Source organism: Arthrobacter sp. 24S4-2 (assembly GCF_005280255.1).
Taxonomy (GTDB): domain Bacteria; phylum Actinomycetota; class Actinomycetes; order Actinomycetales; family Micrococcaceae; genus Arthrobacter.
Window position 1 is genome coordinate 4,806,482 of record NZ_CP040018.1, and the last position, 55,157, is coordinate 4,861,638.

56 protein-coding genes and 3 pseudogenes (2 of these 59 running past the window's edge) are annotated in these 55,157 nt (G+C 65.5%); 32 read left to right on the plus strand and 27 right to left on the minus strand.

The annotated features are described in order from the left end of the window. Together FCN77_RS22250 and FCN77_RS22255 are read left to right on the plus strand one after the other, a co-directional pair. Positions 1-1,336, plus strand: partial view of an ammonium transporter gene (locus tag FCN77_RS22250; RefSeq protein WP_254678694.1) — the 3' portion only. Its footprint begins 47 nt before the window's first position; 1,336 of the gene's 1,383 nt are visible here — the last part of the coding sequence; the start codon falls outside the window, past its left edge; the stop codon is at positions 1,334-1,336. A 270-nt stretch (positions 1,337-1,606) separates the two neighbouring features. Further along, positions 1,607-1,891 (plus strand): DUF1540 domain-containing protein, encoded by a 285-nt coding sequence (locus FCN77_RS22255; RefSeq protein ID WP_137324025.1) that lies wholly within the window; start codon positions 1,607-1,609, stop codon positions 1,889-1,891. A gap of 102 nt (positions 1,892-1,993) precedes the next feature. Here the strand turns inward: FCN77_RS22255 and FCN77_RS22260 are convergent, their stop codons facing one another. Further along, positions 1,994-2,392 (minus strand): hypothetical protein, encoded by a 399-nt coding sequence (locus FCN77_RS22260; protein ID WP_137324026.1) that lies wholly within the window; start codon positions 2,390-2,392, stop codon positions 1,994-1,996. A 167-nt stretch (positions 2,393-2,559) separates the two neighbouring features. Here FCN77_RS22260 and FCN77_RS22265 point away from each other — a divergent pair, with 167 nt between their 5' ends. Together FCN77_RS22265 and FCN77_RS22270 are read left to right on the plus strand one after the other, a co-directional pair. Continuing rightward, positions 2,560-2,739, plus strand: a complete 180-nt coding sequence (locus FCN77_RS22265) for a hypothetical protein (protein ID WP_137324027.1) — start codon at positions 2,560-2,562, stop codon at positions 2,737-2,739. Positions 2,740-2,818: 79 nt separating this feature from the next. After that, positions 2,819-3,133 carry a DUF6221 family protein gene (locus FCN77_RS22270; protein ID WP_137324028.1) on the plus strand — a complete coding sequence of 105 codons (315 nt, stop codon included), beginning with the start codon at positions 2,819-2,821 and terminating at the stop codon, positions 3,131-3,133. A gap of 10 nt (positions 3,134-3,143) precedes the next feature. On the opposite strand, the gene FCN77_RS22275 is transcribed toward FCN77_RS22270, so the two are convergent. Continuing rightward, positions 3,144-3,923 carry a hypothetical protein gene (locus tag FCN77_RS22275; RefSeq protein ID WP_137324029.1) on the minus strand — a complete coding sequence of 260 codons (780 nt, stop codon included), beginning with the start codon at positions 3,921-3,923 and terminating at the stop codon, positions 3,144-3,146. A gap of 154 nt (positions 3,924-4,077) precedes the next feature. Between FCN77_RS22275 and FCN77_RS22280 the strand changes: the two genes are divergently transcribed. After that, complete coding sequence (locus tag FCN77_RS22280) at positions 4,078-4,719, plus strand: NADPH-dependent F420 reductase (protein WP_137324030.1); 642 nt, start codon at positions 4,078-4,080, stop codon at positions 4,717-4,719. 3 nt (positions 4,720-4,722) lie between these two features. Here FCN77_RS22280 and FCN77_RS22285 read toward each other — a convergent pair whose 3' ends face one another. The 3 genes and pseudogenes from FCN77_RS22285 to FCN77_RS22295 all read right to left on the minus strand — a co-directional run bounded on the left by FCN77_RS22285 (position 4,723) and on the right by FCN77_RS22295 (position 6,549). Next, positions 4,723-5,343 (minus strand): DUF1992 domain-containing protein, encoded by a 621-nt coding sequence (locus tag FCN77_RS22285; RefSeq protein WP_137324031.1) that lies wholly within the window; start codon positions 5,341-5,343, stop codon positions 4,723-4,725. A 76-nt stretch (positions 5,344-5,419) separates the two neighbouring features. Beyond that, a pseudogene (locus FCN77_RS22290) lies at positions 5,420-5,707 on the minus strand (NADPH-dependent FMN reductase); the annotation flags it as partial. Positions 5,708-5,862: 155 nt separating this feature from the next. Next, the gene (locus FCN77_RS22295) at positions 5,863-6,549 is read right to left on the minus strand and encodes a DUF2848 domain-containing protein (RefSeq protein ID WP_137324032.1); all 687 of its coding nucleotides are present in this window, start codon (positions 6,547-6,549) and stop codon (positions 5,863-5,865) included. Between the two features lie 149 nt (positions 6,550-6,698). Here FCN77_RS22295 and FCN77_RS22300 point away from each other — a divergent pair, with 149 nt between their 5' ends. Next, on the plus strand, positions 6,699-8,090 hold the full coding sequence (locus FCN77_RS22300; protein WP_137324916.1) for an MFS transporter: 1,392 nt from the start codon (positions 6,699-6,701) through the stop codon (positions 8,088-8,090). A gap of 39 nt (positions 8,091-8,129) precedes the next feature. On the opposite strand, the gene FCN77_RS22305 is transcribed toward FCN77_RS22300, so the two are convergent. Next, the gene (locus FCN77_RS22305) at positions 8,130-8,786 is read right to left on the minus strand and encodes a GntR family transcriptional regulator (RefSeq protein WP_137324033.1); all 657 of its coding nucleotides are present in this window, start codon (positions 8,784-8,786) and stop codon (positions 8,130-8,132) included. 32 nt (positions 8,787-8,818) lie between these two features. On the opposite strand from FCN77_RS22305, the gene FCN77_RS22310 reads away from it, so the two are divergent. The 9 genes from FCN77_RS22310 (at position 8,819) to FCN77_RS22355 (ending at position 20,670) form a co-directional block, all read left to right on the plus strand. Next, positions 8,819-9,613: a carbon-nitrogen hydrolase family protein gene (locus FCN77_RS22310; RefSeq protein WP_137324034.1), complete on the plus strand. Its 795-nt coding sequence runs from the start codon at positions 8,819-8,821 to the stop codon at positions 9,611-9,613. 176 nt (positions 9,614-9,789) lie between these two features. Then, positions 9,790-10,041, plus strand: coding sequence for a DUF2630 family protein (locus tag FCN77_RS22315; protein ID WP_137324035.1), 252 nt, complete (start codon positions 9,790-9,792; stop codon positions 10,039-10,041). Positions 10,042-10,158: 117 nt separating this feature from the next. Beyond that, a complete protein-coding gene (locus FCN77_RS22320) occupies positions 10,159-10,887 on the plus strand; it encodes a FadR/GntR family transcriptional regulator (protein WP_137324036.1) in 729 nt (242 codons plus the stop codon). A 187-nt stretch (positions 10,888-11,074) separates the two neighbouring features. Beyond that, the gene (locus tag FCN77_RS22325; protein WP_137324037.1) at positions 11,075-12,496 is read left to right on the plus strand and encodes an aspartate ammonia-lyase; all 1,422 of its coding nucleotides are present in this window, start codon (positions 11,075-11,077) and stop codon (positions 12,494-12,496) included. Between the two features lie 209 nt (positions 12,497-12,705). Next, positions 12,706-14,022 carry a dicarboxylate/amino acid:cation symporter gene (locus FCN77_RS22330; RefSeq protein ID WP_137324038.1) on the plus strand — a complete coding sequence of 439 codons (1,317 nt, stop codon included), beginning with the start codon at positions 12,706-12,708 and terminating at the stop codon, positions 14,020-14,022. A 524-nt stretch (positions 14,023-14,546) separates the two neighbouring features. Continuing rightward, positions 14,547-16,145, plus strand: coding sequence for a CdaR family transcriptional regulator (locus FCN77_RS22340; protein ID WP_137324040.1), 1,599 nt, complete (start codon positions 14,547-14,549; stop codon positions 16,143-16,145). After that, positions 16,142-17,083, plus strand: coding sequence for a glutaminase (locus tag FCN77_RS22345; protein WP_137324041.1), 942 nt, complete (start codon positions 16,142-16,144; stop codon positions 17,081-17,083). Before FCN77_RS22340 ends, FCN77_RS22345 begins: the two co-directional genes overlap by 4 nt. Before the next feature lie 109 nt (positions 17,084-17,192). Next, positions 17,193-18,707, plus strand: a complete 1,515-nt coding sequence (locus tag FCN77_RS22350) for an amino acid permease (RefSeq protein ID WP_137324042.1) — start codon at positions 17,193-17,195, stop codon at positions 18,705-18,707. Positions 18,708-18,912: 205 nt separating this feature from the next. Then, complete coding sequence (locus tag FCN77_RS22355; protein WP_137324917.1) at positions 18,913-20,670, plus strand: thiamine pyrophosphate-dependent enzyme; 1,758 nt, start codon at positions 18,913-18,915, stop codon at positions 20,668-20,670. On the opposite strand, the gene FCN77_RS22360 is transcribed toward FCN77_RS22355, so the two are convergent. Next, positions 20,630-21,355, minus strand: coding sequence for a DUF2306 domain-containing protein (locus FCN77_RS22360; protein ID WP_137324043.1), 726 nt, complete (start codon positions 21,353-21,355; stop codon positions 20,630-20,632). The genes FCN77_RS22355 and FCN77_RS22360 overlap by 41 nt on opposite strands. A gap of 404 nt (positions 21,356-21,759) precedes the next feature. On the opposite strand from FCN77_RS22360, the gene FCN77_RS22365 reads away from it, so the two are divergent. Next, positions 21,760-21,957, plus strand: coding sequence for a hypothetical protein (locus tag FCN77_RS22365; RefSeq protein WP_175417357.1), 198 nt, complete (start codon positions 21,760-21,762; stop codon positions 21,955-21,957). Positions 21,958-22,044: 87 nt separating this feature from the next. Here the strand turns inward: FCN77_RS22365 and FCN77_RS22370 are convergent, their stop codons facing one another. From FCN77_RS22370 to FCN77_RS22380, 3 genes are read right to left on the minus strand one after another with little or no spacing between them, the layout of a single operon-like run. Beyond that, a complete protein-coding gene (locus FCN77_RS22370) occupies positions 22,045-22,542 on the minus strand; it encodes an SRPBCC domain-containing protein (RefSeq protein WP_137324045.1) in 498 nt (165 codons plus the stop codon). Positions 22,543-22,556: 14 nt separating this feature from the next. Beyond that, a complete protein-coding gene (locus tag FCN77_RS22375) occupies positions 22,557-22,889 on the minus strand; it encodes a metalloregulator ArsR/SmtB family transcription factor (RefSeq protein ID WP_137324046.1) in 333 nt (110 codons plus the stop codon). Positions 22,890-22,930: 41 nt separating this feature from the next. Beyond that, entirely contained in the window at positions 22,931-24,307 is a 1,377-nt protein-coding gene (locus tag FCN77_RS22380; RefSeq protein ID WP_137324047.1) for an NtaA/DmoA family FMN-dependent monooxygenase, read from the minus strand. Between the two features lie 164 nt (positions 24,308-24,471). Between FCN77_RS22380 and FCN77_RS22385 the strand changes: the two genes are divergently transcribed. The 3 genes from FCN77_RS22385 to FCN77_RS22395 are packed head-to-tail and all read left to right on the plus strand — an operon-like array spanning position 24,472 to position 26,517. Then, the gene (locus FCN77_RS22385; RefSeq protein ID WP_368074297.1) at positions 24,472-24,906 is read left to right on the plus strand and encodes a hypothetical protein; all 435 of its coding nucleotides are present in this window, start codon (positions 24,472-24,474) and stop codon (positions 24,904-24,906) included. Beyond that, on the plus strand, positions 24,903-25,712 hold the full coding sequence (locus FCN77_RS22390; RefSeq protein WP_254678695.1) for a cyclase family protein: 810 nt from the start codon (positions 24,903-24,905) through the stop codon (positions 25,710-25,712). Before FCN77_RS22385 ends, FCN77_RS22390 begins: the two co-directional genes overlap by 4 nt. A 43-nt stretch (positions 25,713-25,755) precedes the next feature. Beyond that, positions 25,756-26,517, plus strand: a complete 762-nt coding sequence (locus FCN77_RS22395) for an IclR family transcriptional regulator (RefSeq protein ID WP_137324049.1) — start codon at positions 25,756-25,758, stop codon at positions 26,515-26,517. Here the strand turns inward: FCN77_RS22395 and FCN77_RS22400 are convergent. Beyond that, complete coding sequence (locus FCN77_RS22400; RefSeq protein WP_175417358.1) at positions 26,510-27,286, minus strand: IclR family transcriptional regulator; 777 nt, start codon at positions 27,284-27,286, stop codon at positions 26,510-26,512. The genes FCN77_RS22395 and FCN77_RS22400 overlap by 8 nt on opposite strands. Before the next feature lie 204 nt (positions 27,287-27,490). Continuing rightward, a complete protein-coding gene (locus FCN77_RS22405) occupies positions 27,491-28,951 on the minus strand; it encodes an amino acid permease (RefSeq protein WP_137324051.1) in 1,461 nt (486 codons plus the stop codon). A 299-nt stretch (positions 28,952-29,250) separates the two neighbouring features. Between FCN77_RS22405 and FCN77_RS22410 the strand changes: the two genes are divergently transcribed. Together FCN77_RS22410 and FCN77_RS22415 are read left to right on the plus strand one after the other, a co-directional pair. Further along, a complete protein-coding gene (locus FCN77_RS22410) occupies positions 29,251-30,363 on the plus strand; it encodes a homoserine dehydrogenase (RefSeq protein WP_254678696.1) in 1,113 nt (370 codons plus the stop codon). After that, a complete protein-coding gene (locus FCN77_RS22415; RefSeq protein WP_217496184.1) occupies positions 30,356-31,765 on the plus strand; it encodes an aldehyde dehydrogenase family protein in 1,410 nt (469 codons plus the stop codon). The genes FCN77_RS22410 and FCN77_RS22415 overlap by 8 nt, the downstream gene beginning before the upstream one ends. A gap of 28 nt (positions 31,766-31,793) precedes the next feature. On the opposite strand, the gene FCN77_RS22420 is transcribed toward FCN77_RS22415, so the two are convergent. After that, a complete protein-coding gene (locus FCN77_RS22420; RefSeq protein WP_137324052.1) occupies positions 31,794-32,276 on the minus strand; it encodes an Lrp/AsnC family transcriptional regulator in 483 nt (160 codons plus the stop codon). 104 nt (positions 32,277-32,380) lie between these two features. Here FCN77_RS22420 and FCN77_RS22425 point away from each other — a divergent pair, with 104 nt between their 5' ends. Further along, a complete protein-coding gene (locus tag FCN77_RS22425) occupies positions 32,381-33,052 on the plus strand; it encodes an HAD hydrolase-like protein (RefSeq protein WP_368074298.1) in 672 nt (223 codons plus the stop codon). A gap of 102 nt (positions 33,053-33,154) precedes the next feature. On the opposite strand, the gene FCN77_RS22430 is transcribed toward FCN77_RS22425, so the two are convergent. The 3 genes from FCN77_RS22430 to FCN77_RS22440 all read right to left on the minus strand — a co-directional run bounded on the left by FCN77_RS22430 (position 33,155) and on the right by FCN77_RS22440 (position 36,081). After that, positions 33,155-33,742 carry an adenylate kinase gene (locus tag FCN77_RS22430; RefSeq protein WP_175417465.1) on the minus strand — a complete coding sequence of 196 codons (588 nt, stop codon included), beginning with the start codon at positions 33,740-33,742 and terminating at the stop codon, positions 33,155-33,157. A gap of 199 nt (positions 33,743-33,941) precedes the next feature. Further along, on the minus strand, positions 33,942-35,465 hold the full coding sequence (locus FCN77_RS22435) for an aldehyde dehydrogenase family protein (RefSeq protein ID WP_137324055.1): 1,524 nt from the start codon (positions 35,463-35,465) through the stop codon (positions 33,942-33,944). Positions 35,466-35,583: 118 nt separating this feature from the next. Beyond that, positions 35,584-36,081 carry an N-acetyltransferase gene (locus FCN77_RS22440; RefSeq protein ID WP_137324056.1) on the minus strand — a complete coding sequence of 166 codons (498 nt, stop codon included), beginning with the start codon at positions 36,079-36,081 and terminating at the stop codon, positions 35,584-35,586. A gap of 152 nt (positions 36,082-36,233) precedes the next feature. On the opposite strand from FCN77_RS22440, the gene FCN77_RS22445 reads away from it, so the two are divergent. After that, positions 36,234-37,475 (plus strand): NYN domain-containing protein, encoded by a 1,242-nt coding sequence (locus FCN77_RS22445; RefSeq protein ID WP_137324057.1) that lies wholly within the window; start codon positions 36,234-36,236, stop codon positions 37,473-37,475. Positions 37,476-37,572: 97 nt separating this feature from the next. Here FCN77_RS22445 and FCN77_RS22450 read toward each other — a convergent pair whose 3' ends face one another. The 3 genes from FCN77_RS22450 to FCN77_RS22460 form a co-directional block, all read right to left on the minus strand. After that, positions 37,573-37,836 (minus strand): GlsB/YeaQ/YmgE family stress response membrane protein, encoded by a 264-nt coding sequence (locus tag FCN77_RS22450; protein ID WP_137324058.1) that lies wholly within the window; start codon positions 37,834-37,836, stop codon positions 37,573-37,575. A gap of 420 nt (positions 37,837-38,256) precedes the next feature. After that, the gene (locus tag FCN77_RS22455) at positions 38,257-39,270 is read right to left on the minus strand and encodes a DUF817 domain-containing protein (RefSeq protein ID WP_137324059.1); all 1,014 of its coding nucleotides are present in this window, start codon (positions 39,268-39,270) and stop codon (positions 38,257-38,259) included. Between the two features lie 80 nt (positions 39,271-39,350). Next, positions 39,351-40,124, minus strand: coding sequence for an oxygenase MpaB family protein (locus tag FCN77_RS22460; RefSeq protein ID WP_137324060.1), 774 nt, complete (start codon positions 40,122-40,124; stop codon positions 39,351-39,353). A 171-nt stretch (positions 40,125-40,295) separates the two neighbouring features. On the opposite strand from FCN77_RS22460, the pseudogene FCN77_RS22465 reads away from it, so the two are divergent. Further along, positions 40,296-42,168: pseudogene (locus FCN77_RS22465) on the plus strand (Na+/H+ antiporter). A gap of 28 nt (positions 42,169-42,196) precedes the next feature. Continuing rightward, a complete protein-coding gene (locus tag FCN77_RS22470) occupies positions 42,197-42,946 on the plus strand; it encodes an ABC transporter permease (RefSeq protein ID WP_137324061.1) in 750 nt (249 codons plus the stop codon). Positions 42,947-42,987: 41 nt separating this feature from the next. Here FCN77_RS22470 and FCN77_RS22475 read toward each other — a convergent pair whose 3' ends face one another. Continuing rightward, positions 42,988-43,647, minus strand: coding sequence for a GntR family transcriptional regulator (locus FCN77_RS22475; protein ID WP_137324062.1), 660 nt, complete (start codon positions 43,645-43,647; stop codon positions 42,988-42,990). 190 nt (positions 43,648-43,837) lie between these two features. Here FCN77_RS22475 and FCN77_RS22480 point away from each other — a divergent pair, with 190 nt between their 5' ends. Genes FCN77_RS22480 through FCN77_RS22500 form a run of 5 tightly spaced genes read left to right on the plus strand, consistent with a single transcriptional unit; the run spans position 43,838 to position 49,131 of the window. Continuing rightward, complete coding sequence (locus tag FCN77_RS22480) at positions 43,838-45,040, plus strand: 4-oxalomesaconate tautomerase (protein ID WP_254678697.1); 1,203 nt, start codon at positions 43,838-43,840, stop codon at positions 45,038-45,040. Beyond that, a complete protein-coding gene (locus FCN77_RS22485; protein WP_137324063.1) occupies positions 45,040-46,065 on the plus strand; it encodes an amidohydrolase family protein in 1,026 nt (341 codons plus the stop codon). The genes FCN77_RS22480 and FCN77_RS22485 overlap by 1 nt, the downstream gene beginning before the upstream one ends. Positions 46,066-46,089: 24 nt before the next feature. Beyond that, a complete protein-coding gene (gene ligK / locus FCN77_RS22490; RefSeq protein WP_137324064.1) occupies positions 46,090-46,773 on the plus strand; it encodes a 4-carboxy-4-hydroxy-2-oxoadipate aldolase/oxaloacetate decarboxylase in 684 nt (227 codons plus the stop codon). Between the two features lie 26 nt (positions 46,774-46,799). Then, the gene (locus tag FCN77_RS22495; RefSeq protein ID WP_137324065.1) at positions 46,800-47,720 is read left to right on the plus strand and encodes an amidohydrolase family protein; all 921 of its coding nucleotides are present in this window, start codon (positions 46,800-46,802) and stop codon (positions 47,718-47,720) included. Between the two features lie 34 nt (positions 47,721-47,754). Then, positions 47,755-49,131 carry an MFS transporter gene (locus tag FCN77_RS22500; RefSeq protein WP_137324066.1) on the plus strand — a complete coding sequence of 459 codons (1,377 nt, stop codon included), beginning with the start codon at positions 47,755-47,757 and terminating at the stop codon, positions 49,129-49,131. Positions 49,132-49,466: 335 nt separating this feature from the next. On the opposite strand, the gene FCN77_RS22510 is transcribed toward FCN77_RS22500, so the two are convergent. Continuing rightward, positions 49,467-49,817 carry a rhodanese-like domain-containing protein gene (locus tag FCN77_RS22510; RefSeq protein WP_254679053.1) on the minus strand — a complete coding sequence of 117 codons (351 nt, stop codon included), beginning with the start codon at positions 49,815-49,817 and terminating at the stop codon, positions 49,467-49,469. A 159-nt stretch (positions 49,818-49,976) separates the two neighbouring features. On the opposite strand from FCN77_RS22510, the gene FCN77_RS22515 reads away from it, so the two are divergent. Beyond that, a complete protein-coding gene (locus tag FCN77_RS22515) occupies positions 49,977-50,549 on the plus strand; it encodes an MOSC domain-containing protein (RefSeq protein WP_137324067.1) in 573 nt (190 codons plus the stop codon). A 100-nt stretch (positions 50,550-50,649) separates the two neighbouring features. Here the strand turns inward: FCN77_RS22515 and FCN77_RS22520 are convergent, their stop codons facing one another. Further along, the gene (locus tag FCN77_RS22520; RefSeq protein ID WP_137324068.1) at positions 50,650-51,246 is read right to left on the minus strand and encodes an adenylate kinase; all 597 of its coding nucleotides are present in this window, start codon (positions 51,244-51,246) and stop codon (positions 50,650-50,652) included. 184 nt (positions 51,247-51,430) lie between these two features. On the opposite strand from FCN77_RS22520, the gene FCN77_RS22525 reads away from it, so the two are divergent. Next, positions 51,431-51,742, plus strand: a complete 312-nt coding sequence (locus FCN77_RS22525) for a hypothetical protein (RefSeq protein WP_137324069.1) — start codon at positions 51,431-51,433, stop codon at positions 51,740-51,742. 33 nt (positions 51,743-51,775) lie between these two features. On the opposite strand, the gene FCN77_RS22530 is transcribed toward FCN77_RS22525, so the two are convergent. The 5 genes and pseudogenes from FCN77_RS22530 to FCN77_RS22550 all read right to left on the minus strand — a co-directional run. Further along, on the minus strand, positions 51,776-52,075 hold the full coding sequence (locus FCN77_RS22530; RefSeq protein WP_137324070.1) for a DUF6221 family protein: 300 nt from the start codon (positions 52,073-52,075) through the stop codon (positions 51,776-51,778). Positions 52,076-52,474: 399 nt separating this feature from the next. Continuing rightward, the gene (locus FCN77_RS22535; RefSeq protein WP_137324071.1) at positions 52,475-52,693 is read right to left on the minus strand and encodes a hypothetical protein; all 219 of its coding nucleotides are present in this window, start codon (positions 52,691-52,693) and stop codon (positions 52,475-52,477) included. 11 nt (positions 52,694-52,704) lie between these two features. Beyond that, positions 52,705-52,926, minus strand: a pseudogene (locus tag FCN77_RS22540) (hypothetical protein); the annotation flags it as partial. Next, positions 52,923-54,398 (minus strand): D-serine/D-alanine/glycine transporter, encoded by a 1,476-nt coding sequence (gene cycA, locus FCN77_RS22545; RefSeq protein WP_137324072.1) that lies wholly within the window; start codon positions 54,396-54,398, stop codon positions 52,923-52,925. The pseudogene FCN77_RS22540 and the gene cycA, both read right to left, overlap by 4 nt. Continuing rightward, positions 54,388-55,157, minus strand: the 3' portion of a protein-coding gene (locus tag FCN77_RS22550; RefSeq protein WP_137324073.1) for a methylenetetrahydrofolate reductase. Its footprint extends 61 nt past the window's final position; 770 of the gene's 831 nt are visible here — the last part of the coding sequence; the start codon falls outside the window, past its right edge; the stop codon is at positions 54,388-54,390. Before FCN77_RS22550 ends, cycA begins: the two co-directional genes overlap by 11 nt.

Genomic DNA, 55,157 nt, shown 5'->3' on the forward strand with positions numbered 1-55,157 from the left:
GCTTGTGGCAACGGCCCTGGTGCTGATCATGACGCCCGGCCTCGGCCTCTTTTACGGCGGCATGACCCGCGCCAAAGCAGCGCTCAACATGATCATGATGAGCTTCATCTCCGCGGGCATCGTCGGCGTCATCTGGGTCCTGTGGGGCTACTCCATGACCAGTGGTGAAGGCGTGCTGGGCATCTTCGGCAACCCGTTCGCCAGCTTCGGACTGACGAACCTCATCGGTTCCCCGGACCTCATCAAGGCGGCCTACGCGGGAACGTTCGCCATGGTCACGGTTGCCCTCATCAGCGGCGCCATCGCGGACCGTGCCAAGTTCAGCTCCTGGGTGCTCTTCGTGCCCATCTGGATCACACTGGTGTACTGCCCGCTCGCCTACATGGTCTGGGGCGGAGGGCTGCTCGGCGCCAACGGAGCCATCACCTCGGTGTTCGGGCAGGTCATCGACTTCGCCGGCGGCACCGTGGTGGAGATCAGCTCCGGTGTGGCCGCCCTGGTCCTGGCGGTCATCGTGGGCAAGCGCCAGGGCTTTGGCAAGGACCCCAACCACCGGCCCCACAACATCCCGTTCATCATGCTCGGTGCCGCCATCCTCTGGTTCGGCTGGTTCGGCTTCAACGGCGGTGCAGCCACCACGGCCGAGCAGGCCGGCCTGATTTGGATCAACACCCTGGTGGCCCCCGGGGCGGCGATGCTGAGCTGGCTGGTCACCGAAAAGATCCGCCACGGCCATCCCACGTCGCTGGGTGCCGCGTCCGGCGTGGTTGCCGGCCTGGTGGCCATCACGCCGTCCTGCGCCAACGTCAGCCCGGTGGCCGCCATCGGCCTGGGCTTCGTGGCGGGTGCGCTCTGCGCGATCTTCGTGGACCTGAAGTACCGGTTCGGTCTCGACGACTCCCTCGACGTTGTGGGCGTCCACCTTGGCGGCGGCCTCATCGGCACGCTGGCCCTTGGGTTCATTGCGCTGCCGGTGGACGGCCAGGGCGGCGGACTCTTCTACGGCGGCGGCCTCCAGCAGCTGGTGGCGCAGACGGTGGCCGTGCTGGTAACCGTCCTGCTCTCCGGACTGGTGACCATCGTGGTTGGCCTGGCCATCCACAAGACGCTCGGGTTCCGCGTCAGCGAGCAAGCCGAATCCGCGGGCGTGGACCTGTCCGAGCACGCCGAGACGGCCTATGCATTCGGTGAGCTGTCCGGCAGCCGGTTCAACCCGTTCCACCATTATGTGGCCGCCCCGGCAACTGTGCAGGGCGAGGAGCAGGACAAGCCGCAAGACAGTAAAGTACGGCGGGAGAGCGCTGCGGAACGGGAGAAGGAAGATAGCTTCGCGTAGCGTCGGGCCGGTGTCTAGCCGGTATCGCTGCCGCGGGGTTAAGGGGCCGGCGGCGGTTTGGGAAGGCCCCCGGGCTAGCCGGGAGTCGTGCCGTCGGCCCTACCTTCATCTTAGGAAACAGGACGCCGCCGCGACAGGGGCCGTAAGGCCCTGGCTGCAGGCTGCAGGTGATTAGGTCACACGATTGGGTCTTTTTGATCCGGCCGATCGGGCTTACCGTGGACCCAGGGAGCAGCCCGGCCGGGCCGCCGAACCACGGAGGATCTTCCTATGACAACGCACGTCGCAGACTGCAGTGTTTCCAACTGTTCCTTCAACGACCATTCGAACTGCAACGCCGCCGCCATCACGGTGGGCGGGGCCCAGGACCACGCATCCTGCGCTACCTTCATCGACACCGGCATGCATGGCGGCCTGCCCAAGGTCCTGGCCGACGTCGGAGCGTGCCAGCGCTCGGAATGCGTCCACAACGACCACCTGATGTGCAAGGCACCCGAAGTCCATGTGGGCCCGGGCGCCGACAACGCGGACTGCCTCACGTACGCGCACGCGTAGCCCACAACGACCGGAAATCAGGACGACGGCGGGAAATCGCGCCGTCGTCCTCTTGCATTTTCAGCCGGTTACCTGTTTTCAGCCGGTTACCCGCAGTCCCGGCTAGCCGTCGCCGTTGCGGGCCGAGGCGTCCGGTTCGGGCGACTCCGGCACAGGCGTCTCCAGCCAGCTGACCACGCTGCTTCCGCCATGCGCCCGGCTGAGGGTCTCTTGGAGGGCGTCTGCTTCCTGCGCTGCGAGGTCCAGCTCGGATACCGCCGTCATCACTCCGCGGGCGCTTTCGTTGTGCGGCCGGGGGTAGTGCGTGCCCGCAACCGCTGCCCGGTGCCACTCGGCCAGCTCCCGGATTGTCTGCGCGATGAAGCCCTGTGTTTCCAGCAGGCTGCCGAGGACCGCATGGCTGTCCGATGGCGCCTCCAGGTTCCTGGTGGCGCGGGCCAGGTAGCGGGCCGCCTCCTGCATCTGCTGTGCCGCGCGGCGCGGTCCGTTCGTGTCCGACAACGTGGTGCTCCTTCGCCTTGGCCGTCTTCCGATGGGACCTATTGTCCTCCTCGCAGGCCGCCCGGGGCGGCAGGAATGGTTCTTGACAGTCCCGTGCCTTCGGGAGCTAGATGAGCAGTAGTAAGGGCCCACAGGATTAGAGCAGGAACGGCAACAGAGGAGCGGGCATGAGCGAGAAACCGCAGGCGTCGGAGCGTGTCCACAGCGAGGCTCCGGCTGAGGGCGACGAGACCGCCGATCCACGGGATATCCGCGTGCATTCGCAGGAACCGGCCGAAGGCGCCGACGTCACAGGCGCCGACGTCACAGGTGCCGACGTACCTGACGAACCGGGCGACGGCGGCTGAACAGGCCGCCTGGGAAGGCGCCGAAAGGGTCCGTAAATCAGGCATTTCCGCAACCGCGCCGGGCGCGTACGCTCGGTTTGTGGACATTGTCGAATTCCTGACCGAGCGCATCCGGGAGGACGAGGCCGCGGCCCGCAAGATCCTCAGCGACCGGACTGTGTCCGAGTCCGGAAAATGGTACGAACACCGCCTGCTGCTGGAGTGCGAGGCGAAGAAGAGGGTCATCCGCATCGTCGAGTCGGCCCGGCAGACGGCCCTGGCGACCATGGTCAGCGACCCCTTTGAGGAGGAGTCCCGCTGGATCCCTGAGGCCATCGAATGGACCACCCGTTCATTGAAGGCCCTGGCCCTGCCGTATGCCGACCACCCGGACTTCGAGCAGGACTGGCTGTAGGCCTGCGCGGCTAGCCCGCGGGCCGCAGCGAGGTGATCATCCGCTTGATGTCGCGGTACTCGGCGGTCTCCGTGTAGATCTTGGCTTTCTCGAGATACGGCAGGGAGGCGTCCCCGGGCGTTTCATTGTTCGCCGGATTGTAGAACGCGCCGAACATGGCGGCATTGGGCGGCCATGTGAAGAAGTGGAAGATGGCGCACGCCGAGTCTCCCGACGGCGGAGGGCCGGAGGTGATGCCGTAGGCCGCAGCGGGTGTGTCTGCGGGTCCGGGATCCGCGGAGGTTCCCCGGGTCTCGAACGTAAACCGCGGTGTTGCCCCCTTCCAGGTCAGCGCCGTCAGTTCGTGCGTGTCCAGCACTGAGTACGGGTAACGATCCACGCACGTGGAGCCCGTGGCCATGTTGGTCCGGAGCGTCGCCAAAGGCTTCCCGGCCGGGTTGGTGATCTCGGCGAACGCGCCGCCGCCCTCAGCCAGCTCGCCCGCCGGATCCTTGACGCTCCAAGCCGCTGGAAGGTCGAAAACCAGCTGGCCGTCCGCCGTCGTGTAGCTGGTCCAGGCAGCCGACTCCGGGGAATTTCCGGACGCGCCCGGCCCCTTGGATCCGCCCGGGGCGGTTGGCGTTGGCGCGGTCGTGGAGCCCGGCGCCGCCGTTGAAGTCGCGGAGGCGGGCAGGTCGCTTGCATTTTGGGACGCCGGCCCCGCCGGCCCCGCCTGCTGGCCGCAGCCGGTGAGCAGGCAGGCAATGATGACGGCGGGAGCCGTAATGCGGGACGATGCTGGCAAGCGCATGCCATCCTCCTTTGGCCACGGGCTGGTCCATCCATTGTGGCGCTCTACCCGGCATTCGGAACCCTGCCGGCCTCATTGCCGCCGAACTGTAGCCGGTCATGACGAATTGTTGCCGCCCTGAAATATCCCCAGCCGGGATGGTGTTGGCCCGGACATGACAACAATAGGAATCATCGGTGCAGGACACATTGGAAGCCAGATTGCCCGCAAGGCGGTGGAGCTCGGCTATGACGTGGTCATCAGCAATTCTCGCGGGCCGGAAACATTGACGGGGCTGGTGGCGGAACTGGGGCCGCGGGCCCGGGCCGCAACACCGGCGGAGGCGGCAGCGGCCGGCGATTTCGCCGTCGTGACCGTGCCGCTGAAGAGCATCGGGGACCTTCCGGTGCAGCCGCTGGAGGGCAAGATCGTGATTGACACGAACAACTACTACTGGGAGCGGGACGGCCGTTTCCCGGAGCTCGACAGCGGCGAAGCCACCACGTCCGGGCTGCTGCAGAAGCACCTTCCAACGTCCAAGGTGGCCAAGGGCTTCAACCACATCATGGCGAGGGACATCACCACCGACGGTACGCCAGCCGGCACGGCGAACCGCCGCGCGCTCGCGACGGCCAGCGACTACGCCGAAGCGGCTGAACTCGTGGCGAAGCTCTACGACGAGTTCGGCTTCGACACGGTCAACGTCGGCCCGCTGTCCGAAAGCTGGCGCGTGGAACGGGACCGTCCGGCCTACGTCGTGCGCCAGAATGCGGCGGAACTCACCGAGAACGTGGCCCGGGCTCCCCGCACCGTCTGAGCCTTATCCGGCTCCGCCCTTGACGGGCCCCTCCCAGATGCGCCGCCACCAGGGCCGCTTCAACTCAGGCTCCGGTGGCGGCCCGGCCGTGGCTGCCGCAGCAGCGCGTCGTTCGCGCCAGCGCGCCACTTCCGCCTCAGCGACGCGGGTCTTGGTGATAACCGGCGGCCCGCCCTGCAGCTGGCGGCGGGCATCGATCACGCGCTTGTTGAAGTCCTCCAGGATGTCGCGGACCTCCTTCTCGGAGTACTGGGCGTCGAGCCTGGAGTCGAGTTCGGCGTCCTCGGTGCGGAGGAGGATGGCTTTCGGACCCATGCCCGTGAGGTTCTCGCGCTGGATCAGGCCCTTAACCCACCAGTCAGGATCGTAGCCCTCCCCCAGCCCGGGGATCGGCTTGCCGGCGTACTTCAGGTTGTCGAACTTCCCCTGCGCCATGGCGTCCCGGATCAGGTATTCGGCCCTCTTGGCGTCGTCCACCCCCCGGCGCTTTTCCCGATCTTTCTCCTCGGCTGCCGTGAGCTCGGCTTCCTCCCGGGCAGACATGCCCGTAGCCCGGACGGCGCGCAGTTCGGCGGCACGCTCCACCCGGCGCTTGAACGCGCCTCCCGGTTCCCCGCTGGGCATATCCACACCGTCCCTGGGCCGATCCTCAACAATCCGGCTTCCAGTATTCAGAGGCGTCCGGCGAGTTTCAAGACCGGCGTGATCCCCAGTCGATGGCATTCTTGAGCGCTCCGGGGATGGAGCGGTTGTATTCGGGCGACACGAACAGGATGCCGTCCGAACCTTGAATGGCCTCCTTCAGCGCGCGGCCGGCCGGTGGAAAATCGGCGTCGTAGTCGTAGCTGTAAAGCGGCAGGTCTTTGATGGGGATTTCGGTGAACTCGAGGTCATCGGGAGCCAGTTTGATCAAGGCGTTGGCGAGCGTGCGGTTGATTGAGCCGCGGGCGAGGCTCCCGACGAAGTAGCCGATCTTGAACGTTGCCATGCGACAGATCCCTTCTCTGGGCCGGTCTGGGCCGGCCGGCCGACTGATGGGCTGTGCCCGACGCAGGCGCGGCCCATCAGCCAGTCCAGCACAGAACGCGGGTGGCGGCCAGAGGTGTGCAGCAGTATTGACGTCCCCGGCCCTTATGAAGCGAATCAGCCGATCGGCTCGGCCATCCGCTCCACGACGTACTGGGCATCCACCGAGGAGCCGGTGACGGGATCCGTCATTTCGACCTTCCAGCTGCGGGCGAACTGGTCCACGCCGTGCGTCATGGCCACAGTGCCCGAGATAAGGACAGTGCCGGGCTGGTTAAGGCCGCGCTCGGTGAGGACATCAAGCCAGTAGTCCGGGCTCAGCAGTGCTGCCAGTGAGCTGTCCTGGATGAGCGTGTCCGGAGTGTCACCCTCCCCCACCCATCCCCTCAGCGTGATCTGGTCCAGGCGGTCCCGCACGTCATCGAGCCGCCAGGCCTTCCGGCCCAGAACGTCAGGGCTCGCGTTCTTGCTCCAGGCCACGCCGTGGACCTCGAGTTCCCGGTCGGTGTGGTCGCACGCGACGGTAAGCAGCACGCCGTCGTCGGTGATGACCAGCGCCCACTCAGCCTCCCCGGAGGTCCGGCCATGCTGCACGCGGACTTCGGAAACCTGCTGCGCCAGGTAGGGCGACACGGGATAGAGCGCCGGGGTGGTGGCGGGACCCGGAACACCCAGCTCAGCCAGTTCGGCGATGTGGGCCTGCACTTCGGCCTGTTCACGCCCTGCATAGCCTGCGTTCAGGAGGTGCTTGACCTGCACGTCCCGGGTGCTGCCGTCGGGGAGTTCGAAGCTCAGAGTAGTCATGTTCCATCCATCCTTTGCGTGTCCTGCTGGAGAAATTTACAAACCGGAAACCGGAAACGGTCGCCAATGTACATCCAGTATGCGTAATGTATACATTTAACGCCAGCGTGACAGGCGTCACCCGTAAAGATCTCGTGGAGGACAACACCATGGCCAACGTCCCAGTTCCGGCTTCCGGCGCAGCGCCGCGTCCGGACAAGCCGATTCACCCCAAGGGCCTGTACAAGGCCTTCGCCGCCAGCCTCACCGGCACCGCCCTCGAGTGGTATGACTTCGCCGTCTACTCGGCCGCGGCCGCCGTCGTTTTTCCCATTGTCTTCTTCCCGTCGTCCGATCCCCTGACCGGGACCATCCTGGCCTTTTCCACCTACGCGGTGGGGTACGTATCCCGTCCGGTGGGCGGCATCATCTTCGGCCGGCTCGGTGACCGAATCGGCCGCAAGAAGGTCCTGGTCACAACGCTGATGATCATCGGCGTGGCCACCGTGCTGATCGGCGTGCTGCCGGGCTACGGCAGCATCGGCATCGCCGCCCCGATCATTTTGGTGCTGCTGCGCTTCGCCCAGGGCGTGGGCGTGGGCGGCGAGTGGGGCGGCGCCGTGCTGCTCTCCAGCGAATACGGCGATCCCCACCGCCGCGGCTTCTGGGCATCGGCAGCCCAGGTGGGCCCGCCCGCAGGCAACCTCATGGCGAACGGCGCCCTGGCCGTCCTCACCCTGGTGCTGACCGAAGAGCAGTTCATCAGCTTCGGCTGGCGCATCGCGTTCCTGGTCTCGGCCCTGCTGGTCGGTTTCGGGCTCTGGATCCGCCTGAAACTGGAGGACACCCCCATCTTCAAGGCCATCGAGGCACATGGAGAACAGCCCAGCGCGCCCGTCCGCGAGGTCTTCAACAAGGAACTCCGCCCGCTCATCGCCGCCATTCTGTGCCGTGTGGGCCCGGATGTCCTCTATGCGCTGTTCACCGTCTTTACCCTTACGTACGGCATCCAGGTCCTCGGCTACGAACGCAACGAGGTGCTCACCGCCGTGCTGATCGGCTCCGCGTTCCAGCTGTTCATGATCCCGCTGGCCGGCGCTGTGTCCGACCGCTTCAACCGCCGCTTGGTCTACGGGGCCGGCGCCGTGGTTGGTGCCGTGTGGACGTTTGTCTTCTTCGGCATCCTCGGCGGGGACAACCCGCCGATGCTCATCGCCGGCATTGTGCTGGGCCTCATGGCCCACTCGTTCATGTACGGCCCGCAGGCCGCCTTCATTGTGGAGCAGTTCTCCCCGCGGCTGCGCTCCACGGGCAGCTCACTGGCCTACACTTTCGCCGGCGTGATCGGCGGCGCCATCGCCCCGCTGATGTTCACGCTCCTGCTGTCGCAGTTCGGCACCTGGATTCCGGTGGCCATCTACGTGGCCGTGGCCGCCGCCGTCACCGCAGTGGGCCTTGCCCTCGGCCGGAACTCCAACACCGTGGAGGACGAGGACTACCGCCTGCTGCTGGAAGGATCCGCGGCAGCGCGCCAGCAGACGGCCATCGGCGTAGCCAACTGACGAATCAAACTAACGGAATCCTACAGAACAGGCCGATGCTCAGGTGCGGAGCAGGATATCCCGGGTGACGGCCAGATGATGGTCAATGGCTTCCTGGGCCTTCGCGGCATCGCCGGACACCAGGGCATCGAGTATGGCCTGGTGTTCGGCGCATACCTGCTCCCGCCGTCCGCCGGTACGGAAAAGGGCGGAGACGCCCACCAGGATCTGCCGGACGTGGAGTTTGCTGTAGGTCCGGGAGATGAGTTCGTTGCCCGCGGCGTCGATCAGCTGCTGGTGGAAGAGGGTGTCCAGCCGGATGAACTCCTGCGCAGCCTCCGCGTCCAGCTGCCGGGGCAGCTGGGCCTGCCGGTCCAAGGTGTCCTGCATGGTCTGCGCGGGCACCCGGCTCTGTTCGATAACCAGGCGGGCGGCATGGCTTTCCAGTACGCCGCGCAGTTCCATCAGCTCCGACATTTCGCGGCCCGTCACCGGCGGAACATAGGCCCCGCGCTGCGGAATCAGTTCCACCAGGCCGTCGGAGACGAGCAGCAGGAGGGCTTCCCGGACCGGAGTCCGCGAGACGCCGATTTCGGCGGCCAGCTCCTGCTCATTCAGGAACTTCCCCTGCATCTCCGGGTCGATCAGGACATTTTCCCGCAGGTACGCGTACGCCTTCTCGCGGCCGGACGCCGCTGTCCCCGAACTTTTTCGCATACATTATGTATACAACAGACCGGAGTAATTTCATGCGTTTAGCAGTGGCCCAAATCATCACCGGAGCCGACCTGGCCGCCAACCTGGAGCTGATTCGAGACTACGCCACGCGGGCCAAAGCTGCCGGAGCCGAGCTGGTGGTGTTCCCGGAAGCGGCGATGCGCGCCTTCGGCAACAGCCTGGCCGACATCGCGGAGCCGCTGGACGGACCATGGGCTGCCGCCGTCCGCAGCATTGCCCACGAGCTGGACATCGCCATCGTGGCGGGGATGTTCACCCCGGGCGACGGCGGCCGCGTCCGGAACACCCTGCTGGTCACCCATCCGGGCATCGACACCTCCTACGACAAGATCCACCTCTTTGATGCCTTCGGTTTCGCCGAGTCCGATTCGGTGGACGCCGGCACGTCACCCGTGACCTTCGAGCTAAACGGCACGGTAATCGGCCTCGCCACCTGTTACGACGTGCGCTTCCCGGCGCTCTTCACGGCCAATGCCCGGGCCGGGGCCCAGGTCAACATCGTCTGCGCCTCGTGGGGGGCCGGCGAAGGAAAGGCGGAGCAGTGGGACCTGCTGATCCGGGCGCGCGCCGTGGACAGCACCACGTTCGTGGTGGCCTGCGGCCAGGGCGATCCCGCGAGCATCGGCCTGCCGTCCGCCGGCGCCGCCCCCACCGGGATCGGCCACAGTGCGGTAATCTCCCCGCTCGGCTCCCCGCTGGTTACGTTGGGCACCGAGCCCGAGCTGGCCGTGGTGGACATCGACACGGCCGTCATCACCAACGTCCGCGGAAAACTGCCGGTGCTCGCGAACGCGCGGACCTTCTAGGGGCGCACGCGGTTAAAGGAGCGGACGACGGCGGGACCTCCCGCCGTCGTCCGCTTTCCTTTTGACTGCGGTCGCCGACACGTTCCAGGGTCTGTCCCGCCTGCAGGGTGGTCTGGTCAGTCGCTGCGCGCATCGCTACCCTGACTGGTAACCGCTCCCCGAGGAAGAAGGACAAAGTGGACGAAGAGGGCATCCTGCACCGCATCCAAAGGCTCGTTGAGGAGGAACGCGAGCTCCGCGAAAAAGCGGAATCCGCCGCGCCCGGGCCCGAGCACGCGCCCGACCGCACACGACTCAAGCGCATTGAGGAGGACCTGGACCAGTGCTGGGATCTGCTGCGCCAGAGGCGGGCCAAGGTGCAATACGGCGAGAATCCGGACGAGGCGGCGCCGCGGCCGGTCAAGCAGGTTGAGGACTACCGCGGCTGACCTCCCTTCCGCGGCGCGGGCATTCTGTGATACCGGTGAGGCCTTCCCGCGCCGTTCTCTGCGCGACATCTTGCCGACACCTTTGACAGGCCGTGTGACAGATGCCATAGTTTTCACATGGACCTGTTGGACAGCTGGACAGCTGCACAAGATCGAGTGGTACGCGTTGGCGCGGCTGAAGCGGTTTTCGCATCCCTCCGCGGTGCCATCGAAGGCGGCCGGATCCCGGTCGGCACCCGCCTGGACTCGGAGGCATCGCTGGCCAAGCAGTACGGCGTCAGCCGCACGATGGTCAGGGAGGCACTGCGTTCCTGCACCGCTTTGGGACTGACTGCCACCCACACCGGCAAGGGCACCTTCGTCATCGCTGACAAGGTCACCCAGGACCTCAAACTAGGCAAATACTCGGCCAGTGCCCTCGTAGAAGCCCGCCCCCATGTAGAGGTGCCGGCCGCGGGCCTCGCCGCCCAACGCCGCAGCAGCGAAGATCTGGAGGCTCTTCGGGAAATCCTTCGGGAAATGTCCCAAGAGGACGATCTTCAGCAGTGGGTGCTTCTGAACACCGAGTTCCACGTGACCATCGCCCGGTGCAGCGGCAACGGCGTGTTCGAATCATTCCTGTCGGACATCTGCGACGCCATGGCCAACCAGTCGAACACGCTCAACCTCGTGGCTGACCGGCGCAAGGAATCGGGTGAGGAGCACGCCCGCATTTTCGCGGCCATCGAGAATGGATCAGCTGAGGACGCGTCCCAGGCCATGCGAATGCACTTGCACGGGGTTGAATGCGCCCTGGGCACCATCGTCCCGGGAAGCGAGAACTCCAGGGCCGGCCATACGCGCTAGATCCTAAGTCCCGAACTTCACGTTTCCCTGACCTACCCCAACCGCCGTAAGCCCCGCGCGGGCACCTTGCCGTGGAACCACTATGCCCACCGCGCTGCTGCAACGTCACTCAGGCCTGCCGCAGACCATATCTTCCCGTCCAAGACTTTCCCGTCCACGCCCGTCACCGAAGCCCTGTGAGGACCCCATGACCACCATTGCCGATACCGCCCCGGCCGCTTTCCGTTCCGAGCACGATCTCCTCGGTGACCGGGACGTCCCGGCCGCCGCGTACTGGGGCGTGCACACGCTCCGCGCCGTGGAGAACTTCCCCATCACCGGCCAGCCGCTGTCCACCAACATGCACCTGGTCCGCGGCCTCGCCGCCGTGAAACTCGCCGCCGCCCGCACCAACCGCGAACTCGGACTCCTGGACCCCGAACGCGCGGACGCCATCGAAGCCGCCTGCACCGACGTGATGAACGGACACCTGGCCGAGCAGTTCGTCGTGGACGTGATCCAGGGCGGTGCGGGGACGTCCTCGAACATGAACGCCAACGAGGTCATCGCCAACCGCGCCCTGGAAATCCTCGGCCACCCCAAAGGCGACTACGCCCGCCTGCACCCCAACGACCACGTCAACCTCTCCCAGTCCACCAACGACGTCTACCCCACCGCGGTGAACCTCGCGACGATCTTCGCCGTTCGGGAACTCCTCGCCGCGCTGGCCGAACTCGAAGAAGCGTGCGCGGCCAAGGCCGTGGAGTTCCGCACCGTCGTCAAAATGGGCCGCACCCAGTTACAGGACGCCGTCCCCATGACCCTGGGCCAGGAATTCGGCACCTACGCCGTCACCATCGGCGAAGACCGGCTCCGGCTCGCCGAAGCGGACCTGCTCATCCACGAAATCAACCTCGGCGCCACCGCCATCGGCACCAGCCTGAACGCCCCGGCCGGCTACGCCGACACCGCCTGCCGGCACCTGGCCGAAATCACCGGCCTGCCCCTGGTCACCGCCATCGACCTCATCGAAGCCACCCAGGACGTCGGCGCGTTCGTGCACCTCTCCGGCGTCCTCAAACGCGTCGCCGTGAAACTCTCCAAAATCTGCAACGACCTGCGCCTGCTCTCCTCCGGCCCCCGCGCCGGTTTCGGCGAGATCAACCTGCCCGCCGTGCAGTCCGGATCCTCCATCATGCCCGGCAAGATCAACCCGGTCATCCCCGAAGTCGTCTCCCAGGTCGCCTACGAAGTGATCGGCAACGACGTGACCATCACCATGGCCGCCGAAGCCGGGCAACTCCAGCTCAACGCCTTCGAACCCATCATCGTCCACAGCCTCCACAAGAGCATCTCCCACCTCGAAGCCGCCTGCCGCACCCTCACGGCACGCTGCATCCGGGGCATCACCGCCAACACCGAACACCTCCGCCTCACCGTGGAACAATCCATCGGCCTGGTCACCGCCCTGAACCCCCACCTGGGCTACACCACCGCGACCGCCATCGCCCAGGAAGCCCTCGCCACCGGCAAGGGCGTCGCTGAACTCGTCCTCGAACACGGCCTCCTCACCGACGAACAACTCCAGGAACTCCTCAGCCCCGAACGCCTGGCCAACCTCAGCAAATAATCCCAACCGCTCCCTAACCCCGCAAGCCCGGCTAGGGAACCCAGCGGTTGCAGCCCCACCCACCGAAGCACCTCCTACCCAGCCCGACCAGGGAGCAGGGGCACACCGCCGTGCCCAAACTCCCCACCGACGACAGAGAAAACGGAACTCGATGACGAGGACCGTGCCGGCACCGGGCCACCAACCCGGCCTCTACCCAAGGAGTGACTATGAAAAACAAATCAACGATGTGGATTCTGGCAGCGCTCGTGTTCGGAATCCTCAGCGGGCTGCTCTTCCACTGGCTGCTGCCGGTGGACACGCGCGGGTCCGTCGTGGCCGTCCTCGACACCGTGACGCACATGTTCCTTAACCTCATCAAAATGATCATTGCCCCGCTGATCTTCGCCACCCTGGTGTCCGGCATCGCCGGAGCGGCCAAATCCGCCGGGGTGGGCAAGCTCTTTGGCCGCTCGATGATCTGGTTCCTGTCCGCCTCCATCCTGGTGGGCGCCTTCGGATTCATCACAGCCCATCTGCTGAACGTCGGTGACGGGCTCAACCTGATGCCGGGAGGTGACGCGGGGATGGAAACGAAGCCCCTCGATTACCAGGCGTTTGTTACCCACATCATCCCCACGAGCGTCTTCGCCGCACTGACGGAAAACAACCCCCTTCAGATCCTCGTATTCGGCGCTCTCTTCGGCATCGCCTTGCTGAACCTCCGGAAGAAGGGCCGCTCCTCCATAGCGGACGCCATCGACGAACTGATGGGCGTCATGCTGAAGGTCACCGGATACGTGATGAAGGCGGCCCCGATGGGCGTTTTCGCCGGCATCGCGGCAGCCTTCACCTCCAAGGGCGTGGACGCTTTCGCAACCTACGCGTCGTTCATCGGCGGCTTCTATGTCTCCCTCTCCGCACTCTGGGCGATCATGATCGCCGTCGCCGTCGCCTTCCTCGGACGGGCGGCCTTCCGGCTGGTCCGGATAGTGCGCGAACCCATGGTCATCGCGTTCGCCACCTCCAGCAGTGAAGCTGCCCTGCCCAAGCTCATTGAAGGCCTGACCAAGTTCGGCATCGAGAAGCGCACCACCGGTTTCGTGCTGCCCTTGGGTTACTCGTTCAACGTGGACGGCTCCATGATGTACATGACCTTCGCGTCGGTCTTCCTCATTAACGCCTACGGCATCGACATGGATCTTGGCCAGCAGATCGCGATGACCGCCATGCTCCTGCTCAGCAGCAAAGGCATGGCCGGCGTGCCGCGAGGTTCACTCGTCGTTGTCGCCGCCGTGGTCCCTGCTTTCGGTATCCCCGCGGCCGGAATCGGTGTCCTGCTGGTGATCGACCAGCTCCTGGACATGGGGCGCACCGCCACCAACATCCTGGGAAATGCCATCGCCACCGCGGTCATCGGCCGGAACCACGACAAGTCCACTTCCGTCCTCGAACCGGCGGCGCTGGAAGCGCCGCATGCCGGCACCTCCGACGATGGCCAGGACACGGGGAGCAGCCGGGAGCCTGAGCTCGTTTCGATGCACTGACCAGCGATTCCACCTCACACCAGATGAAAGGCCTTGGCCAATGACGGCTGACTTAGAGCTCCAGAGAAGCACACCGATCAGATCACAAATCATCGACTACCTGGCAAGCAACGGTGCAAGCAAAGTAGCCGACATCAGCAACGGCGTCGCCTCCTCGCGGGACTGCGTCAGATACCATCTGGCAGCGCTGGAGACGGCTTCGATCGTCCGTTCCGACATTTCCCCCGGGGCGAGAGGACGGTTCACGCCCTTCTACGCTCTCGCCCCCGGAAGAACGGCGTCTGACTCCTAGCCCGACGGGGCTGGCCATCAGGCGGACGACGGCGGGACCTCCCGCCGTCGTCCGCTGTGCTTTTGCGGCCGGGAATCCCCTCCTTCTCCCCCAACCGACAGCGTATTGGTTCGGGGACCTAAAAGGCAGCACTGGATTTAGTCCGCCATCCATAGTTTCCGGCAAATGCTCTGGATAGCATTGAGTGACCGGACAGAGCCGTCCGGGCGGGTATCAATGCAGAAGGAAGCCCATGGCCGTAGCTACAGTGGACGATATCCTGTCGGATCTCCCCTTGGGTTTCGCCAGTCTCATCCTCCGGCCGTCCCGCGCTGAATCCCGGATTGAACGCTTCCTGATTGTTGACGCCGACGACGAGACGGCCGACGGCGGCGCCGCGTTTGTCCTGCTGATCGGCGTTCGTGGACGCTCGGCTTTGCCGGCGGTGCGGCGCCTCCTGAAGAATCCTCCCCTGGTGCTCGCCGTCAAGGGCAGCCCCGGCGAACTGGAGGAAGCCGAAGAGCTGCTCCGGGCAGCCGGAACGGGCCTCCTCCTGGTGGACCCGGCCGCCGACTGGGACCGGCTCCTGTCCATCGCAAAGGACCGGATCACGCCGCGCAGCTACCAGAGCGAAGTGCTCACACTGCTGGAAGAGGACCTGTTCGCCATCGCACAGACCACGGCACGCCTAACGTCGAGCCACGTGGTCATCGAGGACGCCGCCAACAAGGTCCTGGCCTACTCCACGGTGACGAATGACATCGATGAGCTCCGCAAGGCATCGATCCTTGCCCGCCGCGGTCCGCGGAAATATGAACTCCTCCTCAAGGACCTGGGCGCCTACCGCGAACTGCACCGGACCCGCCTGCCTGTCAGGGTTCCGGCCCGGCCCCAGGACGGCCTGAGGGAGCGCGTCGCGATCACGCTGTTCGCCGGCGAACGCATCATGGGGTACATCTGGCTGCAGGAAACCGGGGACGGCTTCGGCGACGACGTCGACTATGTCCTGACCGGATCGGCCGCGCGGGTGTCAGCCGAGCTGATCCGCTACCGCAACCAGCAGTCAGTGCACATGCGCGAGGACCGGATTGCGCGGATCCTTTCGGGTCCGGCGGAAGCCGCGGCGAGCGCCCACAGCGAGAAGATCCCCGCGGACCGCCCCACGGCACTGATCCTGCTGGGAATGTCAGCAGCCGGGGCGCAGGAAGACGATGCAGCCCTCAAACACGGGGAACTCGCCAACCTTGCGTCCATCCATGCGGCGGCCTATAAACCCTCAGCCGTCGTGGGGCAGTTCAATGGCGACACCGCCGTGATCATCCCGGCCCTTCAGTCCGCCAACGCCGAAGCCGGGCTCCGGAGCCTCGCCGAAGCCATTGTCCGGGACGCCGGGAAGCACCTGGGCATCAGTCCGTTCGCGGCAGTGGGACCCATCGCCCCCGACCTGCTGTCGATTCACTCCGTGACGGCCAAAACGGAAGCGCTGCTCGGCTGCATGCGGCGGTCAGGGACCGCCTGCGTGGCCACGGTGGACGACTTCGAAGTGGACATCCTGTTCCACGAGGCAGTTGAGACCTTCACGGCCTCCGACTTCCGCCATCGCAGCCTCTGGACCCTCCTCCGCAATGACAGCGAGCTGGCCGAAACCCTCCGGGCGTTTTTCGAGGCGTCGCTGGACGTGGCCGAATGCGCCCAGCGGATGAAGCTGCATAAGAACACCGTCTACTACAGGATCAGCAAGGTGGGCCGGCTCACCGGCCTCAACTTCAGCAATCCCCGTGATTCATTGGTCGCCCTGCTCCACATCCAGGAGTGGGCCGGCACGCATAAGGAGCATCTGGGCACGAAATGATGACAGCACTCGATTCACCGCCTCTTGGCCCGGTCCTGGCTGACATTGTCCGCAGCCACCGGCCCCGGGATGAAGCAGGATCGGTTCCCGCCGGCATTCCCCACCTGTCCTCGCCGCCGTTCGACCGTTTCGGGATTGCCGTGGCCACCGCGTCCGGGGAAGTGTTCAGCGCCGGCGACGCCCACCTTCCCTTCTCGATCCAGAGCATCTCCAAGGTGTTCACCCTGGCCATGGCCCTCAGCGCCGATGACCCCGGCACACTGTGGTCCCGGGTGCTCCGCGAACCGTCGGGAACCTCGTTCAACTCCCTGGTGCAGCTTGAAGTGGAGCACGGGATCCCCCGGAACCCGTTCATCAACTCGGGCGCCCTGGTGGTGACCGACCACCTGATGGAACGGTTCCCTGACGCCGCGGGGCATGTCCTGAAGTTCCTTGGCGGCCAAGTGGGGCAGCACAGTGGCCAAGGTCCGTTCATTGATGAGCTGGCCGCAAAGAGCGAGCTGGCCAACAGCAGCCGCAACCTGGCCCTTGCCCACTTCCTGAAGGACTTCGGTAACCTGCACGGGGCCGCCGAGGCCGTGGTGGAAAACTACGTCAGGCAGTGCTCCATCATGATGAGCTGCGTCCAGGTGGCGAAGGCCGGACTGTTCCTTGCCCGCGGCGGGCACGGAACCAACGGCACCGTAGTCTCCCGGAGCGAGGCAAAACGCATCGGATCCATCATGCTCACCTGCGGCATGTATGACGCCGCCGGTGAGTTCGCCTACCGTGTGGGCCTTCCCGGGAAGAGCGGTGTGGGCGGCGGAATCCTCGTGATCGTCCCCGGGGAGTGCTCCATCTGCGTCTGGAGCCCGCGGCTGGACTCCAAGGGAAACTCCCTGGCGGGCTCGGCGGCTCTCGCTGATCTCTCCGACCGCACCGGATGGTCCGTTTTCTGATCCGGCACCCCTTCTGAATCCGACATCCCTTCTGATCCGGCTCCGCCGGACCCCGCACCTTCCTGTTCCACCCATCAGTTAGATCTACAACCGGTCGAAAGGATCACCCATGCCCAACAACCCCAATGACGAGGTTGATCAGTACGAGGCCGATGGCGGCCACGCGCATGCCAGTGAGAGACTGCTTCACGCAGAGGACAAGGGCTACCACAAGAGCCTGAAGCCGCGGCAGATCCAGATGATCGCGATCGGCGGGGCCATCGGCACCGGCCTGTTCCTCGGCGCAGGCGGCCGGCTCAACGCCGCCGGTCCCTCCCTGGTCATCGCCTACGCCGTCTGCGGCTTCTTCGCCTTCCTGATCCTGCGCGCCCTGGGCGAACTCATACTCCACCGCCCCTCCTCGGGCTCGTTCGTTTCCTACGCCCGGGAATTCTTCGGCGAGAAGGCAGCGTTCGTCGCCGGCTGGTTCTACTGGATCAACTGGGCCACCACCACCATCGTGGACATCACCGCCGCCGCCCTCTACATGAACTTCTTCGGCCACTACGTCCCCTGGATGGCCGAGGTCCCGCAATGGGCCTGGGCACTGACCGCCCTCATCGTCGTCCTGTGCCTGAACCTCGTCTCCGTGAAGGTCTTCGGCGAAATGGAATTCTGGTTCGCCATCATCAAGGTCACCGCCCTCGTCGCGTTCCTGCTCATCGGCACCTACTTCGTCATCTTCGGCACCCCCATCCCCGGACAGGAAGTCGGCTTCAGCCTCCTCACCGACCACGGCGGCATCTTCCCCAACGGCATCCTGCCCATGATCATCCTGATGCAGGGCGTCCTGTTCGCCTACGCCTCCATCGAACTGGTGGGCACCGCCGCCGGCGAAACCGAGAACCCCGAGAAGATCATGCCCAAGGCCATCAACTCCGTGGTCTTCCGCATTGCCGTGTTCTACGTCGGCTCCGTCATCCTCCTGGCCCTGCTGCTGCCCTACACCTCCTACCAGAAGGGCGTCAGCCCGTTCGTCACGTTCTTCGGCTCCATCGGCATCCAGGGCGTGGACGTGATCATGAACCTCGTGGTCCTCACCGCCGCCCTGTCCTCCCTGAACGCCGGCCTCTACTCCACCGGACGGATCCTGCGCTCCATGTCCGTGGCCGGCTCCGCCCCCAAGTTCGCCCAGCGCATGAACAAAGCCGGCGTCCCCTACGGCGGCATCGCCATCACCGCCGGCGTCTCCCTCCTGGGCGTCCCTCTGAACTACCTCGTCCCCTCCCAGGCCTTCGAGATCGTCCTGAACGTCGCCTCCGTCGGCATCGTCGTCACCTGGGCCACCATCGTCCTGTGCCAGATGCAGCTCAAACGCTGGGCCGACAAGGGCTGGCTCAAACGCCCGTCCTTCCGGATGTTCGGCGCCCCCTACACCGGCTACCTCTCCCTCCTGTTCCTCGTCGGCGTGCTGGTCATGGTTTTCATCGACTCGCCCCTGACCCTCCTGGTCACCCTCATCGCCTGCGCCCTCATGGTGGCCGGCTGGTACGCCTGCCGCAAGCAGATCCACGAAATCGCCGAAACCCGCGACGGCTACACCGGCGCCGCGCCCGTGGTGGCCAACCCGACTCCAATCCGCTAGCAAGACCACCCAACCGACCGAAAGCCCGCCATGAACCCACGAAACCTGCTGAGCCCCCAGCCCCACCGGCCGCCCCTGGACAGCCAGATGACAGACAGCTGCGAGGACGGCTGCTTCTTCTGCACCGGACCGGAAACCGACTAGGCGCCACCGGCACCCACCCAACGCACGTAAACCGACACCCAACCCAAGAAGACAAGTAGTGATGACAACGGAGTCCGCATCCACCATGACCGCAACCGACACCCAACCGTTCGAAGACGACACCATCAACCAAATCCCAGCACAGTCCCTCCCGGCGGCTGTCCCCGGAATGCTGGAAGGCGGCAGCACGCTGAAATCCGCCGGACACGTGATTGTTGACTCCCTCGTGGCCCATGGCGTGGAACGCACCTACGTCGTTCCCGGCGAGAGCTTCCTGGATGTTCTGGACGGCCTGCACGGTTCGGACATCGACACGGTGGTCTGCCGGCATGAAGGCGGCGCCGCGTACATGGCCGAGGCCGACGGCAAGATGAACCAGCGTCCCGGCGTCGCCATGGTCACCCGCGGACCCGGCGCCGCCAACGCCCATGTTGGCCTGCACACCGCGTGGCAGGACTCCACCCCCATGCTGCTGTTCGTCGGACTGATCCCGTTCGCCCACCGGGACCGCGAGGCGTTCCAGGAATTCGACATCAAGGCATGGTTCGACACAGGGGCCAAGCGGGTGATGGTCCTCGACCATGCCGAGCGGGCGTCCGAGATTGTTGCCGAAGCCATGTTCGCGGCCATGAGCGGGCGGCCGGGCCCTGTGGTGGTGGGCCTGCCGGAAGACATCATCCGCCAGCAGGTGGATCCCGCCCTGCACCCCACCATCCCCGTTGCTGCGGGCGGCATGAGCACCACGGACGCCGAAGCACTCGCCACCGCACTGGCAAATTCCTCCAAGCCGCTCTTTGTCACCGGCGGCAATGACTGGTCCCAGGAAGCGGCGGACCAGCTCACCGGATGGCTCGAAAAGCACCATATCCCGGCGGCCGCGGAATGGCGCACCCAGGGAACCGTCTCCTTCGACTCCCCGTCCTACGTGGGTCCCATCGGCTACGGCCGCCCCCGCCCCACGTACGACCTCCTGGAGGAAACCGACCTGCTGGTCTTCGTCGGTACAGTGCCCGGGGATGTGATCACGGACGGATTTGTGTGCCGGCAGGACTGGAACAAGCAGAACTTCCTGGTCACCATCGATCCTTCCCTGCGCGGCCGCTCCGGCCCGGTCTCCCGCCAGATCCTGGCCAAGCCGGAGGCTTTCGTCCGGGATCTGGTGAACATCGACCTCCCTGCCAAGGAGGAATGGAAGGCGTGGACGGCCCGGATGCACGCTGAACAGGCATCCTTCGCCGCCCTGCCGCCGGCCGCGCCGGCTGACGGGCCCGCCAGGATGGACACCCTGATGGCCAACCTCGTCCCGCGGCTTCCTGAGGACGCCATGGTGACATTCGGAGCAGGCGAGCACACCAACTGGGCGCACCGGTACTTCCCCACCCGCCGCTACGCCTCCATGATCAGCGCCAGGAACGGCTCCATGGGGTACTCCATCCCGTCGGCCATCGCCGCCTCGCTGGCCAGCCCGCAGCGCCGGGTGGTCACCATCGCGGGGGACGGGGAGTTCCTGATGAACGGCCAGGAGCTGGCCACCGCCACCCAGTACGGCGCGACTCCCCTGGTGATCGTCATGGACAATCAGGAATACGGCACAATCCGCACGCATCAGGAACGGCATTACCCGTCCCGGGTTTCGGGCACGCAGCTTAAGAACCCCGATTTCGGCCTGATGGCCCGGGCCTTCGGCGGGTTCGGCATCACGGTCACACAGGACCAGGACGTCCCCGCGGCCCTCGACGCCGCGTTCCAGGCCATCGACCGGGACGGGACGTTTGCCCTCATTCACCTCGTCGTGGAACAGCGGGTGAAGGCCTACTGACTGTTCGGCCGGGCGCCGTCGCGCGGCGGGGTGCGTTCCGGGCGCGGCCGCGGATGACGTACTCGGCCACCGCCAGGTTGACCACCCACCCCGCCCCAAGAAGCACGGCCCGGGTGGGCACATCGGTGGGCCCCACCAGAATGATCCAGGTGAGGCCCACCACGGCCTGCGTTCCCGCGCCGAGGGCGATCGCGTAGGCACGCGTCATCCAGGCGCTGTGCCGCACGAAGTCCCGCTGCCTCACCGCGGCCAGCCCCAGGACGATGCTCAGCAGCATCGCGGCGCCGAAGAACAGCCGGAGCGGAACGTCGGTGTGGCCGTCCGGAAGGGGGTAGAACACGGACATCCACAGTCCGGACAGTGCGGTGAGCAGGCCGGCCGGGATGAGGATGCGTCCGGCGATGCGGTGCCATCCTCGCCTGCCCCGCAGTGACGGCACGAACTGGAACGCCCCGAGCAGGGAGTAGACGGTGACGCTGGCAATGTGAGTCACGACCGGGACGGGGGATGCGAAGAACCGCGCGTTCTGCGGCGTCACAGCGGCACCGGAGGTCAGTTCGGTAAGACGCAGGGCCCCGAAGATCACCGGAATAAGGCTCAGCAGGATCAACCCGGCGGGCACGGGCCACTGGGGCCGGGAGCGCCGGACGGGTTTGACGGCGGCACTGATGGTTTCCGTTGGCATATCGGGCCCTTCGCTGGCTGGGTATACGGTGTACACCTCTTGCGAATGACCATAGGTGTACGCCGTACACTTGTCAATAGATCCCGGCACGGGAACGCCCCTGCGGGCCGCTGTGATGAGTCTCACGCGCAATGAACGGATATTGGCTTGAGGCGCCAGCGCCCCGCCGTGGATCATGGAAAGGACGGTTGAGAATGCGATTTCCCAGCCGCCGCAGCCTTGGTTTTCACGCTCCGCGCAGAAAACGCAGCGGCTTAGAACGACCCAACCTGGTGGACGCAACGAGGCCAAACCAGTGAGCTCCACCGAGCTGCGAAGGCCTCTGAATGTTCACGGAGAGACCCGTCCCGGGCTCCGCACCGACGCGAAGCCCAAGACCAAATTAATGAATGAGGCACCGAATAATGACGTTCGAAACCAATCACTCAGTGACGCTTAAAATCTGGGACCGCACGGCGGTTGACCACACGCTGGACGCCCTGGTGCATGACATTTCAACCAAGGCCAACGCGCACCGCAACGACATCGCCGTCACCCTCAGCGGACCGAACACCTTTACGGTCAGCCTGAACCGGAAGGCCGCCGAGGGCGTTACCGTCTAGGCACCACACTCCAATCGAAAAAGAACGACGGCGGGAACTCCCGCCGTCGTTCTTTTTCGTTTCCGGTGCAAGCAGTTAGTGCAGCGATCAGGCGTGGGCGTGCTCGCTGAGCAGGGCGTCGATCTGGCCGGCGGCTTCCTTCATGCCTTCTTCCATGCCCATTTCGACCATCTTGTTCATCTGCTCTTCGGACTCGAAGGTGGACAGTACTGTCATGCGGGTGCGCCCGCCCAGGTCCTCGAGGGTGACTGTCGCGTGGGTGGTGCCCATGTCCTCGACATGATCGCCGTTGTCGTCGGCAAAACCGTCGTCGAACTCCAGCTGGTTCGGAGCCTGGACGGAGGTGATCCGCCACCATCCGCGGGCCTTCGTGCCGTCCGGGCCGGTCATGTAATAGGCGGCCTTCCCGCCGGGCTCGAAGTCGAGCTGCTCGAACGTGGCCGGCCAGGTGGGCGGACCCCACCAGCGCTCGAGCTGCCGCGGGTCCTCCCAGATCCGCCAGACGCGCTCAACGCCCGCATCGAACTCGGCGACGAGGGTGAAGCTCAGTGCCTCGAGATTCTTGGTGGAACTGATAACAGTCATTGCGGAACCCTTTCCTATCCTTCAGCGAGAATGTCTGCGATCCGGTCGGCGCGCTGCCGCCAGATCGCCTCGTACTCATCGAGCAGCCGCCGCGCTTTCTGCAGGCCTTCACGGTTGCCGCGCACCATCTGCTCCCTTCCGCGCTTCTCCTTTGCCACCAGGGAAGCGCGCTCCAATACCGCCACATGCTTCTGGACGGCGGCAAAGCTCATGGCGTAGAGGGCGGCCAGGCCGGAGACCGAATACTCCCCCACCGTCACCCTGCGCACTATGTCGCGGCGGGTGGCATCGGAGAGCGCCTGAAAGAGGCGGTCCAGTTCGGCGTCACTCATCTGATCTACAACCATTTGGTTGTAGAATATGACGCCTGTCGAAGGGTGTCAATAGGTTAAGGCTGGCGGAATCCCGCACCGTAGGTCGTGCCAGCCATCAGGTCCCCACCGTCAGCACGGAGCCTGGAGCGCATGGTGCCGGTCTTCGGTTCCGTGTCGTAGAGCCCGCGTTTGGCGAGTTCCGGCACCACCAGTTCGGCGAAGTCATCAAGGGATCCGGGGCTCACCAGCGGGTTGATCATGTAGCCGTCCAGCCCTGACTTTGCCGCGTGGTCCTGGATCTGCGACGCAACATCCTCCGGCGTTCCGATGAACAGCAGGTCAGTTCCGCGCGTGACCTCGGAGAATTTGCGCCGCACGTCCCCGGCGGTGAGCGGCTTCTCCTGCGGCGCCCCCTTGACCACATAGGACGTGAGCCCGTTGGACGCCGTGGTCAGCGGTTCGTCGTCGGCGTATTTGCTGAGGTCGATCCCGGTATCGCCGGCGTAGCTGACCAGCTGCGCCTCCAGGTGGTAGTTGCGCTGAAGCCCGTCGTACTTGTCCTGCGCTTCGATCGCAGTGGGCGCGGTAATGATCCGGGCAAGCGCCATGGAGCGCACCTCACCTGCGGGCCGGCCACGCTCCAGCGCCCGGCGGTTGATGTCCGCCAACCCTGCAGCGATTTCCTGCGGGTCCTTCTTGGGCAGCAGGATCACCTCGGCGTGCTTGGCCGCGAACTCGCGGCCCCGCGGCGACCACCCAGCCTGGAACAGGGTGGGGGTCCGCTGCGGCGACGGCGACGTCAGCGACGGTCCGTCCACGCGGAAATGCTCGCCGTCGTGGCTGATCGGCTGAACGGAACCGGGACGGGCGTACACCTTTCCGCTCTTGCTGCCGACGACGGCGTCGGCAGCCCAGCTGCCCTCCAGCAGCTTGTAGAACACATCCATGAATTCGTCCGCGCGGCCGTAACGGTCCGCGTGCTTGAGCATCTCGTCCATGCCGAAGTTCCGGGCAGCGCTGGAGAGGTATGACGTGACGATGTTCCAGCCGATCCGGCCGCTGCTGAGGTGGTCCAGGGTGCCGAAGCGGCGGGCCAGGGAGAACGGGTGCTCGTACGTTGTCGAGGCTGTAATCACGAACGACAGCCGCTCGGTAAGGGCGGCCAGTGCCGGCACATACATAAAGGGGTCATTCGCCGGCGCTTCCACGGCCCAGCCCAAGGCGGCGTCGGCCGATCCGCCGTATACGTCATAGAGGCCCAGGACATCGGCAAAGAACAGTGCATCGAGATTGGCCTGTTCGGCCGTGATGGCCACATCCCGCCAGCGGTCCAGGGAGTTGAGCTCCAGGCGGTTATCAAGCGGGTGCGTCCAGAGGCTCGGGGCGCCGCCGCAACCGACGCTGGCCTGTTCGTAGAGGGCGAAAAGCAGCGGGGAGGTGGGGGTGCTCAAGACGGATCACTTCGCTTTCATGGACGGAACAACTTCGAGCTATGTGCATTATAGACAAATAAATATGCTTGTGTTGCTCATCACCTTCTGTCAGGATGATGCAAACGCCACGCGAACTGGCTCCGGACGATCCATGGAAGAGGCATCCAGACATGAATATTGGAATGAGAAGTGTGCGCAAACTCCGCGTCCACTGGCCCATCGCCGCAGTCTCGTTGAGGCAGCTGGTGGAGGGCGATCTGGAGGTCCTGAAAGCGGACCCTGGCCTTGCGTCACTTTTTGACACACTGGAGTCATGCCCCGAGCTGGGGGATTTTGGAAACTACCGGCACGTCTTCGAATCGAGTCTCGGTTTCGAAGGTTTCACGGCATCGCCGGCAGCGAACCCCACCTTCGGCCGCGCAGGTGAAAGGACCCTTTCGCCCACCTTTGTCCTGACCACCTACCTGGACGCGGATCTGTCCGGGGAGGCCATCGGCCGACTCCTGGAGCGCATGATCGAAGTCCACCCCTGGGAGGTGCCGGTCATCGAACTGTCCGATCCGGTCCAGGTCTCCACCGCAGCGGCAATCCGTCCGGCACTGGGCCGGGCGTCATGACAGTCCAGTCCATCGGCGCCCAGTCAACCGGCCCCCAGTCCACCAAAGTCCAGGCCACCGGCATCCAGTCCACCGGCCTCTGGCAGGACTTTCAGTCACTGCTGTCCGGCCGGTCGTTCACGGACCTGACGCATGCCTTCCACCCGGGCCAGCCACACTTCCCTGCTTTTCCGGACGAAGCCAGGACGGCCTTGTTCGACCTGGAAAAGGGCGACGGCTTCACGGCGCACGTCTACTCCATCGTCGGCCAGTGGGGCACCCACGTGGACCCGCCGTCGCACTTCATCCGGGGCGGGCGAACCCTGGACAACATCCCGGTTGAAGAGATGATGCTGCCCCTGGTGGTGCTGGACATCAGCACGCGGGCGGCGGGCGACGCGGACGCGACACCAACCCTCGATGACGTCAGCGAATGGGAGGAGCGCAACGGCCGGATTCCGGCGGGCGCGTTCGTGGCGCTCCGGACCGGCTGGAGCAACCGCTGGCCGGACCCGGAGGCAATGGCTAACCGGGATTCCGACGGCGTCAGCCACACCCCGGGCTGGTCCCGGGACGTGTTGACCTTCCTGGTCGCCGAGCGGAACATCACGGCGATAGGCCACGAGCAGACGGATACGGACCCGGGCAAGGCGACGTCGCACCAGGACTTCAGCCTGGAAACGTACATCCTTGCCCAGGACTGCTGGCAGATAGAGTTGCTCGCCAACCTGGACAGCCTGCCCGAATCAGGGGCGGTGCTTGTGGCTGCCTGGCCGAAACCTCATGGCGGAAGCGGATTCCCCGCCCGGGTCTTCGCGATCCACTGACCATCCGCCAGACCGCCGGGCGCCAGCTACTAAGATCGGATCCATGTCGAAGATCTCCAGCATGGGCCGCGGAATGCAAGTCGTCTTCGCCGTCGGCTCCCGTCACGGCGGAGGTGCGCGGGGCGCGACCGTCGGGGACATTGCCGCAGATCTGGGCAAGGACCGCAGCCAGGTTTCCCGCGGGCTGAAGGCCGCCCAGCAGGAACATTTCCTGCTCCGCGGCGAGCACCGGGAGTATTCGCTGGACTGGAGCCTCTACACGGATGCCCAGCTACTCACTGAGCAAAGACTCCGGACCGAGGGGATGACGGCGCTGGAGGGGCTCGTCGAGGACACCGGAGAAGGCTGCTTCCTCGGTGTCCTCAGCGGGGACAGCACCGTGACGATCGGTGAGCATGTCCCATCCAACAGCACGATGGTGGGCTCGTGGATCGGCCGGCCCTACCCCGCTTACTGCAGCGACGCCGGGCAGGCGCTGCTGTGGGACGCCAGCGACGCCGAGGTCCGGGCCGTCTTTAGCCAGACCGACTTTGTCCGCCATGGCCCCAACACTCCCGCCGACATTGAAGACTTTCTGGCCCGCCTGGCCCGGGCGCGGGAACGCGGCTTTTCCGTTGTGGATGAAGAGGCGGAGCCCAATCTGTACTCAGTGGCCGTGCCAGTTCGCGACTTCCGCGGCGAGGCCGTCGCTGCTTTACAGGTGGTGGGATCAAAGGCGCGTCTGGAACCGAAATGCGAGGGGATTGCCGCTGCAGCCCTGAAGTGGGGCGGGTGGCTTGAAGCGGTACTGGGCCGGCCTAGCTGACTCCCCCGCGGCCTGAGCCCGCCACTGACAGGCGCTTTGCTGCCGAGTGGAGCGCCTCGGCAATTTCCTCGGCCCGGACCTCAAAAGCGGCACTGCTGCCGAGGACCGTGAGGGCTGCCGTCACTCGCCCACCCGGATCCCGGACGGGAACCGCCAACTCGTGGACGCCGTGCTCAAACTCCTCGGCCGCCCTGATGAAACCCTGTGGGCGGTCCTGTTCCATCAACGCGCACACTTCCGCCGCGGAGTGGGCCGCCCTGGGGCCGCCCACGCCGATAAAGTCCACACCCCGAAGAAGCTCCTCAACCTCGGCAGCCTTGTGGTCCCACAAGAGGGCCCGGCCCGATCCTGTGCACCAGACAGGTGTGACCATGCCCGGTTTCACAAAACTACCCACCACGCCGTCATTGCTGGACGTCCGGAGCAGAATCACCCGCACGCCGTCACGGACGGACAGCCGGGCCCGGAGGCCGAACTCCGCCACAAAGAGCTCCAGCTCGCTCTTGGCCTGGCCGATCCAGCCAACATTGAGGCTGGCCGCAAGCTGGAAGAAGGCCGGGCCGGCACGGAAGGGTCCGCGTTCCACCCGCTCCAGAATGGCCAGCTCGCACAGCTCCTGGGTAAGCCGGGAAACGCGGCTTTGGTCCATCTCCAGCTCGGCGGCGAGCTGCGATACACCCAGCAGTCCCCTGCCCTGCTTCTCGCGGTCGACGATGAGCCGGACAATGCGAAGGCCCTGGCCCAGCGATGACGCTTCCGACAATTCCAAGCTGAACCGCTCCCTCTGGTGGACTTCAACGCCCATTCTCACACAGCGCAGGCAGCCGTGACGGGCGGCTTTGGTCTTGCCGGAAGGCCGGCCTTTGGACGAACACGCCAGAGGCCCGGCGGCCGAACACTGGTTCGGCCGCCGGGCCTCTGGGGTTGCCGCAGACCTGCCACAGCAGACTAGTTAGCGAACCGCCGCAGCAGGCTACCTGGTGAGCTGCCGCCGTCGCCCGTACTTGAAGTGGAAGAAGGCGTAGCAGGCGACCACGAAAGGAACGCCGAAGTAAAGGGCAGCGACCTGGTTCGGGTCGAAGGCTATGCCGATCAGCGAGATGAGGCACAGCGTGAACGCAAGGACCGGAACCACCGGGAACAGCGGGGCTTTGTAGGCGAGATCGTCGATGTTTCCGCCGTTACGCACGAAGGCCCGCCGGTGGAAGAAGTGCGACGCCGTGATGGACATCCAGACCCCCACAACGGCGAACCCGGCGACAGACACCAGCGCCAGATACACCGATTCCGGAGCCACCACGCTGCTGATCAGGGAAGCCAGCCCGCCGACCATGCTGACGCAGAGCGCAATGAGGGGAATCCCCTGTTTGGTCAGCTTCCGGAAAGCCTTCGGCGCGTGCCCTTCTTCGGACAGGGAAAAGAGCATCCTGGCGCAGGAGAACAGACCGCTGTTTCCGGCGGAGAGCAGGGCGGTGATGATGACGAAGTTCATGATGTCCGCGGCATAGGGAATGCCGATGGAGGAAAAGACCGTCACGAAGGGGCTCTCGTCCAGGCCCACCTGGTCAAAGGGGATGGTGGCGGCGATGACACCGATGGCGCCCACGAAGAAGATCAGCAGGCGGAACACGGTGGTCCGCATTGCCTTGGGAATGCTGGTCTCGGGGCTGGCGGTTTCACCCGCTGCGACGCCGATGAGTTCCGAACCGGAGAACGCGTAGAACACCGCAAGGGCGGTCACCAGGACGCCGGAGAAGCCGTTGGGGAACAGTCCGCCCGAAGTGTTGAAGTTTTCGAACAGGAACGGGTGGTGGGAACCTCCGGCCAGCGGGTGAAACCCGACCAGCGCGGCGCCGCCAAAGGCAATCAGGACAACGATGGCGCTCACCTTGATGATGGAAAACCAGAACTCGGATTCGCCGAAGAAACGCGAGGAGACGGCGTTCAGGGCGAACAGTATGGAGGCGAAGACGACGCACCAGACCCACACCTCAATTCCCGGGAACCAGCGCTGCATGAGCAGTCCGGCCGCGGTGAACTCCGATCCCAGGGCCACGGCCCAGCACAGCCAGTAGAGCCAGGCCGTGGTGAAACCGGTGGCGGGACCGATGGATCTGGCGGCGTAGATGTGGAATGCGCCTGAGACCGGATAAGCGATGGCCAGCTCGCCGAGGCAGGCCATGACCAGGTAGACGACGAAGGCGCCCACGAGGTAGGCGAGGACTGCGCCGAGCGGGCCGGCCTGGGAAATCGTGTAGCCCGAACTGAGGAAGAGGCCGGACCCGATGACGCCGCCCATGGCGATCATCACCAGGTGCCGCGGGCCCATGGACCGGCGGAGCCCCGGCGCCGGTCCGCGCTCTGATTCAGCGGGTCCCGGTTCAAGTGGTGAAGAAGCCTGCGGATCCAAGCGTGTTGTGGAAGAGAGTTCCATGAATTGCTCCCGGGAAAGTAGTCGAGGTGCGAACGGGATTGATGCACCGGAAAGCCTCGGAGTGGGTTGGGGACCAGTCCGGTAAACCCAACCGTTGTGATGAAAGTAACATCAAAACGCTCTTTTGATCTTTAAAAACATCCCTAGATGCATATATTGCACGAATATTAAGTGGCAACGGTACAAACGGCGTCATCCTTGGTCACTTTGCGCAGTCCTTTGGGCGGAATCACATGGCGGGACGGGCACGGACCGGCCTGAGCATGGAACCACCAGCAATCCCGAGAGAAGGACACGGCATGACCACCTACGACCTTGCACTTATTGGCTTCGGCGGAGTGAACCGCAGCCTGGCCGAACTGATCGCCGCCCGCGGCGAAGCCCTCCGCGCCGAGCTGGGCTTCGGCCTGCGTGTAGTTGCCATCACCGATCTGCGCCTCGGTTCCCTGGTGGACGCGGACGGCATTGATCTGTCCATGGCCCTGGCGCTGGGCAGCGACGGCGAGACCTTTGCCCAGCACGGCGGTTCCGAGGAGCCGGACAACGAGGCGGTGATCCGCAACTGCACAGCGGACATCATCTGTGAGGCCACTTTCACCAATCCCGACGACGGCGAGCCCGCGGTTTCGCACGTCCGCTGGACCCTGGAATCGGGCAAGAGCGTCTGCACCACCAACAAGGGACCCGTGGCACTACGGGGCCGGGAACTGGCAGCCCTGGCGGAACAGCAGGGAGTCCGCTTCGAGTTTGAGGGTGCCGTCATGAGCGGCACTCCGGTGATCCGGCTTGCCAAGCAGATGTTCAGCGGGCTGACACTCAACGGCTTCGAAGGGATCATGAACGGCACCAGCAACTACGTTCTGGGGCGCATGGAAGCCGGCCTTGACCTTGGCGAGGCGGTCCGGGAGGCCCAGGATCTGGGTTACGCCGAGGCGAATCCTGCCGCGGACCTTGAGGGTTTTGACGTGCAACTGAAGGTGTTGATCCTCGCCAACGAGCTGCTCGGCGGGAACCTGCAGCTGAAGGACATCCGGCGGGAGGGCATCTCCGCAGTAACCCCGGAGGATATCCGGGCAGCCGCTTCAGCCGGCCGGCGCTGGAAGCTGATCGGATCCGCCAGGCGGACTCCCGACGGCGGCATCGCGGCGAGCGTTGCACCGCGGGCCATCGATTTGGAGCACAGCCTTGCCGGCATCTCGGGCGCCACGAACGCAGTTTCGTTCGAAACTGACCTGCTGGGCCCTGTGACGGTCTCCGGCCCGGGCGCCGGACGCATCGAGACGGCCTACGCACTGCTCTCCGACATCATCGCCATCCACCAGGCGGCGGAAGGCCGCGGCGCCGCCGGCTCCCCTGCCGCCGCCGGCTCTGTTGAGGCTGCCAAGGAAGAAGGAGGCCTGGCTCGTGTCTGATACCACCGTTCTGCAGGATGTCCGGGTTCCCCAGCTCCACGAGGTGGCCAGTCCCTACGATGGCAGGGTTGTCGGAGCCGTCCCCACCACCGACGTCGACGCAGTTGTTGCACTTATGGCCACGGCGCGCTCTGGCGCCGTGGCGGCAAAGTCCCTGTCCCGCCATGCACGCGCCGCCATCCTGTCCACAGCGGCGGAGGACATTGAGCGCAGACGCGAGGTGTTCGCCCGGACCATCGTGGCGGAGGCCGGGAAAACCATCCGCCAGGCGCGCAAGGAGGTGGATCGGGCCATCAACACCCTCCGGCTGTCCGCGGAGGAGGCCAAGCGCGGTGCCGGCGAGGTCATCCCCTTCGACTCCTATGCCGGATCGGAGGACCGGACCGGCTGGTTCACGCGGGAGCCGCTCGGGATCATTGCGGCCATCACGCCGTTCAACGATCCCCTTAACCTGGTGGCCCACAAGGTGGGTCCGGCGATCGCAGGGGGCAACGCCGTCGTGCTCAAGCCGTCAGCCCTCACGCCGCTGTCCGCCCAGCTGCTGGCCGACTCCCTGTACGACGCCGGCCTTCCGACGGAGGTCCTCACGGTGGTCCACGGCGGGAGGGACGTCGCGGCGGCCATCATCGCGACCCGGGACGTCCGGATGGTTTCCTTTACCGGCGGCTTCGCGACCGGTGAGGCAATCGCCCGTGCGGCCGGGCTGAAGAAACTCGCCATGGACCTGGGCGGCAACGCGCCGGTGATCGTCCTGGACGATGCGGACGTGGACCAGGCGGTGGCATCATGTGTATCCGGGGCGTTCTGGGCCGCGGGCCAGAACTGTGTGGGGGTGCAGCGGATTCTGGTCCACCACTCCGTCTACAGCGAATTCCGCCGGAAGTTCGTGGCGGCCACTACTGCACTGGTCACCGGCGATCCCGCCGGGGAACGGACCGACGTTGGCCCCATGATTACCCCCGGCGCGGTCAGGGAGGTCCAGCATAAGATCGGCGAGGCCATCAGCGCCGGTGCCACGGTCCTGGCAGGCAACCAGGCCGAGGGGAATGTCCTGCTCCCGACGGTCCTGGAGTCAGTTCCGGAGGATTGCCGCCTCTGGCTGGAGGAAGTCTTCGGACCGGTAGTCATGCTCAAGGTGTTCAGTTCCTACGACGAAGCGATCGAGCTGGCGAACTCCATCGACTTCAGCCTGCATGCGGGCATCTTCACCCGATCGCTCGCGGTGGCCATGCGTGCGGTCCGGGAACTGGACGCGGGCGGCGTGATGATCAACGACTCCTCCGACTACAGGTTCGACGGCATGCCGTTCGGCGGGTCCAAGTACGGCAGCATGGGCCGCGAAGGCGTCCGCTTCGCCTATGAGGAGATGACCCAGCCCAAGGTGGTCTGCATCAGGAGCTAGCGGGGCGGCAGGGCCTGGAGCCCGGCTGCTAGCCCGTCTGCGCCGTGCCCGTCGGCTCCCCACCGTCTCCCCGCCGTCGGATGACGTTGGACAGGGTCAGCGCGGTCACGGTGTCGGCCACGCCGGGGAGGGCCGCGATCTGCTCCCAGATCTCCTGGACCCTGTCCAGCGAGCGCGCCTCCAGCCTCACCAGCAGGTCAAAGTCGCCGCTGAGGACATCACAGAGGACCACTTCGGGAATGGTCCGCAACGCGGCCAGGACATCCGCACCACGCATGCGGTCCTTGCGGTAAATCATGAGGAAGGCGGAAACCATGCTCTGGCCCACACTGCCCGCCACGATCGTGTAGCCCTGGATGTAGCCCTGCCGCTCCAGGCGGTCTACACGCTGCCGCACGGCATTCCTGGACAGGAGCACGCGGCTGGCCAACTCGGCATGGGACACCCGGGCGTTCTTTGTGAGCTCCGCAAGGATCTTCTGGTCGATGTGATCCAAACCCGTCCCGTCCATCCCTACCCTCCGCCGCAATCATCGGCGCGCCACTGCCCCCTGGACTGTGTGCGCTCCGAAACCGTAGCCAGAAAGGCTCCGCAGAAATGATACGTCCACTCCTGTTGAATCAGGCACCCGCCGCCATCACCTGCATTCTGTTCGACATGGACGGGACGCTCCTGGACTCCGCGCCGGGGGTGATGGACAGCGCTGCCCGGGCGCTCAAAGCCGTGAATGCGCCGGTCCCTCCGCACCGGGACCTGCTCAAGTATGTCGGCCCGCCCATGTACGAGTCATTTCGGCACAGCGCAGGCCTGGACGCAGCAACCGCCCGGGAAGCGCTCCGGCACTACCGCGCTGCCTACGCCGAAACAGGGGCCGGGCAATCCAGCCTTTTTGACGGTATTGACGGCCTCTTGAACCAGTTGGGTTCGGTGCAGTGTCCGATGGCGGTGGCAACGTCCAAAGTGGAGGATCAGGCGGTCCGGCTGGCGGGCACATTCGGGATTGACCGTCACTTCGCCGATATCTGCGGCGCGTCCGACGCAGCCGGAAGGGCCTCCAAGGAAGACGTCATAGCCGAATCGCTGGCGCGGCTCAAGGCGCAGGGCGTGGACATTACCAGCCCGGTCATGGTGGGCGACCGGAGCTACGACATTGCCGGCGCGGCCGTCCACGGGATCCCTACGATCTTTGTGTCCTGGGGATACGGAGACCCATCGGAAGCCGCTGAGGCCGCGGCTGTTGCCCAGACACCCGAGGTCCTTGCGGGGCTGCTCCGCGCCGGCCGGTAGCGCAGCAGCCCGGTAACAGAAGCGGAGGACGACGGCGGGAAGTCCCGCCGTCGTCCTCCGGCTGTTAGCTCTTGGTCACCACGGTGTTCACGTGGCCCAGGATCACCTGCCGCTGGCGATGGAGACCCTGCTTGGGTTTTCGATGGCGCCCATTACCCTGTCGGTCACTTCATCGATGCCGCCGATGCCGTCAACCTGGGTCAGGATGCCGCGTTCGGCATACTTCGCCACCACGGCTTCGGTCTGCTCGTGGTAGAGGTCCAGCCGGTGGCGGATGACGGCTTCGTTGTCGTCGCTGCGGCCGGTTTCCTTGGCGCGGCCCAGGAGACGGTGGACCAGTTCGTCGTCGTCGGCGGTCAGTTGCAGGACCACGTCCAACTGTTGCCCGTCCCTGGCCAGGACCCCGTCCAGATAATCGACCTGTGCCGTGGTGCGGGGGTAACCGTCCAGCAGGAAGCCGTTTTCGACGTCGTCCTCGCTGAGGCGGCTGCGCACCATCTTGTTGGTGACGCTGTCCGGGACGAAGTCCCCGGCGTCCATGTACTTCTTGGCCTCGACGCCAAGGGGCGTCCCGCCCTTCACATTGGCGCGGAAGATATCACCCGTGGAGATCGCAACGACGCCGAGGCGCTCCGAAACGCGCTCCGCCTGCGTGCCTTTGCCGGAACCGGGCGGGCCAATAATCAACATTCTCGTCATTCAAATAAACCCTTCATTATGCCGCTGCTTCGTGTCAGTTGCGACCAGGCTGCATCGGTGCCTGACAGCAGCGTACGACGGCGGGAGGTCCCGCCGCCGTCCACTGGCTCTTTATGCAGCTAACGGTAGTTATGGTGCAGTAGGCGGTCATGCGGTGGCATTCCCGACGAGCCTGAGTTGGTGCTCAGGCTTAGAAGAAGCCGAGCTTGTTCTCGGTGTGGCTGACCAGGAGGTTCTTGGTCTGCTGGTAGTGGTCCAGCATCATGGCGTGGTTTTCACGTCCGATTCCGGAGGCCTTGTACCCGCCGAAGGCAGCGCCAGCAGGGTAGGCGTGGTAGTTGTTGACCCACACACGGCCGGCCTGGATCTCGCGGCCGGCACGGTAGGCGACGTTGCCGTTGCGCGACCAGACGCCGGCACCGAGTCCGTAGAGGGTGTCGTTGGCGATGCTGATGGCGTTGTTGTAGTCCGTGAAGCGTGCCACGGAGACCACGGGGCCGAAGATCTCCTCCTGGAAGATCCGCATCCTGTTGTCACCCTCGAAGATGGTGGGCTGGACGTAGAAACCGCCGGCCAGGTCCCCGTCAAGCTCCGTCGGTGCACCGCCGGCCAGGATTTTGGCGCCCTCTTCGAGTCCGATGTCGATGTAGGAGAGGATCTTCTCCATCTGGCCCACCGACGCCTGGGCGCCGATCTGGGTGTTAGTGTCCAGCGGGTTGCCCTGGATGATCTTCTGCGTCCTGGCCACGGCGTCAGCCATGAAGGAGTCATAGATACCGTCCTGGACGAGGGCGCGGGACGGGCTGCTGCAGACTTCGCCCTGGTTGAAGGCATACAGGGTGAAGCCCTCCAGCGCCTTGTCGTAGAAGGCGTCGTTGGATGCGGCGACGTCGTTGAAGAAGATGTTCGGGCTCTTGCCGCCGAGCTCCAGCGTGACAGGGATCAGGTTCTGGCTGGCGTACTGGCTGATCAGGCGCCCGGTGGAGGTCTCGCCGGTGAAGGCGATCTTGCGGATCCGCGGGCTGGAGGCCAGCGGCTTTCCCACTTCCGCGCCGAAGCCGTTGACGATATTCAGCAGGCCCGCTGGCAGCAGGTCCGCGATGAGTTCCGCCAGGACCAGGATGGAGGCCGGAGTGTTCGAAGCCGGCTTGAGGACCACCGCGTTGCCGGCCGCCAGGGCCGGGGCCATCTTCCAGACGGCCATCAGGATGGGGAAGTTCCACGGGATGATCTGGCCCACCACGCCAAGGGGTTCGTGGAAGTGGTAGGCCGTGGTGTCGTCGTCCAGCTGGGAGAGCCGGCCTTCCTGGGCCCGGATGGCGGAGGCGAAGTACCGGAAGTGGTCAGCCGCCAGCGGAATGTCCGCATTCAAGGTTTCGCGGATGGGCTTGCCGTTGTCCCAGGTTTCAGCGACCGCCAACAGTTCCAGGTTCGCGTCGATCCGGTCGGCGATCTTGTTCAGCACGGCGGCGCGCTCGGTGGCCGAAGCCTTGCCCCACGCCGGTGCGGCCTTGTGCGCGGCATCGAGTGCGAGCTCAACGTCCGCAGCAGCGCCGCGGGCCACCTCGGTAAATTGCTTTCCGTTCACCGGGGAGACGTTCTCGATGTATTGGCCGGTAGTTGGAGCCACCCATTCTCCGCCGATCCAGTTTTCGTAGCGGTCCTTGAACTGGACCTTGGATCCTTCTTGGCCGGGCTGTACATAAACAGTCATGGTCACTCCTCTGGAAAACAGACGTCTTCGTCCTGGCCCCCATGCTAGAGGTTCAAAGGTTGCGACCAGGCTGCATTGGGCGCCTGAAGCCTGCTTCCTATAGCGCCGCTGCGCGAGGTCAGTCCGGCGGTACCGGAGCTCCCGGCAGGGCGTAGTAGAGGTAGCTGTCCTCGTCATGGGTGCGCACGAAACCGGCCTGTTCGTACAAGGCACGGGCGGGGTTGTTGAGGTGAACGCCAAGCGTGAGCGTCCTGGTGCCGGCGGACAAAGCGTCACTGATGAACTGCTCCAGCAGCAGCCAGCCGAACCCCTGCCGGCGGAATTCGGGAAGCACGTGAATCGTGACCAGAACCGCCGCATCATCCGGCAGCGGCATCCACAGCATGATGCCGGCCGGGACGCCGTCCGCCTCGGCAACCCGGGCCCGGGGCAGGTTGGCCGTCCAGAGCTCCAGGTTCCGGTCAATCGCCTGCATCCAGCGCTCCAGCTGGTCGCTCTCGATCTCCCGCATGTACTGCAGCTCGGACCTGTACAGCATGGGCAGGTCGGTGGGCTCGGCGGCCCTGATGGCCCATCCTGCCGCGGCGGCCGCCGGCCCCGCTTCAGATGACTTCATCGTGAAAGTCTCGCACGGGTCTTTGCGGATGCCCCGGAAACGTCATCCTTTCCGTTGCGGACGACGGCGGGACCTCCCGCCGTCGTCCGCTCTTGACGGTGTGTCCCGGAAAAACCTCACCACGTTCGCCCAGTTACTGGCACACTGAGCCAATGAAAGAGGCGCGCTCCCCCTCCCGCCGGCCCGGCATCCGGGCCGCCATGTTTGTCGACTTCGACAACGTCTACACCGGCCTGCAGGCCCTCGATCCGGCGGCGGCGAAACGGTTCGCGGAAGACCCCAAACACTGGGCGGACGCGTTGTCCGGCGCGGGCTCGGGCGAGAGCTCCCGGCGCTTCCTGATCCGCAACTGCTACCTCAACCCGGTGGTGTACTCGAAGTACCGGACCTACTGGACCCGTGCGGGCTTTCGGGTGATCGACTGCCCGTCGCTGACTCAGCGCGGCAAAAGCAGCACCGATATCAACCTTGTGCTGGACGCGATGGACACACTGTCCGGGAGCGGCGGCATCGACGAGTTCTTCATCGCGTCGGCGGACGCGGACTTCACCTCACTCATCCAGCGCTTCCGGGCCGCTGACAAGATGACCACGGTGATCGCCGCCGGCGCCGTGGCCTTCGCTTACCGTGAGATGGCGGACAACGTGGTGGAGTCCCACGACTTTGTGGCGATCCTCAACGGCACCACCGTGGAGCCAATCCACGCGGTGGCCTCTGTCCAGCCGCCACGCGCAGAGGGGGCCCCCAAGGAGAAGGCCAGGCCGAAGACTGCCTCCGCGGCGGTCAAGGAGGTCTGCGACTTCGTCAGGACGGCACCGGGTCCCGTTGTCGGTGCGATGGTTGCCCACCGGGCACTCACGGTGGATCCCTCCCTGAAGACAGACTGGGGCGGCTGCGGAAAGTTCGGGACCTGGGTGGCCCAGATCGGCCAGGGGGTCGAGTACTCCGCATCGCGTGGCGGGTGGGTCTGGGATGCGCAGAGGTTTTCCATCGAGGACCTGCCCAACGAAGCCGATGTCGAGTCCGGCATTGAGGAACGGGTCGCGCGAGTCACCGATGTGCCCGCACTGTCCGCAGCCCAGTTCCGGCAGCTGTTTCTGGCCATGGCGGCCAGGCTCCGTGAGCAGCCGGCCAACCGCAGCGAGCTGGCAAAACTTGTCCGGGATGACTGTGTCACCGCGGGTCAGCCGGTGTCCCGCGGGGCCGTGAACTTTGTCCTGCAGGGCCTGGGATACGTCGATTTCCAGCTCACGGACACTGCAACGGCGGAAGAGCTGGCGGCGGCCTGGACCGACGACGTGGAAGAACTCTGCCGCGTGGCGCTGATGGAATTCGACGACGCCGAGCGGCTGGCGCTACGGCGATGGGCCAGCGGAGGCTTCGTGGAGGCCTAGTTCCCTGCCGGGATAGCAGTCGCTGGGAGGACGACGGCGGGGAGGAGCCACCGTCGTCTGTCTCGGTCTTCTTCGGTTTGCGGCCCACGGACCGGGGTCAGGCCCTGCTTCGACGCGTGACGGCGCCGAAAATCGCCAACACGATCACGGCGCCCAAAATAGCCAGCAGCCAGGTCCTGAGATCGAAGAAGTCAGCGAGGCCGCCGCCGAAGACCAGCGAACCGATCCATCCGCCAAGGATGGCGCCGACCACACCCAAAACCAGCGTGACCACCCAGCCACCGCCCTGCCTTCCGGGAAGTATGGCCTTTGCGATAGCCCCCGCGATCAGGCCGAGCAGGAGAAATCCGAGAAATCCCATGACGAGCTTCCTTCCGAATGAAAGAACCGCTTAGCTGCGACAGGAGCAGGAATTCGTGCTGGGCGGGTCAAGCCCATTGCCTGCTGCCCTCCGCGGTCCGGGTTGCCGGCACCTGCCGGTGAGTGGAGTTTAGGGATTCTTTTGGGGCCCGTCACGAGTGGCTGCCACCCGAATATTCGGCCGCACTCGTGCATGGCCGTCACGGACTACGCGCGCCGGGGAACTAGCGGGACGCCGTGCGGTGCCAAGTCCTTTCGGGCGCAGTCCCCGGCGGGCCGGCCCGATGGGGCGCTCGCCCTGGCGCCTGTGAAGCCCCTGGACGTGAAGCTCGACGCCGAAAGCAGCTACACCTTCAGCTACCAGATCGCAGGGGAACCCGGCCACTGGTATGCCCGGCTCGGCGCCCGGAGGCGCCAGTGCTCAGTGGAGGTTTCCCCCGCGAAGTGGAGGCCGCTCGGGGAGAACGACGTCCAAGCCGCCGTCGACGCCGCTGCCGTCATCATCCAGCAGGTTCTTGAGAGGGCCGGCAGGTAGTGCATCGGACGCTTCACGGCTGATCTTCGCAGACGCCTCGGACTCCTCGTCCGCCTCCGGCCGCTGCGGCTTGTAGACCCATGCGACCAGCACCACGGAGATGATCATCAGCAGGAACCAGGAGACCAGCTTGTCGGGTGAGACCATCTGCCAGCCGTTCACCTGGCTTGGGTAGAGCCAGGCCCCGGACCAGGTGGCGATGTTCTCGGCAATCCAGATGAACAGCGCCACCAGCAGGAACGACAGGACCAGTGGCATCCGGAACTTCCTGCGGAACACGCGGAAATGCATCACGCACCGCCCGTAGACGATCAGGACGGCGGCCAGCAGCAACCACCGGAGGTCGGCGATGTAGTGGTGGGTGAAGAAGTTCGCATAGATGGCCGCTGCCACGAGCGCGGTGATCCACCGCCGCGGGTACCGGGCGAAGCGCAGGTCGAAGAGCCGGTAGACGCGCACCATGTACGAACCGACCGCCGCGTACATGAATCCGCTGAAGAGCGGGACTGCACCTATCCGCAAAAAACCCTCGGCCTCATAGGACCAGGACCCCACGTCGGTCTTGAACAGCTCCATCACGGTCCCCACCAGGTGGAACAGCACAATCACCCGCAGCTCGCGCAGGGTCTCCAGCCGTGTGGTCACCATCAGGACCTGGATCACGACGGCGGCGAGGGTCAGGAAATCGTTCCTGGCCAGCCCGGCGTCGTCCGGATACCAGAGGCGCGCCGCCAGGATCACGGCGAGGAGCGCGGCGCCAAAGATGCATGCCCAGCCCTGTTTGAGGCCGAAGACCACAAACTCGGTGGATCCTGACCGGACGCCGCCGGCCGGGGCCCGTTGCAGGAACCGGCGCGCCCGCTCATCGATGAATTGCTCTACGGAAGTGAAACTCCGCACTGGTACCCCGTTCCCCCGCCACGAGTGGCATTGTGATTTCTTCTTGCCGGACTTCCGGTCCGGACCCTGCGTGGCTGACCCTAGGCAGTCTTCAGCTGGCCGAGGCAGTAGTTCTTGAACGAATGGCGGACCCGCTGCGGCAGCCGCGGATAAACCGCCGCGGACCACCGCATGGTGCGGTTGAACAGGCGGCCGTGGCGTTCACTCCACGGCAGTCCGAAGCTGTCCCGAAGCTGGTCGGGCAGGAGGCCCGCGGTGAGGAAGCGGGCCAGCGGCATGGCCAGGCGCTGCCAAAGCTGCGGATCCGGCGGATGCAGCAGCTCGCGGGCCACGCGGACGCTGACGTCGTCGGCCTTCAGCGCCTGCAGGCACCCGTCCCAGTAAACGGCGAAGGCCTTGCGGTCGGCCGGCCACAGCTCGGCTGGCAGCTGCAGGGCCGTCCCGATTCTCGCGTAGTCGCGATAAATGAGATCTGCAGCTTCGTCGTCCAGCGGCCCGTAGATTTTTTCGTAGACGGTGATCGCGGTGTCGTACAGGGTGGCCAGAACCCACAGCTGCGACTGTGCGTCGAAGGCGCTGTATCCCCGGGAACCGGCGTCGGGCTTCCGGCGAACCGGCGCATGGGCGCGGTTCACGCTGCGCCGCACCGCTACCAGCTGGTCCTCGGTTCCGTACACCACGGCGTACACATAGGTCATGGTGGCGCGGAGCCGGTCCAGCGGACGCTCGGCGAAGTTGCTGTGCTCTGCCACGCCATGACCCACGGCAGGGTTCGCGATCTGCAGCAGAATGGCGCGTCCTGCACCCGCGAGCAGAACGCTCTCCGCTCCCATATCGGCAAGGCCACGCACCATCCCACAATCTACCGGAATGGCCAAGAACGTACGACGCCGGCGTCCCCCCACCGGCTGGTTCGCTCACCGGCGGTATCATCTACGGGCCGTAGGCGAGTACTTCGGGAGATGGGAGCCCGATTCGTTAAACGCGGCCGGGTCCATGGTTCCCCCGCCTGCAAGAATGGCTGAATGGAAGTCGCACTGGGACTGCTTGTTCTCGTGGCGGTGGTCTGTGCCGGCAGTGCACTGGGCAGGAAGCTTAATGTTTCGGTGCCGCTGCTGCTGGTGCTGGCCGGCGTCGCCGGTTCTTTCCTCCCGTTCGTTCCGCCGATCGAGCTCAACCCGGAACTGGTCCTCGTGGGCCTGCTGCCGCCGCTCCTTTACGCCGCCGCGCTGCGGACATCGCTGTTCGACATCGGCTCCAACCGTCGCGCCATTGGGCTGCTCTCGGTTGGCTACGTCATTTTCGGCACCATCACCGTGGGCTACGTGGTCTGGTGGCTTTTCCCGGAGATCCCGCTGGCCGCCGCCATCGCCCTTGGTGCCGTGGTGGCGCCGCCGGATGCGGTGGCCGCAACGGCCATCGCGCGGAAGGTGGGGATGCCGCGCCGGATTGTCACCATCCTCGAGGGCGAGTCCCTGGTAAACGACGCCACCGCCCTGGTCTGCCTCCGCGCCGCGATCGCGGCCATCGCCGGGTCCGTGTCCGCCGCAGGAATCGCCGGCGGATTCCTGCTCGCGGCCGGAGGCGGCCTGGTGGTCGGCCTGGCAGCGGCCTACGTACTGACACAGCTCCGCAAACGGATCCGGAATGTCGCCATCAATACCTCGACCTCGCTGATGGCGCCGTTTGTCGCCTACCTCCCGGCTGAGGCGATCCACGCCTCCGGTGTTCTCGCCGTCGTCGTTACCGGGCTGGTGATGGGCACCAAGGCACCCTCCATGCCCAACGGTGCCGCGCGGCTGAGCCAGCGCAGCAACTGGAACACTGTACAGTTCCTGCTGGAGAATTCGGTCTTCCTGCTGATCGGCCTGCAGGTCCGGACCATCATCGACGGTGTCCAGGATGACTCACTGGGCGCGGCCCGCATCTGGACGGGCTGCGCAATCATCCTGCTGGCGGTGATGCTGCTCCGGCCGGTCTGGGTGTTCCCCGCGACCTACCTGCCCCGCCTGATCCCGGCTGTGCGGCGCAACGATCCGGCGCCGCCGTGGCAGTTCGCCGCGATTGTGTCCTGGGCGGGTATGCGCGGCGTGGTGACCCTGGCCGCCGTACTTGTGCTGCCCGCGGAACTGGAGCACCGTTCGGTGCTGATCCTGGCCGCCATGGTGGTGGTTGCCGGGACGCTCACACTGCAGGGGTTCACCCTGCCCCTTTGGTCCGGCTCCTGCGGCTCCGTGGCCCGGACCCGCGCGAGGACGCCTTGAACCAGGCCTCCCTCATGCAGCTGGCCACCGCCGCCGGCGTGGAGCGCCTGCAGGAACTGCGCATTGACACGGACCCGCCGGAAGTCATGGCCATGCTGAAGCGGCGCACCCAGGAGCGTGGGCTGGCGGCGTGGGAACGGCTGGGCCGGCCGACGTCGGAAGCGGCAACCCCCAGCCAGCGTTACGCCCAGCTGCGGCTCGCCATGCTGGAAGCTGAGCGGGCCAAAGTGCTGGAACTGCGGCGCGGCGGCGAGTACGCCCACGAGGTCCTCAGTGAAGTCCTGGACCGGCTGGACGTCGAGGAATCGATGCTCGACGTCTCACTGGAGGAGCTTGACGCCTCCGGCGGGGCGGCGGGGAGGGCCTCGCGAGGCCGGGCGGGGTATGCGGCCACCTGGAGTCCGCGCCGGACCCGCAGGTCCCGCCGGACGCCTACTGCGCGGACTGCGCACTGGAAGGGACGACGACGGTACACCTCAGGATGTGCCTGGCCTGTGGAAACGTGGGCTGCTGCGATTCCTCCCCGGGGAACCACGCCTCCCGCCATTTCGGCTCGACGGGCCATCCGGTGATGCGGAGCATCGAACCCGGCGAAAGCTGGCGCTGGTGCTACGAGGACGACCTGCTGGGTTGACCGGGGATACCGCCGCTAGGCTGGCAGCATGACCGAGTTGGGCGCGTTCGTTCCCACGCTGCTCTGCGTCGCCCTCCTCGTGGCCCTGACGGTGGCGGCTCTCCGGGGGTTCAAAGCACCGCACAGTACTGCACCCGCGCTGGCCATCTTGCGCGGAGCGGTGCAGCTTGCCCTGATCAGCTTCATTCTGAGCGGCGTCATCACCAACCCGGTGTTCGTCGCTGTGGCGCTGCTGGTCATGTTCACCGTTGCCGCGGCGACTGCAGCCCGGCGAATCGGCTGGAGCTGGACCCATCTGGGACTCGTCAGTGCGTCGATGGCCGCGGGCATCGCTGCCACCCTGGCCATCATTTTCGCGACGGGTGCCATCCCGTTCACGCCGCGTTATGCCCTGGCGATCGGCGGCATAGTCATCGGCAACGCCATGACCATCGCCACGCTGGGCGGGCGGCGGTTTGCGGAATCCGTCAATGCCCGCTGGGAAGAAGTGGAGGGCTGGCTCGCCCTCGGCGCAACGCCGCGGCAGTCAACCCTGGAACTGGCCCGGGGTGCGGTGTACTCGGCCCTGATCCCCAGCACCGACCAGACCAAGACGACGGGGCTGGTCACCTTGCCGGGGGCCTTCGTGGGCGCCATCTTCGGAGGCATCTCGCCGTTGGAGGCCGGGCGCTTCCAGATCATTGTCCTGGCCGCGATCATGGCCGCAGGCTCCATCACCGCCGTCATCACCGTCGCCGCCCTGGCGCCCGTCCGCGTTCGGCCCGACCGGCCGCGCTGAGCCGCCAGGTAAGCTGACCCATCGCGGACAACAGCCGGTCATCAGCTATTGGTGGCGCGGATAGCCTCTGCGACGCTTTCCAGATGCTGCCGCATTGCCTCGGCTGCCCCGTCCGGGTCGTGCCGGCACACGGCGTCGATAATGGCCAGGTGCTGCGGGAGGGAAACGGTGGGGCGTCCGGGCTGGCGCGCCAGCTGGAACTGAAAGCGCACGGCCTGGCCGCGCAACCGTTGAATTGTCGCCGCGGCAGTCTTCTGTGCACTCACGGCAATGATCTTGGCGTGGAGGCGCTGATTGCACAGCGAGTATGACTCCCGGTCGCCGCGGTCCACCGCCTCCTCCATCTCCCTGGCGAGCCCCCTGAGTTCATCCGATTCAGCGTCGGATATCCTCTCGGCCGCCTTCCGGGCGCACAGTGCCTCGAGTGCGGCGCGCACTTCGGTGATCTCGAGCGCCTCATCAACTGAAACGGCCCTCACTCGCGCACCGCGGTTCTGGACACGTTCCACAAGGCCTTCGACGCTCAGCTCGGACAAAGCGACGCGGACGTTGCCCCTGCTGGCCCCATACTCGGCCGCCAGGTCGGCTTCCACGAGCCGCTGCTTCGGCACGAGTTCGCCCCTGATGATCGCGGTGCGCAAAGTATCAACCAGCTCGGGGGCCGAAAGGGCTCCTCCGACGCTCTCGTCAACGGTTGTCATGCTGCCCCTTTCAGAACCCATCCGGGTAACACTCCTCCTTGCATTGTAAACAATTTTGTCAGCGCGCTTCCTGAAACCTGCGTTCGCGGCCGGCCGGAACGCGGTAAAAAAGTTTGCTGACGATATTGCTAACAATTTCGTCAACGGTTATCGTGGTGTGTATTGCATCACTATCAAGGGAGCGAACACCGTGGTTCTAGCGACCATCCAGGGAACGGAGACGGACCGCCCGCGTGTCCAGGGCGGCCAGACCGCGATTCCGTGCTGGTTTATGCGGGGAGGCACCTCGCGGGGGCCGTTTTTCCGGTCCGACGATCTGCCGGAGGATCAGGCTTCCCGCGACGCCGTACTGCTGGCAGCGCTGGGATCCCCGGACCCCCGCCAAATCGACGGCTTGGGAGGCGCCGTTCCACTGACCAGCAAGGCCGGGATCGTCTCCGTTAGTGACCGTGACGACGCGGATCTGGAATTCCGGTTTGCCCAGCTGCAGCCGGACAGCAACATCGTCGACCTGACGCCCAACTGCGGAAACATGCTCGCGGCGGTAGTGCCCTTCGCCCTGGAGGCTGGCCTCATCACTGCCCGGGGTGACACCACAACGGCCCGGGTCCTCACGCTCAACACTGGCCTGGTTGCCGAGATCACCGTGCCTACGCCCGACGGCGGGGCAGGACGGTACGTGGAGTACACCGGCGCTGCCTGCATTGACGGCGTACCCGGAACTGCTGCCCCGATCGCCATCAACTTCCTGGACACGGCCGGCTCGGTCTGCAGCTCGCTCCTGCCCACGGGCAACGTCCGTGACCGCGTGGACGTGGCCGGCATCGGAGCGGTGGAGGTGACATGTATCGACAACGGCCAGCCGCTGGTGATCATCGCCGCGGCCGCACTCGGCCGCACCGGCTATGAGTCGACGGCGGCACTCAACGAGGACCAGGAGCTCAAGTCCCGTCTGGAGGTTCTGCGCCTCGCCTGCGGAGAACTGATGGGCCTCGGTGACGTGACAGCCAGGAACTACCCCAAGATGACGCTCGTTTCGCCGCCGGCCCAGGGCGGCGCCATCAACACGCGCAGCTTCATCCCGCACGTCTGCCACGATTCCATCGGCGTCCTTGCGGCGGTCACAGCGGCAACAGCCTGCGTGATCGAGGGAACTGTCGCCCACGGCCTCGCGAAGGTTGATTCCGGCACCGACATCCGGGTGTCCGTGGAGCACCCGGCCGGGGAATTCAGCATTGAACTGGGTCTGGACCCCGGTAACCCCCAGCACGTCATCAAGTCTGCGCTGCTGCGCACGGCCCGGCTCATCATGGCCGGCGATGTCTTTGTCCCCCGCCGCGCTTTGCACTCGAGTGCAATAACAGCCGCGGTCCCTCTTGAGGAGAAGCAGTAATGATCATCGATTGCCATGGCCACTTCACCACGGCCCCCGCAGAACTGGGGCACTGGCGGAGCCAACAGATCGCCGGGCTCGAAAACCCGGCCGAAGCACCTGTCCGGGCGGACCTGAAGATTACGGATGCCCAACTTCAGGAGAGCATCGAAGCGAACCAGCTGCGCCTCATGGACGAGCGCGGCATCGACGTGACAATCTTCTCCCCGCGTGCCTCGTTCATGGCCCATCACGTCGGCGCCTTCGAAACCTCCGCAGAGTGGGCTGCAATCTGCAACGAACTCTGCTTCCGGGTCAGCGAACTCTACCCCGAGCGTTTCGTGCCGGCCGCGATGCTTCCGCAGTCCCCCGGCGTCGACCCCGCCACCTGCATCCCCGAACTCACGCGATGCGTGGAGGAGTACGGCGCCGTCGCGCTGAACCTGAACCCCGACCCGTCCGGCGGCCACTGGACGGCGCCGCCGCTCACCGACAGCTCCTGGTACCCGATCTACGAAAAGATGGTCGAGTACGACATTCCGGCCATGGTCCACGTCAGCACCAGCATCAATCCGGCCTTCCACACCACGGGTGCGCACTACCTGAACGCCGACACCACCGCCTTTATGCAGCTGCTGCAGGGGGACCTGTTCGCGGACTTCCCCACGCTGAAACTGGTCATCCCGCATGGCGGGGGCGCCGTGCCGTATCACTGGGGGCGTTTCCGCGGCCTGGCCATGGCATTGAAAAAGCCAGCCCCGGAGGAGCACCTGCTGGGCAATGTCTTCTTCGACACCTGCGTCTACCACCAACCGGGAATCGACCTCCTGCTGGATGTCGTGCCCACCCGGAACATCCTGTTCGCGTCCGAGATGATCGGCGCCGTCAGGGACATCGACCCCTGCACAGGCCACAATTTCGACGATACCGCCCGGTATGTCGAAAACGCCGGCCTGAACGAGGCTGACCTGGCCGCGGTCCAGGAACACAACGCCCGCACCGTCTACCCGCGATTGAACGCCCGCCTCAAGCAACAGGGCCGCTAAACCACTCACTAGGAGCACACATCCATGCAGGAACTCGGAGTCGTACACCGAAATATCAACCGCGCCTCCCGCGCGGACGTTGATGCGCTGGCAGCATTCGGTGTAAGCACCATCCATGAAGCCATGGGACGCCTCGGCCTGATGCGCCCGTACATCCGCCCCGTCTACCCCACGGCCAAGCTTTGCGGCACCGCAGTGACGGTCCTGCTTCAGCCCGGTGACAACTGGATGCTGCACGTGGCAGCCGAACAGGTTCAGCCCGGCGACGTCCTCGTCGCTGCGTGCACCACCGAATGCGAGGACGGGTTCTTCGGCGACCTGCTGGCCACCTCCGTCCGCGCACAGGGCGGGGTGGGACTGGTCATCGACGGCGGCTGCCGCGACGTTGACGGGCTGCGGGAGATGGACTTTCCCGTCTTCAGCAGGGCCATCAACTCCAAGGGCACCATCAAAGCAACTGTCGGATCGGTCAACGTCCCGGTGGTCTGCGCCAACGCGCTGGTCAACCCCGGCGACGTGGTGATTGCCGACATCGACGGCGTCGTTGTTGTCCCCGCCGGGCGCGCTGGCGAAGTAGCCGAAGCTGCCCGGCAACGCGAAGCCAACGAAGAGGGCAAGCGCCTGCGGTTCGCAGCCGGCGAGCTCGGCCTCGACATCTACTCCATGCGCCAGCCGCTCGAAGCTGCCGGCCTGCGGTACATCGACTAATGAGTAGTCTGGTCAAAGGAGACCCCATGAGCGCCCTATTTACCACATCGCCCGGCTGGCTGGACTGGTACCGCAACCCGTCCACTCCCCGATTCACCCTCCCGCAGGGGACGGTGGACGCCCACTGCCATGTCTTCGGTCCCGGGGCCGAGTTCCCCTTCGCCCCGGAGCGCAAGTACACGCCCGGAGACGCCGGCAAGGACCAGCTCTTCGCACTGCGGGACCACCTCGGAGTCAGCCGCAACGTCATCGTGCAGGCAACATGCCACGGTGCTGACAACAGTGCGATGGTGGATGCGGTCCGGGCCTCCGGCGGCCGGGCCCGCGGCGTCGCCACGGTCCGTCCGGACGTGACAGACTCCGAGCTTCGCCGGCTGGATGAGGCCGGCGTGCGGGGCGTGCGGTTCAACTTCCTCAAACGCCTGGTCAGCGCCGCCCCGCAGGACCACCTCGCCGCCATTGCGAAGCGGATCGCTCCCTTGGGCTGGCACGTCGTCATCTACTTCGAGGGCGCCGACCTGGAAGACCTGGAAGGATTCTTCGGTTCCCTTCCGACACCCTTGGTGGTTGACCATTTGGGACGGCCCGATGTCACCAAGCCCGCCGACGGTCCCGAGTTCAGCCGCTTCCTGCGTTTTGTTGACAGGAATGACGTCTGGGTCAAAGTCAGCTGCCCGGAGCGGCTCAGCGTCAGCGGCCCCGCCGCCCTCGACGGCGAGCAAAAGGCGTACATTGACGCAGTGCCCTTCGGACGCCGTGCCGTCGAGGAGTTCCCGGACAGGGTGCTGTGGGGCACCGACTGGCCCCACCCCAATCTCACGGACCACATGCCTGATGACGGGCTCCTGGTCGATTACATACCGCAGGTGGCCGTGACCACCGAGCAACAGCACAAGCTCCTTGTCGCCAATCCGATGCGGCTCTACTGGCCCGGCGAAGACGCCTAGCCCCTTCCACACCCAGCTTCCCCAGAGGACTCCAATGATGCACTCCAATGCGGCAAACCGGCTCGACCGGCTTCCCATCTCCAAGTTCCATAAAATCACCCTCGTCGCCGTGTCCTTCGCGTATTTCTTCGAATTCGCCGACATCAACAGCTTCGCCACCACCGTCCCCAAGCTGATCAAGCTATGGGGCGTCTCGATCAACCAGATCGCCTATGTCACGTCCGCGTCTTTCGTCGGCATGTTCTTCGGCTCGCTGATCGCCAGCTGGCTCGCCGACCGTTGGGGCCGCAAGAAGGCACTGGTCATCACCACGCTGTGGTTCTCGGCCTTCTCTTTCGCTGCAGTTTTCTCCTGGGACATCGTCTCGCTCGGCGTCTTCCGCGTCCTGACCTCGGCCGGCCTCGCGGCCATGACCGTCGTAGCCGTGATTTACGTCAACGAGATCTTCCCGGCAGCCGTCCGCGGCAAGTACCAGGCCTACGCCATCGTCATCGGAATCTGCGGAACCCCGGTAACCAACCTCATCGCCAGCGTTGTGGTTCCGCTCAGCGACTGGTCGTGGCGCCTGGTGTTCCTGTGGGGGTCGCTTGGCATCGTCTTCATTTTCTTCACCCGGTACCTGAAGGAGTCCCCTCGCTGGTACGAGAGCAAGGGCCAGTACGGCAAGGCCGACGCCGCCCTGTCCGAGATCGAGGACCGGGTCGCCGCGGAGAAGGGCCCGCTGGCCGACCCTGCCGCGCCGGTTGCCGCCGTTCAAACGGCCAAGACCAAAGCGCCGTTCAAGCTCCTGCTCCAGAAGAAGTACCTCGGCCCCACGCTTCTGCTCACGGTTCTGTGGGTGACGCAGACCGTTGGCTTCTTCGGGTACTCGAGCTGGGCGCCGACGCTGTTGTCCAAGGAAGGCTTCAGCGTGGAAAACTCGATCTTCTACGTGGCGCTGACTACCGTGGGAGCGCCGCTGGGATCCTACCTGGCATCCCTGGTCACGGACCGATTCGAGCGCAAATGGTGCCTGGTGGTCTTCGGCACCACCATCGCGATCTGCGGCCTCTTCTACGGGCTCACCTTCAACCCGATCCTGATCGTGGTTTTCGGGTTCCTCGTGAACCTCTTCGAGCGCGGCTACACAGCCCTTGCCTACGCCTACTCGCCGGAACTGTTCGACACCGCCGGCCGCTCCTTGGGGACCGGCGTCTCCTACGGCCTGGGCCGGCTCTCCAACGCCGCGGGCCCGCTGATCATCGCAGCCCTGTACAACGGGAGCGGATACCAAAGTGTCTTCTTCTTCATCGCCGGCACCTGGCTATTCGGCGCGATCATCCTCGCTTTCTTCGGGCCCAAGACCCGGCAGGCACGCCTGGCACCGCCCGCCAAGTCACAGGACCTGACGCCTTCAGGCTCAGCGAACTAGGCCTAGGAACTGGCAGTACGGAGCCACAGGAGAGCGGACGACGGCGGGAAGTTCCCGCCGTCGTCCGCTTGCTGTTCGAGGTTGTCCCGGAGCTACCAGGTGGTCGCTTCCGAGCGCGAGGCGAGCCACCCGCCCCCGGTCCGGACGTACTCCATGGTGAGCTGCAGCGGCCACGTTGCCCGTGAGCCGTAGACGGTGGCGTCAGTGATGAACCTGCCCAGCCGCACCACCGTGTTCGTGGACCTCCCGCACGAAGTGACGCTCGCGGAGATCGACGCCCTGGCGGTCACGGCCTAGTCCCACGCGCAAACTCGCCCTTGGGAATATGCGCGTCGCTACACCGAGTGCGCCGTCACCAGTCCGTCGGGCGTCCCGGGGCGGACGCCGTCGGCCGTCTCCACCGGTAGACCGTTCCGGGCCCAGTACTCGATGCCACCGATCATTTCTCTCACGGGATACCCCAGCTCAGCGAACGCCAGGGCCGCGAACGTGCTGCCGTTGCAGCCCGGACCCCAGGAGTAGACCACCACGTCGGTGCCGGCGGGGATCAGTTCAGTGGCGCGGGAGGGGATGTTGGCGGTGGGCAGGTGGACGGCGCCGGGAATGTGGCCATGGTCCCAGGAGGCGCGCCTTCGGGTATCGACGAGCACGAATCCTGCGCCGGGGAAGTTCTCGGCGACGTCCATGACGTCGACCTCGAAGCTGAGTTTGGCGCGGAAGTATGCCGCCGCGTTATTGTTTCCGGCTCCGGCGGCCGTGCGCTCAGTAGTCACTCGTGTCCTATCCAGCGTGGGCGCCCTGCCCATCGTAGTGCCCACCCCAGCAATGGACGATAGTTTTGAGGCATGACGGCAAACTACAGGTACGACGTCGAGGTCCTGCACCTTCTGGTGTCGCCGGCGCACGCCTACTTCGGCCGCGCCCGCGAGGGTGCGGCGGACGTTCCCACCACCGACGCCGAGCGGGTGGAGTTGGTTGCCGGCAAGGGCATCGTGGGCGACCGGTTCTTCGGCAAGGCCGCGCACATGGACGCGGCTGTCACTTTGTTCGCCATCGAGGCGCTCGAGGCCATGGCCGCAGAACTGGGCGCCGCACCCTTTGACCCGCTCCTCACGCGGCGCAATATGGTCCTCCGCGGCGCCCACCTGGCTCCGCTGCTGGGTGAGGAGTTCGAGCTGGAATCGCGCGGGGAAACTGTGCGGCTGAAGGCCGGACGGCCCGCGCACCCCTGCGCCTGGATGGACCAGATGCTCGCCCCGGGAGCCCACAAAGCCATGCGCGGACGGGGCGGCGTGCGGTGCCAGGCGCTTTCCGACGGCGTCCTGCACCGCGGGCCGGCCGTGCTGATCAGCCCGGTACCGCTGGAACCCGGGAGTGCCGGCACGCCCACGCTGCTGCGGCCGTCGCGGCTGCCCTAGCCGCCCCGGGCGCGTAACGGAAGCGGACGACGGCGGGACCGCCCGCCGTCGTCCGCTTTGGTTTTTCCTTCGGTCACCGCTGCTGTCAGGCGGTCAAGTGTCACCGTCCGCCGGCGACCGAGTCCGTGATTGAGCTGTCGATGGCAGCCATTACCCTGGCGGTGACTTCATCGATACCGCCGATACCGTCCACCCGCGCCAGAAGTGCGCGTTCGGCATACGTGGCCACCACGTCCTCGGTCTGCGTGTGGTAGAGGTCCAGCCGGTGGCGGATCACGGCCTCGTAGTCGTCGCTGCGGCCGAGCTCCTTGGCGCGGCCCAAGAGACGCGATACGAGTTCCTCGTCGTCGGCGGTCAGCTGCAGGACGACGTCAAGCTTTAGCTCCCGAGCGGCCAGGACCCCGTCCAGGTAGTCAATCTGGGCGGGGGTGCGCGGGTATCCGTCCAGCAGGAAGCCGTTTTCGACGTCGTCCTGGCTGAGGCGGCTGCGCACCATCTCGTTGGTGACGCTGTCCGGCACGAAGTCACCGGCGTCCATATATTTCTTGGCTTCGATGCCAAGCGGCGTGCTGCCCTTCACATGGGCACGGAAGATGTCACCTGTGGAGATCGCAACAATGCCGAGGCGCTCCGAAATGCGCTCCGCCTGCGTGCCCTTGCCGGAACCGGGGGGCCCAATAATCAACATTCTGGTCATTCGAGTAACCCTTCGTTGTGCCGTAGCCGGAAGTTTGCAGCCGCCTTCAGGCTCTGGAAAAGGCGGCCCGCCGTATGACTGGCTGGTCAGCCCATGATAGGACTTCAAAGGTTGCGACAAGGCTGCATCGTCTGTACTGGACGGGACGATTGACCCTACTTACGCCGACAGCATGGTGCTAAAAATGCCTTATCCCGGCCAGCACGCAGACAAGGCCGACGGTGAAGAGGACGACATGGAAATTCCAGTGGATCCGACCACAATTGCCGAGTATGCCCTCATCTACTTTGCGGCAATTGCCGGGATCATTCTCCTGTTGCTGCCGATCCTGATCACATTTGTCTTGCTCCTGTTTGTGGCAGGGGCAATTCAGGTGGCGGCAGTCCTGTTGAAAGTCGCGACGGTCGGCCTGGTCAGGGGCATCGTCGGGCTCTTCAGGCATCCCGGCGAGCCCCGCCCACCCAGGGGCCACGGCGGCAGGCTGGCTCCGCATTGACGGCCAGCCGGTTAGAGACCGCCGGGCAGGGTCCTAACCGGCGACAGACCAGCCTTCCTGATACTCCGGATGCCAGCTGTACACCGAGGCGAGGCACATCAGCACGTAATCACTGGTCCCGCCCATCTGCGAAGGTATGTCGGTAACCAGCGGAACGTTCTCCAGGATCTTCCGCTTGGCGGCGCACTCCGCCAGCACGCGCGCGGGGGTGAACGGCGAAACATCGAGGCGGGTCCGAACCGCCTGATGACCTGCTCCGCTTACCCTTAGCTCTCTCGCGGCTGCCTCGTCCTCGGCCACCCGGGCTTCCAGGAACGCGATGATGTCGGTCATGCCCCCATTCTTCAAGGGCGGCACCATTTCCGGAAAACCCGTCCGTCTAGCGATACCGCCAAGCGAACGACGGCGGGACCTCCCGCCGTCGTCCGCTTGCGTTTAGCAGCGGGCCGGGCAAGCAGTATTCACTGCAATCACTCTCCGGATAACCGCTATCCGTGCGCCATCGATTGCGAAATGATGACGGCCATCAGGGCAAGGGCCGTCAGACTGACCGCCCATGTTTCGCGGCGCAAGCCCCGATCCATCCGTTTTCGGTGCGAAGTCCGGCGGACTTTCGACACCAGCGCCTTGAGCCACTGCCTGAGCGCCGACAGACCCGCACCCGCCTTCGCCGTTCCCGCCGTTCCCGCCGTTCCCGCCGTTCCACCAGATTGGCGGGCACGCCTTGACCCGCTACGCCTCGATCTCGACCCGCACATAATCCTCCCTGCGGAACATTCGACGTTCACGCCAGCCGTCCAGCACACACCAGATGATCGAACCGTCCGGTGTGGCGCCGTCCACCGTGCCATAGCCAATATGGAGCCCATCCTGCGAGAGCCGCACCGCCTGCCGGCTGGGTAGCGCGCTCCATGACACCCGGCGCCAGCGTGACTCATTGGTCGGCTTCATGGGCCTATCGCAAAGTGTCCGTGCCCCTTGTCCCCGTACTGTTTGATGTCGAGGATGTCGCAGCCGTGGTTGTGCAGGAATCCCGAGATCGCGTGGACGATACCAGGAGCCTCGGCACAGTCGACAGTGAGGACGTGCTCGACGGCGGCGGCAGGTTCCGCCGTCGACGCACCTCGTTCAGGGGCAAGGGCGTGCGCCTCAAGAGTCTGCGTGTCATTCACAAGCGCGCTCATTTCTTCGCCCCGTCGAGGTCCCGCCCGATGGCCGATGCCTCGGTATCCATATCCTGCGCCAGCTCCGTCTGGAACGTCGCATAACGGGCCAGGTGGGCCGGGCGCCGGCGCAGCACCAGCCAGGCGGCGCCGAGCAGGAGGAACCACACCGGCGTGGCAAGAAGCGCCAGCAGCGTGTCCGGCTGCGTGGTCAGCGCCCACAGGACGAAGGCGAAGAACGCGAAGACCACCCAGACCATGGGGACGCCGCCGGGCATCCGGTACTTGGACGCCTTGTGCAGCTGCGGGCGGCGCCGGCGGAACGCCAGGTAGCTGGCCAGGATGATGGACCACACGAAAACGAAGCAGACGGCCGACACGGTGGTCACCATGTCGAAAGCCTTCCCGATGTCCTGCCCCGCGTACATCAGCACCACGCCGGAGAGCAGCAGGACACAGGAAAGGAACAGGGCATTCTGCGGGACCTTGCGGCTCGACAGGCCGCCGAAAACGGAGGGCGCGTCACCCTCTTGGGCCAGCCCGTACACCATGCGCGAGGTGGAGTAGATGCCGGAGTTGGCGGAGGACATGGCCGAGCTGAGCACCACCAGGTTCACCACGGTGGCGGCGGCGCCCAGGCCGGCCAGGGAGAACATGGCGATGAACGGGCTGTGGCCCGCCTGGAACTGGGTCCACGGGGTGACGGACATCAGGATGATGAGGGCGCCCACGTAGAAGAGCAGCACACGGATGGGAATGGAGTTGATGGCCTTGGGCAGGTTCTTCTCCGGGTCCTTGGCCTCCGCGGCCGTGGTGCCCACCAGTTCAATGCCCACAAAGGCGAACACGGCGATCTGGAACCCGGCCACAAATCCCATGAACTCGTTCGGGAAGAATCCGCCGTGGCTCCACAGGTTCGTGAAGGTGGCCGGGCCGGCGTCGGACTGGAACCCGGTGAAAATCATGAACAGGCCCACCACGATCAGTGCCGCGATGGCGATGATCTTGATCAGCGCAAACCAGAACTCCGTCTCCCCGAACGCCTTCACCGTGGTGAGGTTCAGGAGCAGCAGGATAGCCACGGTGGCCAGGCCCGGGATCCACAGCGGCAGCCCTGGCCAGAGTTCCTTCGAATAGCCGGCAATGGCGATCACGTCCGCGATCCCGGTGATCACCCAGCAGAACCAGTAGGTCCAGCCGGTGAAGAAACCGGCCCAGGGGCCGAGGAGGTCCGCCGCGAAATCGCTGAAGGATTTGTAGTTCAGGTTGCTCAGCAGCAGTTCGCCCATGGCCCGCATGACGAAGAACAGCATGAAGCCGATGATCATGTAGACGAAGATGACGGAGGGCCCTGCCGCGGAGATGGTTTTGCCCGAACCCATGAACAGGCCGGTGCCGATTGCGCCGCCAATGGCGATCAGCTGGATGTGCCGGTTGCTGAGCTGCCGTTCAAGATGCGGCGTTTGCTGGGAGATGGAAGTTTTAGTTGACATGTGCTGCTCCTCGGGTGGAAACGGCTGCTGCGGGGTTGGACGCCGGGTCCGGCTCAGCAGGGACCGCGTCCAGATTGTTGAAGCTGTACAGATGGATGCCCGCGATGGTGCCGGGCTGGCTCTCGAGCGATGACACCAGGTTTTGCGGCGAGTAGCGGTCGCCGCTCAGGAGTTTGCGGGCCAGCGGGCCCTTGCGGCTCAGGAATTTCAGGGAGCTTCCGACGCCGATCTGCGTCGCCAGGGAGACCAGCTTGGTCCGCGGAACGGACCCCGCCACCCCGGCCCAGACGGGCAGACCCACGCCTTCGCGGCGCAGGAGCGCCGCGTAATCAAGGATTTTCGGTGCGGAGAAGCACATCTGTGTGACCACGTGCGTGGCCAGGTGCTGCTTGGCCAGCAGGGCGTCCAGCAGATCCACCGGCCCAATCGCGGGGTGGCCCTCCGGGTAGCCCGCAACGCCTGCCCGCATCGCGCCTCCGGAGTATTGCGCGATGTCTTCCAGCACCGGAAGCGCGGACCCGTACGGGCCTGCCGGCTGCTTCCGGTCTCCGCCAATCACAAACACTTCGCCGATGCCGGCAACGTTGCAGTCGCGGAGGATTCCGGTGAGATCGGCACGACTGTGCAGGCTCCGCGCCGCGAGGTGCGGGACGACGGAGTAGCCGAGAATGCTCAGCTGCACCGCGGTGCGCATGGTCCGCTCGATGCCGTGGTGGGGCAGGCACGTCACGGTGAGCGTGGTGGTCAAGGGCACCGAGG

Bases quoted from the DNA above. Each gene is read 5' to 3' on its own strand.
- FCN77_RS22360 (WP_137324043.1), bottom strand. From the start codon at position 21,355: ATGCCAACGGAAACCATCAGTGCCGCCGTCAAACCCGTCCGGCGCTCC.
- FCN77_RS22410 (WP_254678696.1), top strand. From the start codon at position 29,251: ATGACCACCTACGACCTTGCACTTATTGGCTTCGGCGGAGTGAACCGC.
- FCN77_RS22395 (WP_137324049.1), top strand. From the start codon at position 25,756: ATGTCGAAGATCTCCAGCATGGGCCGCGGAATGCAAGTCGTCTTCGCC.
- FCN77_RS22535 (WP_137324071.1), bottom strand. From the start codon at position 52,693: ATGAAGCCGACCAATGAGTCACGCTGGCGCCGGGTGTCATGGAGCGCG.
- FCN77_RS22485 (WP_137324063.1), top strand. From the start codon at position 45,040: ATGATCATCGATTGCCATGGCCACTTCACCACGGCCCCCGCAGAACTG.
- FCN77_RS22435 (WP_137324055.1), bottom strand. From the start codon at position 35,465: ATGACTGTTTATGTACAGCCCGGCCAAGAAGGATCCAAGGTCCAGTTC.
- FCN77_RS22405 (WP_137324051.1), bottom strand. From the start codon at position 28,951: ATGGAACTCTCTTCCACAACACGCTTGGATCCGCAGGCTTCTTCACCA.
- FCN77_RS22520 (WP_137324068.1), bottom strand. From the start codon at position 51,246: ATGACCAGAATGTTGATTATTGGGCCCCCCGGTTCCGGCAAGGGCACG.
- FCN77_RS22525 (WP_137324069.1), top strand. From the start codon at position 51,431: ATGCCTTATCCCGGCCAGCACGCAGACAAGGCCGACGGTGAAGAGGAC.
- FCN77_RS22390 (WP_254678695.1), top strand. From the start codon at position 24,903: ATGACAGTCCAGTCCATCGGCGCCCAGTCAACCGGCCCCCAGTCCACC.
- FCN77_RS22440 (WP_137324056.1), bottom strand. From the start codon at position 36,081: ATGAAGTCATCTGAAGCGGGGCCGGCGGCCGCCGCGGCAGGATGGGCC.
- FCN77_RS22310 (WP_137324034.1), top strand. From the start codon at position 8,819: ATGCGTTTAGCAGTGGCCCAAATCATCACCGGAGCCGACCTGGCCGCC.
- FCN77_RS22460 (WP_137324060.1), bottom strand. From the start codon at position 40,124: ATGGTGCGTGGCCTTGCCGATATGGGAGCGGAGAGCGTTCTGCTCGCG.
- FCN77_RS22280 (WP_137324030.1), top strand. From the start codon at position 4,078: ATGACAACAATAGGAATCATCGGTGCAGGACACATTGGAAGCCAGATT.
- FCN77_RS22385 (WP_368074297.1), top strand. From the start codon at position 24,472: ATGAGAAGTGTGCGCAAACTCCGCGTCCACTGGCCCATCGCCGCAGTC.
- FCN77_RS22305 (WP_137324033.1), bottom strand. From the start codon at position 8,786: ATGCGAAAAAGTTCGGGGACAGCGGCGTCCGGCCGCGAGAAGGCGTAC.
- FCN77_RS22450 (WP_137324058.1), bottom strand. From the start codon at position 37,836: ATGGGATTTCTCGGATTTCTCCTGCTCGGCCTGATCGCGGGGGCTATC.
- FCN77_RS22495 (WP_137324065.1), top strand. From the start codon at position 46,800: ATGAGCGCCCTATTTACCACATCGCCCGGCTGGCTGGACTGGTACCGC.
- FCN77_RS22275 (WP_137324029.1), bottom strand. From the start codon at position 3,923: ATGCGCTTGCCAGCATCGTCCCGCATTACGGCTCCCGCCGTCATCATT.
- FCN77_RS22330 (WP_137324038.1), top strand. From the start codon at position 12,706: ATGAAAAACAAATCAACGATGTGGATTCTGGCAGCGCTCGTGTTCGGA.
- FCN77_RS22370 (WP_137324045.1), bottom strand. From the start codon at position 22,542: ATGACTGTTATCAGTTCCACCAAGAATCTCGAGGCACTGAGCTTCACC.
- FCN77_RS22340 (WP_137324040.1), top strand. From the start codon at position 14,547: ATGGCCGTAGCTACAGTGGACGATATCCTGTCGGATCTCCCCTTGGGT.
- FCN77_RS22420 (WP_137324052.1), bottom strand. From the start codon at position 32,276: ATGGACGGGACGGGTTTGGATCACATCGACCAGAAGATCCTTGCGGAG.
- FCN77_RS22430 (WP_175417465.1), bottom strand. From the start codon at position 33,742: ATGTTGATTATTGGCCCGCCCGGTTCCGGCAAAGGCACGCAGGCGGAG.
- FCN77_RS22255 (WP_137324025.1), top strand. From the start codon at position 1,607: ATGACAACGCACGTCGCAGACTGCAGTGTTTCCAACTGTTCCTTCAAC.
- FCN77_RS22295 (WP_137324032.1), bottom strand. From the start codon at position 6,549: ATGACTACTCTGAGCTTCGAACTCCCCGACGGCAGCACCCGGGACGTG.
- FCN77_RS22515 (WP_137324067.1), top strand. From the start codon at position 49,977: ATGACGGCAAACTACAGGTACGACGTCGAGGTCCTGCACCTTCTGGTG.
- FCN77_RS22470 (WP_137324061.1), top strand. From the start codon at position 42,197: ATGACCGAGTTGGGCGCGTTCGTTCCCACGCTGCTCTGCGTCGCCCTC.
- FCN77_RS22510 (WP_254679053.1), bottom strand. From the start codon at position 49,817: ATGGACGTCGCCGAGAACTTCCCCGGCGCAGGATTCGTGCTCGTCGAT.
- FCN77_RS22365 (WP_175417357.1), top strand. From the start codon at position 21,760: ATGACGTTCGAAACCAATCACTCAGTGACGCTTAAAATCTGGGACCGC.
- FCN77_RS22345 (WP_137324041.1), top strand. From the start codon at position 16,142: ATGATGACAGCACTCGATTCACCGCCTCTTGGCCCGGTCCTGGCTGAC.
- ligK (WP_137324064.1), top strand. From the start codon at position 46,090: ATGCAGGAACTCGGAGTCGTACACCGAAATATCAACCGCGCCTCCCGC.
- FCN77_RS22285 (WP_137324031.1), bottom strand. From the start codon at position 5,343: ATGCCCAGCGGGGAACCGGGAGGCGCGTTCAAGCGCCGGGTGGAGCGT.
- cycA (WP_137324072.1), bottom strand. From the start codon at position 54,398: ATGTCAACTAAAACTTCCATCTCCCAGCAAACGCCGCATCTTGAACGG.
- FCN77_RS22265 (WP_137324027.1), top strand. From the start codon at position 2,560: ATGAGCGAGAAACCGCAGGCGTCGGAGCGTGTCCACAGCGAGGCTCCG.
- FCN77_RS22500 (WP_137324066.1), top strand. From the start codon at position 47,755: ATGATGCACTCCAATGCGGCAAACCGGCTCGACCGGCTTCCCATCTCC.
- FCN77_RS22355 (WP_137324917.1), top strand. From the start codon at position 18,913: ATGACAACGGAGTCCGCATCCACCATGACCGCAACCGACACCCAACCG.
- FCN77_RS22350 (WP_137324042.1), top strand. From the start codon at position 17,193: ATGCCCAACAACCCCAATGACGAGGTTGATCAGTACGAGGCCGATGGC.
- FCN77_RS22445 (WP_137324057.1), top strand. From the start codon at position 36,234: ATGAAAGAGGCGCGCTCCCCCTCCCGCCGGCCCGGCATCCGGGCCGCC.
- FCN77_RS22475 (WP_137324062.1), bottom strand. From the start codon at position 43,647: ATGACAACCGTTGACGAGAGCGTCGGAGGAGCCCTTTCGGCCCCCGAG.
- FCN77_RS22530 (WP_137324070.1), bottom strand. From the start codon at position 52,075: ATGACCGACATCATCGCGTTCCTGGAAGCCCGGGTGGCCGAGGACGAG.
- FCN77_RS22300 (WP_137324916.1), top strand. From the start codon at position 6,699: ATGGCCAACGTCCCAGTTCCGGCTTCCGGCGCAGCGCCGCGTCCGGAC.
- FCN77_RS22375 (WP_137324046.1), bottom strand. From the start codon at position 22,889: ATGGTTGTAGATCAGATGAGTGACGCCGAACTGGACCGCCTCTTTCAG.
- FCN77_RS22320 (WP_137324036.1), top strand. From the start codon at position 10,159: ATGGACCTGTTGGACAGCTGGACAGCTGCACAAGATCGAGTGGTACGC.
- FCN77_RS22325 (WP_137324037.1), top strand. From the start codon at position 11,075: ATGACCACCATTGCCGATACCGCCCCGGCCGCTTTCCGTTCCGAGCAC.